Below are 55,455 nucleotides of genomic sequence, written 5' to 3'. Positions count from 1 at the left end.
TCGTCCGCTGTCGCATTGACGCCCAGGCACGGCATCTGGGCAAAACGTTGCCACCGGCTGCCGTCGTGGACATACAAGCGCTGCTCGCCGACACACCATGCAAGCCAGCCCTCGTGGGGCTGCACAAAGTGCCACGTCCCGTCGCGCCATTGCGCGACCTTGCCCGCGGCATTGCTCCAAGCTCCGGTCGGCTCGGCATCGACGCCAAAACAGACCCCGTCGGCGGGGGACGGCGGCGGGCTGTTCAGGATCCCGGCAATTGCCAGCTGGACCATGCCGTCGAGCGCATCCAGCGCCTCGTTGTGCGGTACGTGCTTCTGCGCCTGGGAAGGAAGGATGTAGGGAAGCCCCAGCCGTGTCGTTTGCTCCTGCATTGCTGCCTCCTGAGGTTGCCATCGGTCCTCAGGATAGAGCCGGTCCGCCAGGTCGGGGAAAACCGGCTGCCAGGAAATGCGGCGGAGGGGCGGCTGGGCCGACCCCTGCCGGTTGGCGCGGACAGCCGATCCGGTCCGTTTAACTTGTTGATTGAAGGAGACGTTTTGTTCCGTGCAGGCTTTTGGGTCGGGTCGAACGTCGCGTGACGGACAGGTTGCAGGCGCCGATATGTCTCTGTACTCCGTCTGGAACCGTCCCCTTTTGCGTCTACTTTCCACTTGCGAGGTTGGCTTCGTGGACCGCGATCGCCTCCTCGATATCGTCGTAGAATGTGATCTTCCCGTCCTTGATGATGCCGCCCACATGACAGAAGGCCCGCAGCAGCGAGGACGAGTGGGACACGAGCAGCAGCGTCGCGTTCTCGCGTCGCTCGTCGAACACGCGCTTGCTCTTCTTCTTGAAGTTCGTGTCGCCGACGGCGATGACCTCGTCGATGAGATAGTATTCGAAGCCGATCGCCATACAGATACCGAAGGCGAGGCGGGCCGACATGCCGGCGGAGTAGGTTCGCACCGGCATGTCGAGATAGGAGCCGAGTTCGGAGAAGTCCTTGACGAATTCCAGGACCTCGTCGCGATCCTTGCCATAGATGTCGGCAATGAACCGGGTGTTCTGCGCGCCGGTCAGGCGGGCGTGCACGCCGCCCCTGAAGCCGAGCGGCCAGGAGATTTTTCCTTCGCGAAGGATGCGCCCGGAAGTTGGCGTGTCGATGCCCGAGATCAGCCGCATCAGTGTCGACTTGCCCGCGCCGTTGCGTCCGAGAATGCCGACATTCACGCCCGGACGAAATGCCGCCGAAAAGTTCTCAAGGATCACCTTCCGGCCACCGCGCGGGTTCTTGAAAACCTTGGTTACATTGTCGAAGACGATCATTCGGCCTCAAGCAGTTTGTTGCGGTACAGCCGCTCGAGCGTGAGACCGGTGACCAGAAGGCCCGTTGAAACCGAAAGCAAATAGGTCCTGTTGAGAACGCTGACATAGTCGAGGTAGGTCGCCGACCGGAACCACTCGACGCAGTGGAGGAACGGGTTCCAGTACACGATCGCCAGCACCGATGGCGGAAGCGTCGAGGCGACAAAGATGACGCCGGACGACAGCATCAGCGGCATGTTGACGTGTTTGAGCAAGGTCGCCCAGGGCGGCACCAGCGTACCGACGACGGCGTTGAAGACGGCGAAGGAAAAGGCGAAGTAGCCGATCGCCAGGAGGCTGGCGGCAAACTCCAGCGGGTAGACGATAATCGTGCGCTCAAGGCCGACGTGCATGAAGAAGATGAACAGCGTGCAGATGATCATCCAGATGATCATCTCCAGCAGGAAGGCCGCCACGATCGTGTCCAGCGGCTTCACAAGCGGGTATGTCAGCATCGCCTGGTTGTGCGACAGTCCGTTCGCGGCCTTGCGTGCCAGAAGATTGGTCATCCTAAAGCCGATGATGCCGGTGAGGAAAAAGAGCATAGCACTGTCGCCAAAGGGCAGCGACGACCGGATGAACGCGTGCGCGCTCAGGAAAAGACCGACGTAGATGGAGGGTTCGGCCAGCGTCCAGAGATAGCCGATGCGGCTTTCGCCAAAGCGCGTCACGCTGCTGCGGACGACGAGCGCGGCGATAACGCGCGCATTCTCCCTCAGCGCATACCCGAAGGTCTTTTCCGTCAGAAGCATGGCGAAACCGATGTCTCCGTTAGCGCTTGCGCATCAGATCGCATGGTCCTTGATCGACTTGTAGGCGAAATATCCGACTAGCCAGACCGCGAAAAACGCCAGGAAACCGAGCATCGTGTTTAAAATGCGCCTGGGGTAGATCGCGATCTCGGGAAGGCGCGGGCTCACATAGGTCGCGAAGAAGCGCTCCTGCTTCTGCGCCTCCACCAGTGCCGACTCCAGACCGGCGAGCGATGCCGAATAGGCCTTGACCGCAAACTCCTGCTCGATCGTCAGCTTGGTGAACCGGTCGATCACATCGGTGACGTTCTCGGTCACGACGCCGGCATTGCGGCCGGTCTTGACGGCTGTTCCGGGGCCGACGCGCGCCTTCTGCTCCGCCAGCTGCGCCTCCAGCGCAATGATGCGCCGCTCCAGCACCTTGGCCGAGGGCGCGTCGCGGCTAACCGTGTTCATCAGCGCCTTATAGCGCGTGCGGGTGGAGGCCAGTTCCTGTTCGAGCGAGCCGATGATGCTCGATTCCATCGTTACAAGGGCCGCGGGGTCGATTGCCTGCTCCGTCTGGCGCAACACTGACATCTGCTCGCGGATGTCGGAAAGGCGCCCCTCGGTACGGTCGACCTGCTTGTTGATGACGTCGAGATATTGGTTGCGGGATTCCTCGGACAGGCGGTTCACGAGGTTCTCTGACACCAGCAGGATGGCATCGGTGATCTGTTTGGCATCCTCCGGCCGGAAGGCATAGACCTGCAGCGTCACGTTGCCCGTGGTCGAATTGAAGCTGACATTCACCATGTTGCGCCAGTAGTCGATGAACTGATCAAGCGGCTCGGCGGCATCATTGCGGTAGAGAAAGTCTATGCCGTCCTGGGCGTATACCTCGCGGACATCGAGCCCGGACTGATCGTTTATGTCCTGCAGGATCTGCTGCGAATGAATATAGTCGGCGACGATGTAGGAATCGCCCGACTGCGGGGCCGTGCCCATCAGGGTGCCGAGGCCGAGTGCGTTGAACGAGTTCTGGCTCGAGCCCCGCACAGCGAACTGCGTTTCGACCTCGTATTGCGGGCTGGCGACGAAGGCGAAGTACAGGCCGGTGAAGATGGTCGGGACGATGACGGCAAGAAAGAAGGAAATGGTTGTCCAGCTGACCTTCCGGATTTTCCTGCTGGGAAGCTTGGGCATCTCGAAGATGGACTTTGCCGAGAAGTTCTTCCCGGGCACCGGCCTTGCCGGCTGCAGGCCGTCATCGTCGTCGTCGAAAGGATCGCGCTTGACCTTTGTCCTGGCCGCGTCGGAGGCTTCACGGATCAGGCGTTGCTTCTGACGCTCGGCGCGCTGCATGACGCGGGCCTTTGCGATGTCCAGGAGGTTGTTGGCCTGCGAAACATCGCGGGTTTCAGCTTCCGGCACCGGTGCTTGGGGCGCAGGTTCTTTGCTCACTTCGACACTCTCGCTGCTGGATGCTTATGCCTGATTAACTGCCTGATGGAACGGCAGTTTATGCGATCAGTAGCGGTGTTACAAGGTTGCCGGCCCGCTCTTTGAGCCCGACGATTTGTCGATGGCCCCCGGCCAGCAGTCGCCGAAAACCCCGCCTGCGTCCCTTGTTGCCGTTCTTTCGGGTCATTTTGTGGCCCCGCCGCCGTTGCGACTGGCCCATCCTATGAAGGGCGGATTGGCGAAATCGACATCCTCCGCCTGCTCCGTCTTGCCGTAGACGAAGGGCGATCCGTTCGGCTGGGATACGCTGCCGCCGGCCGCGCGCAAGACGGCATCGCCCGCGGCGGTATCCCACTCCATCGTGCGCCCGAAGCGCGGGTAGACGTCCGCGAGGCCCTCCGCCAGCAGGCAGAACTTGAGCGAGGAGCCGATCGACTGCCTGCTGGTGATGCCGTGCTCCGCGATGAAGGCGTCCGTCTGCGGATCGCCGTGCGACCGGCTGACGACCGCCGTCAGTCCGGCGCCACTGGATCTGCAGCCGATGTCGTGCCGATTCTCAATTGTAAGGTCGGGCCCGATGGCGAGCTTTTCCGCCCGTCCCGCCGCGGCCGAAAAGGCAATGCTCAGCGCCGGGGCGTATACCACGCCGGCGACAGGCACGCCGTCTTCGATCAGGGCGATGTTGACCGTGAATTCGTCGCGGCGGTCTATGAACTCTCGGGTGCCGTCGAGAGGGTCGACCAGAAAGAAGCGGCGGCCGCGGATGTCCGGCACGCGCCCCGCCGCGACCGATTCTTCGGCGACCACAGGGATGTCGGGAAAGGCGCGGCGCAGTTGCGTCAGGATGATCGCCTCGGCGCGCTCGTCGGCCTCGGTGACGGGCGAGCGGTCGTCCTTGAGCGAGACCGTCGGACCGGTCCGATAGACCGCCAGAATTTCCTTGCCGGCATCGAGGGCGGCCTTCTCCAGGGTGTCGAGCAAGTTCGCGGGGAGTGTCTGCAAAGTCATGAACCGTTCCTATGGCGTCTTGGGCGTGGACTTCAAGCCGATCCGTCACGCTCGCACAAGTGCGATGTCGGACATTGGCCCGGATCCGCCGGTTTTTCACCCAGGCCGATGGTCACGAGCGCGGTGATCCGCCGGCCGGGTGCAAGCTGGGATTGCGGCGCGTCCCAATCCGCGCGCGAAACCGGCCGCGCGTCCGATCCCGGTCGCCGACGGCTCCGCCTGCCATCATCTCTCACGCGAGCTGAAGGTCGGTGGATTCCGCGGTAAGGCGGCGCTTTTCCTTCGCGAAACCTTGTTTTTCCGGCTTTTATGCCGAGGGAATCGTCAAATCCACTAAAAAGGCGAGGAAGTTTGTCAGGTGCGACATTTTAGGCTTCCCTTTTGATTGGAAAGCAGTATGGAATCCCCCCATTCGAGGGCCTGTCCAATAGGCTCAAATAACAAGAGATGCGGCCCCACGGGAGCGCATCCAGGGGATAGGTAATGGAATATTTTGTCCAGCAGCTCATCAACGGGCTGACTCTAGGCTCGATCTATGGCCTGATCGCCATCGGCTACACGATGGTCTACGGCATTATCGGCATGATCAACTTCGCCCATGGCGATATCTTCATGCTCGGCGGCTTCGCTGCCCTTATCGTCTTCCTGATCCTGACCAGCATCTTCGTCGGCCTGCCGGTTGCAATTCTGCTTCTGGTGATGATGGCCGCGGCGATGTTGACGGCGTCGCTGTGGAACTGGACGATCGAAAAGGTGGCCTACCGGCCGTTGCGTGGCTCCTTCCGGCTGGCGCCGCTGATTACCGCGATCGGCATGTCGATCACTCTGTCCAACTTCATCCAGGTCACGCAGGGTCCGCGCAACAAGCCGATCCCGCCGATGGTGTCGTCGGTCTACAACGTGTTCGGCATCTCGCTCTCGCTGAAGCAGATCCTCATCATGGTCCTGACGGTCGTGCTGCTGGCGGTGTTCTGGTACATCGTCAACAAGACGGCGCTCGGCCGCGCCCAGCGCGCCACCGAGCAGGACCGCAAGATGGCCGCCCTGCTCGGCATCGACGTCGACCGCACGATCTCCATCACCTTTGTGATGGGCGCTGCCCTGGCGGCCGTCGCCGGCACGATGTACCTGATGTACTATGGCGTGATCGTCTTTACCGACGGCTTCGTTCCGGGCGTCAAGGCCTTCACCGCGGCTGTTCTGGGCGGCATCGGCTCCCTGCCGGGCGCGGTGATCGGCGGGCTTCTGATCGGCCTGATCGAGTCGCTGTGGTCGGCCTATTTCACGATCGACTACAAGGACGTCGCGACGTTTTCCATTCTCGCCATCGTCCTGATCTTCAAGCCGTCCGGCATCCTCGGGCGACCGGAAGTCGAGAAGGTATAATTTCATGGCAACCATCTCCTATTCGAAAGAGAGCGCCGGCAGCAGCCTGACGGCGAAGGCTCTGCGCGAGGGCTTTTTTGCTGGCCTGATCGCCCTCGGCCTGTTCGTCCTGTTTGTCGGTCTCGAGACGACCCAGAACATCCGCAACGAACTGGTGCTGAACCAGCGTTGGGGGCTGCTCGCGGTCTTCGTTGCCGTGGCCGCTGTCGGCCGGTTCGTCGGCGTGCTCTACGTCCAGCCCTGGGTGGCTGCCCGCAAGGCCGCCAAGTCGGCGGTGGTGGTGAAGGACGCGCCGGAAAGCTTCCTTGCCCGCAACTTCAGCAAGCTGGCGATTCTCGCGCTGGTGCTGATGCCCCCGGTCGCGGTCGCGCTGGTGGGCGTCCAGGGCTCGCTCAAATGGGTCGACAACTTCGGCATCCAGATCCTGATCTACGTCATGCTGGCATGGGGCCTCAACATCGTCGTCGGCCTCGCCGGTCTCCTCGACCTGGGCTACGTCGCCTTCTATGCCGTCGGCGCCTATTCCTATGCGCTCCTGTCGCAACATTTCGGCTTTTCGTTCTGGATCCTGCTCCCGCTCGCCGGCATTCTCGCCGCCTTCTGGGGCATCATCCTCGGGTTTCCGGTGCTGCGGCTCAAGGGTGACTACCTCGCCATCGTGACGCTCGCCTTCGGTGAGATCATCCGCCTCGTTCTGATCAACTGGACCGAGGTGACGCGGGGAACGTTCGGCATTTCGGGCATCCCGAAGGCCAGCGTATTCGGAATCTGGTCGTTCGACATCGGCGCCGACAACAACTTCGCCAAGGTCTTCGACCTGCCGTTGTCGTCGGCCTACTACAAGATCTTCCTGTTCTACGTGATCCTGGCGCTGGCCCTGCTGACGGCGTTTGTCACGATCCGGCTTCGGCGCATGCCGATCGGTCGCGCCTGGGAAGCGCTGCGCGAGGACGAGATCGCCTGCCGGTCACTCGGCATCAACACGGTGACCACCAAGCTCACCGCCTTTGCCACGGGGGCGATGTTCGGCGGCTTTGCCGGCTCCTTCTTCGCGGTCCGCCAGGGCTTCGTCTCGCCGGAATCCTTCGTCTTCCTCGAGTCCGCGATCATCCTTGCGATCGTCGTGCTCGGCGGCATGGGCTCGCTTGTCGGCATCGCGGTCGCTGCAACCGTGATGGTGGGCGGCACGGAGCTGTTGCGCGAGATGACCTTCCTGAAGACGATCTTCGGACCGGAGTTCACGCCGGAGCTCTACCGCATGCTGATCTTCGGCCTCGCCATGGTCGTGGTCATGGTCTGGAAGCCGCGCGGCTTCGTCGGAAGCCGTGAACCGACCGCGTTCCTGCACGAGCGCAAGTCCGTGTCCGGCAGCTTCACCAAGGAAGGGCACGGTTGATGGCCCCCGAGACGAATACGATGAACAACGATCCAATCCTCAAAGTCGAGCATCTGTCGATGCGCTTTGGTGGTCTGATGGCGATCAACGACCTGTCCTTCGAGGCGCGTCGCGGCGACATCACTGCCCTCATCGGCCCGAACGGCGCCGGCAAGACGACCGTGTTCAACTGCGTCACCGGCTTCTACAAGCCGACCATGGGCATGATCTCGATGACCCAGCGGTCCGGCAAGCAGTTCCTGCTGGAGCGCATGCCCGACTTCGAGATCACGAAGGACGCCAAGGTCGCCCGCACGTTCCAGAACATCCGCATGTTCTCCGGCCTGACGGTGCTGGAAAACCTGCTGGTGGCCCAGCACAACATGCTGATGCGCGCCTCGGGCTATACCATCCTCGGCCTTCTCGGTTTCGCCGGTTACCGGCGGGCCAGGGAACGGTCGATGGAGGTCGCCAAGCATTGGCTGGAAAAGGCGAACCTGCTCGACCGAGCCGACGATCCGGCCGGCGACCTGCCCTATGGTGCGCAGCGCCGCCTCGAGATCGCCCGCGCCATGTGCACCGGGCCGGAGTTCCTCTGCCTCGACGAGCCGGCGGCCGGCCTCAACCCGCGCGAGTCGCTGGCGCTCAACGAGCTGCTGCGGTCCATCCGCAAGGACACGGGCACGTCGATCCTGCTGATCGAGCACGACATGTCGGTGGTGATGGAAATCTCCGACCATGTCATCGTGCTCGAATACGGGCAGAAGATCTCCGACGGCACGCCCGATCAGGTAAAGAACGATCCGAAGGTCATCGCGGCCTATCTGGGCGTCGAAGACGAAGAGGTCGAACAGGTGATCGAGCAGATCGAAGGCGAGGGGGCGCAGCACTGATGAGCGAGACCCTTCTCAAGGTTCACGGGGTTGAAACCTACTACGGCAACATCCGTGCACTCGCCGGCGTCGACGTCGAGGTCAAGCGCGGCGAGATCGTCAGCCTCATCGGCGCCAACGGCGCCGGCAAGTCGACGTTGATGATGACGATCTGCGGCAGCCCGCAGGCCCGCACCGGATCGATCGTCTTCGACGGCCAGGACATCACCAAGCTGCCCACCCATGAGATCGCTCGGCTGCGCATCGCGCAGTCGCCGGAGGGTCGGCGCATCTTTCCCCGCATGACGGTTTACGAAAACCTGCAGATGGGGGCGAGCCTCGACAACCTGAAGTACTTCGACGAGGACGTCGAGAAGATCTTCGCGTTGTTCCCGCGGCTCAAGGAGCGCAAGTCGCAGCGCGGCGGTACGCTGTCGGGCGGCGAGCAACAGATGCTGTCGATCGGCCGTGCACTGATGGCCCGGCCGAAGCTCCTGCTTCTCGACGAGCCGTCGCTCGGCCTGGCGCCGCTGATCATCAAGCAGATCTTCGATGCCATCAAGGTGCTGAACAAGGAACAGGGGCTGACCGTGTTCCTGGTCGAACAGAACGCTTTTGCCGCGCTGAAGCTGTCGGACCGCGGCTATGTGATGGTGAACGGCCGGGTGACGATGAGCGGTTCGGGCCACGAACTGCTGGCCGATCCGGAAGTGCGCGCCGCCTATCTTGAAGGCGGAAGACACTGACGACGGTCAAGGGGAGTATGTGACATGCAAGGAATTCTCTACGAGGAACCGTCGTTCATGCAGTTTCTGTTCGTCACCGTCATCATGGGCGGATGGACGGCCTGGCGGACGGGAAAGAGTGTGGCGGAAAGCTGGGAGAGCTATCGCCGCCTCGTCCTGTACGTGCTGCTGCTGGGCGGTGCGATTCGCTTTATCCACCATGCGCTCTTCAATGGTAGCATGCTGACTTTGCAGTACTATTTCGTAGACACGGTGGTTCTTTTGTTGTTTGCTACGGCCGGTTATCGCTACTACCGCACCCTGCAGATGACCAATAACTACTACTGGCTCTACGAGAAGGCCTCGCCCTTCTCCTGGCGGGCCAAATAGAGAGGGAACACCGCGTTCGGCGCGTTGGGCGCCGATCGTGGAACAACGATACCGTCGCAATGACGGCGGGCATTGCGACTGGTTAAAACCAGCCTGCCTTAAACTTGGGAGTAACAAGATGAAGAAGTCTCTACTGTCGGCTGTTGCACTTGCTGCGATGGTCGCTTTCAGCGGCAACGCTTGGGCCGACCTGCTGATCGGCGTGGGCGGCCCGCTGACCGGCCCGAACGCCGCCTTCGGCGCGCAGCTGCAGAAGGGCGCCGAGCAGGCTGCCGCCGACATCAATGCGGCCGGCGGCATCAACGGCGAGCAGATCAAGATCGTGCTCGGCGACGACGTCTCGGATCCGAAGCAGGGCGTTTCGGTCGCCAACAAGTTCGTCGCTGACGGCGTCAAGTTCGTGGTCGGCCACTTCAACTCGGGCGTGTCGATCCCGACCTCGGAGATCTATGCCGAGAACGGCATCTTCCAGATCACGCCGGCCTCCACCAACCCGACCTTCACTGAGCGCGGCCTGTGGAACACGTTCCGCACCTGCGGTCGTGACGACCAGCAGGGCGAAGTTGCGGGCGCCTTCATCGCTGCCAACTTCAAGGACGCCAAGGTCGCCGTCATCCACGACAAGACCCCGTATGGCCAGGGTCTGGCTGACGAGACCAAGAAGTCCATGAACGCCGCCGGCGTCACCGAAGCCCTCTATGAAGGCATCAACACCGGCGACAAGGACTTCTCCGCGCTCATCGCCAAGATGAAGGACGCCGGCGTTTCGGTCGTCTACTACGGCGGCCTGCACACCGAGGCCGGCCTGATCATGCGCCAGATGAAGGACCAGGGCCTGAACGCTACGCTGATGTCGGGCGACGGTATCGTCTCGAACGAGCTGGCCTCGATCGCCGGCGACGCGGTCGATGGCACGCTGATGACCTTCGCTCCGGACCCGCGCAAGAACCCGGCCGCTGTCGAACTGGTCGAGAAGTTCCGCGCTGCCGGCTTCGAGCCGGAAGCCTACACGCTCTACGCCTATGCAGCCGTGCAGGTCATCGCGGAAGCCGCCAAGGCTGCCGGCGGCAACGACCCGCAGGCCGTGGCCGAGGCGACCAAGGCGCAGGGCCCGTTCCAGACCGCGATCGGCGAGCTCGGCTTCGACGAGAAGGGCGACATCACCCGTCCGGACTACGTCATGTACACCTGGAAGAAGGGTGACGACGGCAAGTACAGCTACTTCCAGAACGAGTAGTCGTTCCGGCGGGGCGGGCGGTACAGTGCCGCCCGATCCGGAAAAAAACAGGGGCCCGGCGCTTGCGTCCGGGCCCTCTTCATGTCTGCACTGAGGGAACGAACGGAGGGCGCAATGGCGAAGGCACGGATCCTGGTAACCCGGAAGTGGCCGGATGCGGTAGAGGCCGCGCTGGCAGAACGCTTCGACGCATCCTTCAACCGCGATGACCGGCCGCTGGACCAGACGGCGCTGGGCGAGGCGCTGACTCGCTACGATGCCGTGCTGCCCACCGTCTCCGACCGACTGCCCGCTGCGGTCTTCGACCGCCCCGGGATCACGGCGAAGATCCTCGGCAACTACGGCGTCGGCTACAATCATATCGACGTTGCCGCCGCCGCGGCCCAGGGCATCGTGGTCACCAACACGCCCGGCGTCCTTACCGATTGCACCGCCGACATCGCCATGACGCTGCTGCTCGCGGTGGCCCGCCGCGCCGGCGAGGGCGAGCGGGAGCTTCGGTCCGGCGCCTGGACGGGCTGGCGACCGACCCACATGATCGGGAGCAAAGTGACGGGCAAGACGCTCGGCATCATCGGCTTCGGCCGGATCGGCAAGGCGATGGCCAGGCGTTGCCATTTCGGATTCGACATGGACGTGGTGTTCTACAACCGCTCGCGCGTCGATCCTGCCGAGGCCGCGCGGTACGGGGCACGCCAGCTCGACAGCATCGAGGCGGTGCTGGCGGCGGCCGATTTCGTCTCGCTGCACTGCCCGGGCGGGGGAGAGAACAGCAAGCTGATCGATGAGGCCCGCCTCGCGGCAATGAAGTCCTCGGCCTTCCTGATCAACACCGCGCGGGGCGACGTCGTCGACGAGGCGGCGTTGACGGCGGCCCTGGCCGAACGGCGGATCGCCGGCGCCGGGCTCGACGTGTACGCCAGCGAGCCGCAGGTGCCGGAGGCGCTGCGCTCGCTGGAGAACGTGGTGCTGCTTCCCCATCTCGGCAGCGCGACCGCCGAAACCCGCACGGCGATGGGAATGAAGGTGGTCGACAACGTCGCCGCCTTCTTCGAGGGGCGTGAGCCGCCGGATCGGGTCGCCTGAGGGAAGCCGGATGACGGGGGGTGGGCGTACGATCATGATCGTCGGCAATGGCGACCTTCCGGACGGGGCGGCGAAACAGATCGACGCGGCGGAGATCGTGATCCGCTTCAATGATTGCCGCTCGTTTGGACGGGGCGGGCAGACGGCGGACATCGTCGCCGTCTGCAACACCGGTCGTCCCGCGCTCGCCATGCTGGGCGGCGGCCACTGGAAGCTGCATCCGGCGGTTCAAGCGGCGAGCGCGTTCTGGTGCGTGCGCGATCCTGCGCGATATGCGGCCCTACGACCGGGGCTGGCGTGCAGCCATCCTGAACTGGACGATTTCTGCGACGACTACACGCTTGGCTTCCAGACCTTTGCGGCGGCGACGGGACGGCGCTGCCACATCGTTCCGGCGCCGGTCCATGACGCGCTGGATGACGAACTGCGGGCTCTCTCGCCCTCGCCTTACGCCGTGCCGAGTTCCGGCCTTATCGTCGTTGCCGAGGTGCTCGAGAACCATGCCTGCGCGGACGACCGCGTGGTGATCGCCGGTTTCGGTCATGCGGGCTGGGAGGGCCATCCCTTTGCCGCCGAGCGCGCCTGGACCGAACGGCTGGTCTCTGCCGGAATGCTCCACCGCTTGTCCTGAGGCCTGATTGGCTCAGGAAGGGTTGATGGCAGGGGCTTCAGTTCCATCCTGGAACAAATCCGCAGTTTGTATAGACTTTTACAGGTCCCATTAGGGCGATGTGAAATTCACCCAGTTATGTTCACTGCAAGGAAATGCGGAGAGCGTAATGTTTCGGCACGGTGGAGCATCGGCAGTGGTACGGGGAAGTTCCCCGACCCTCCTGCGGGCTGACCTGTCGACGCTGCTGCCCTATGGTTTTCTCGTCGCTGCTGCGCTGACGACCGGGATCCACCTGATCCTGATGGCCCTGCATGCGCCGTTCCGGTTGCTGCCGATGCCGGAACCGGCATTCTTTTCCCAGGGCACGACGCCTTCGATCCTGATCGCGATCAGCGTGGCCGCGCTGCTGGCAGCTCTTGCCATGCTCGGCATCGGGGGCTGGGACCATGTCCGCGCCAGGGTGGAGCGGGCGGCCTGGGCCGAAACGGCACTCGACGCGGTCGACGCCGAGACGATCGTCAAGGCGCTGGATACCGGTGCCTTCCAAGGCTTCGTCGCCGTTTTCAGCGTGGAGCATTTCTCGTTTCTGTCCGGCCGGCACGGAACCGCCTTTGCGGGTGCGGCTATCGACATCGTGGCGGAGGAACTGTCGCGTACCTTCCATGCGCCGCATCGGGTGGCCCGAACATCCGATTGCGACTTCGTCGTCATGGTTGCCGGGGAGAGCCACGACGACTGCGTGCTGCTGTGCGAGCAGGCGCGCCGTTCCGTGGAAAGCCGCACGATCTCCGTGGGCCGGCAGGAACTGACGGTCTCGCTGGCGGCGGGCATCGCTCAGGCGACGGCGAACGCATCACGATCGGCGACCTTGGAAGACGCGCGGCGCGCGCTTGCCCACGCGCGGGACTCCGCCAGCATGCGCGCCGTCTATGCCTATTCCGGCCATGCGAAGGTCCTGCGCTAGCGGCAACCCGGCACCCTCGATCTCAGACCAGTAGCAGCCTGTCGGGGTCGTTGACCTGCACCAGCCGGCCGTGCACGATGACGCCGTGTTGCTTCAGATGGGCAAAGGCCCGCGACAGCGCCTCCGGCGCCAGACCGAGTTTGCCGGCAAGCAGGTTCTTCTGATAGGGCAGGCGGAAGCTGACGTTGCGTGAGCCCTCAGGGCATTGCTTCTGCAGATAGTGCGCGACGCGTTGCGGAGCGGTATGGAGCCGGTCGTCCGCAAGCGTGGAAAGGCTGCCGGCGAACTGACGCGACAGGACCGCGGCCAGCGCGAGCGCCAGATCGGGCTTCTGCCCGGCAAGCTCACGCACCCGGCGCAGGTCGAACTGCGCCACCCGGACGCTGTCGGTCGCCTGTGCGCTGGCGCAATAGACTTGCCCGTGCAGGCAGGCGCTGGCGCCGACCAGTTCTCCGGGCTCATGGACCAGAAGGTCAACCTCGCGCCCGCGCAGCGGCCGGTGGAAAGTCCGCACATAGCCGCTGAGCACGCAGTAGAGCGCTTCGGCAACGTCGCCTTCCCGGAACAGGACCTGGCGCGGCCCGATGGTACGGATCGTGACCAGCTTCAGCATGGCCGACGCGGTCTCAAGTTCAAGGGCCGACAGCAGCGGCAGGCGCATCAGCGTCTCGCGATCCCATGCCGTCGCCCTCATCAGTCTGTTCATCGCTCTCACACCCGCTCCTTTCCGCCATCGTGCCGAGCGAAGGCCGGTATCTGACGATGGAGGATTGCCGAATTTGGGAATGATAGGGCGAGTTTGCAGCCGCTTTGTTGATTTCGGTCAAATCATGCCGCCGGACGGTCGGCGGCGAAACAACGCGACGGAGCCGGACGCATCGGCGCCCGGCTTGCCTCATCGTCGATTGACGGACAGCCTCATTCCGCCGCCAGGGCAGAATTGTGCACGACGCTGAAGGGCTTCTTGCCGCCCTCACGCTGTTCCAGCGCCGCAACGCGACCCTCGAGGGCTTCGACGCTCCTGGCAGCCTCGTTTGCCGCCTCGGTGAGCGCATCGTTGTCAAGGGCCGTCACTTCCTCGTCCTTCTTGCCGACGAGCCCACCGAAGATTCGGGCAAGCAGGCGCGACAGGTCGTCCATGATCAGGAAGAATGAAGGCACAACGACCAGAGAAAGCACCGTCGAGACGATGATGCCACCGATCACGGCGATCGCCATCGGCGCACGGAAGGTGCCGCCTTCGCCGACGCCGAGCGCGGAAGGAAGCATGCCCGCCGACATGGCAATCGAGGTCATGACGATCGGGCGCGCCCGCTTGCGGCCCGCCTCCACCATCGCCTCGATCCGGTCCATGCCGCGGTGCATCATCTCGATGGCGAAATCCACGAGCAGGATCGCGTTCTTGGTGACGATGCCCATCAGCATCAAAATGCCGATCAGCACCGGCATCGACAGCGCATTCTGGGTCAGGATCAGGCCGGCGGCGACGCCGCCGATGGCGAGCGGCAGCGAGAACAGGATGGTGAAGGGCTGGATCACGTCCTTGAACAGCAGGATCAACACCATCAGCACCAGCAGCAGGCCGAGCAGCATCGCGTTTCCGAAGCTCTGGACCATCTCCGCCTGGATCTCGGCGTCGCCGCTTTCCTGGAACTGCACCGTTTCCGGCATGTCGATGCCGTCGGCAATTTCCTTGAAACGCGCAGTTGCGGTGTCGAGCGCCACGCCGGGCTTGAGGTCGGAGCCGATCGAAACAACGCGGTTGCGGTCGAACCGCTTGATTGAGCTCGGTCCCTGGGAATAGTCGATGTCGGCCACCGAGGACAGCGGTACGAGCCGGCCCCTGGAGGTGGCGATCTTGAGGTTCCGGATGGCGCCGAGATCGCCGCGGAAGTCGCGGTCCAGCTGCACGCGGATCGGGATCAGGCGCCCGTCGAGCGACATCTTGCTGAGGCGGGAATCGATGTCACCGATCGTGGCGACGCGGATCACCTCGGCGATCTGGGCCGTGGTGATCCCAAGCCGTGCCATCTGTTCGTCGCGTGGCCGGATCTGCAACTCGGGACGGGGCAGAGACCCCTCCGAACTGACGTTGGACAGAAGTGGATCGGCGCGCAACTCGGCCTCCAGCACCGCGACGGTGCTGTCGAGATCGGCCTCGCTGTTGGACAGGAGGTTGAACGCCAGGTCGCGCTCGGCACGATCGTTGAGCTTGATGATCCGGATGTCCGGAATGTCGCGGACGGCTGCGAAGATCTCCTTCTCGATGTCCCATTGCGGCGTGGTGCGACCCTGCGGCGGCAGCTTGGGCAGGGACGGACCGATGACGGGAAGGCCGCCCAGCACATCGTTGACGAGCTTGTTCACCAGCGAGTGGTCGCGCCGCTCCAGGATGACGGTCACCGAGGCGCGGCGCAGTTCCAGATCGCCCTTCGGCGACGAGCCGCCGAGCACGAAGACACTCTCGACACCGTCGATGTCCTTGACGCGTCGGTAGATGTCCGACGTGGCGCGGTCTGTGTCGTCCAGCATCGCGTCCGGCGGCAGCTCGACGGAGAGAACGACGCGCGAGGCATCCTCCGGCGGCATGAAGCTGCCGGGGACGGTCGAAAGCAGGACCAACGAGCCGATCAGGAAGGCGATCGCGCCCACGAGCGTGGCATAGCGGCTGTACCAGTGCCGGGTGGTCACCGTCACGATCCAGGAGTAGCCGCGCATCAGCGAGCCCTCCTTCTCCTCGCCATGGCCGTCGGCATCGCTGGATCGCATCAGGTAGGCCGCCATTACCGGCGTGATCAGGCGGGCGACGGCGAGCGAGAAGAACACGGCGACGGCAACCGTCAGGCCGAACTGGATGAAGTACTGGCCGGGGATGCCCGGCATGAAGGAGACCGGCACGAACACGGCGATGATGGTGAAGGTCGTCGCGATCACCGCAAGGCCAATCTCATCGGCGGCCTCGATCGCGGCCCGGTAGGGAGTCTTGCCCATCTTGATGTGGCGGGCGATGTTCTCGATCTCGACGATGGCGTCGTCGACGAGAATGCCGGTGGCAAGCGTCATCGCAAGGAAGCTGACGAGGTTGAGCGAAAAGCCCATCAGGTCCATGACGTAGAACGTCGGAATTGCCGACAGCGGCAGCGCCACGGCCGAGATCAGCGTCGCACGCCAGTTGCGCAGGAACAGCAGCACGACGATGACGGCGAGAATCGCCCCTTCCATCAGCGTGTGCAGCGCGGCCTCGTAGTTGCCGTAGGTGAAATAGACGGCGTCGTCGACGAGGCCGATCGAGACCCCGGGGTTCTGCTCGCGCACCTTGGAGAGCGCCTTGTCGACGGATTCCGCGACGGTCACTTCGCTGGCGCCCTTCGAGCGGAACACGGCAAAGGTCACCACTGGGTTGCCGTTGAAGCGGGAAAAGGAGCGCGGCTCTTCGTAGGTGTCGGAAATCCGGCCAAGTTCGGCCAGGCGGACGAAGCGCCCGTTCGGCAGGGCGATCGTGGTGGCTGCGAGCTTCTCCACCGAGCGCGCATCGCCAAGCACCCGGATCGCCTGCTCGGCGCCGGCGATCTGGCCGCGCCCGGAGCCGACATCGGCGTTCATGCTGCGCAGCTGGAGATTGACGTCGGCGGCGGAGATGCCGAAGGATTCCAGCTTGTCCGAGTTCAGCTCGATCCGCACCTCGCGGTCGGCGCCGCCGAACCGGTCGACCTTGCCGACGCCCGGCTGGCCTTGCAGGGCGCGCTTGACGGTGTCATCGACGAACCAGGACAATTCCTCGAGCGTCATGTTCGGAGAGGACACGGCGAACGTCTGGATCGCCTGTCCCTCGACGTCGATCTTGGTCACCACGGGCTCGTCGACGGAGGCGGGCAGGTCGGAACGGACGCGGTCGATCGCATCCTTCACGTCCTGCAGCGCCTGGTTCGTCGGTACCTCGATCTCGAACAGCACCGAGGTGATCGAGCTGCCATCGGTCACCGTCGACATGATGTCGTCGACGCCGGAAATGCCGGCGACCGCATCCTCGATCTCCTTGGTTACCTGGAGCTCGAGTTCGGCCGGCGCCGCACCGCTCTGGGTCACCGTGACGGCGATCACCGGCACGTCGATATTGGGAAAGCGCGTGATCGGCAGCGAATAGAAGGACTGCATGCCGACGACGATCAGCAGGAAGAAGGCCAGCAACGGCGCAATCGGATTGCGGATGGACCAAGCAGAAAAGTTCATGTTCCAGATGTCCTCGTCCCGGGGACCGCATCATTCAGCCGTGCGATCGCCCCACCGTTCTGTGCAAAGCCGGGCTTGCCGTGCCCGGATACTTCCATGCCACCCGTTTACGCTGGCCCGTTGTCGCACCCTTGCGGCCGGCGTCTCCGAAGGTGGCAGGGCCGCATCCGGATCAGTTTCCCGCGAGTGCGTCGGCCTCTTTCACCGGCCGGATCCGGTCGCCGTCGCGAACATAGGCGCCGGCCTTGGCCACGACCTCATCGCCGGCCGAAAGGCCGCCGACGATCTCGATTACCTGCCCGTCCTGGATGCCGGTCTCCACTTTCACGAGCTTGACGACGCCGTCTTCCACCTTACGCGCAACCGTGCCGTCGCGGGAGGTGGTCACGGCCGAAAGCGGCAGAACGACGCCCTGCTTCTCCTCGGCAATGATCTCGGCGCTGGCAAACATCCCGACGCGGGCCTTTTCCGGCTCGTCGAGCTTGATATAGACGCGGCCGAGGCGGGTCTCGTCATTGAGCGTCGGCTCCACCAGGCGTATGCGGCCGGAGAGCCGGGCTGCGCCGCCGGCAAGCGTGACCATCGCCTTCTGGCCGACCGCAAGCTTGAGGATCGCGCTTTCGGCGACGTCGGCCTTCAGCTCGATCTCGCCGTCGCGGATGATCGAAAACAGCGGTCCGCTCGCGCCCATGGCAATCGCACCGATCTTGGCCGCGCGCGCCGAAACAATGCCCGATACGGGCGCCTTCACCGCGGTGCGCTCGAGCTTGAGGTCGATGTCGGCGATCTGCGCGTCCATTACCTTGATCTCGGCGTTCGAGACGGAGATGGCCTGCTCGGCCGAGGTGACGCGCGACACCGCGGCCTTGGCCGCCGCCGTCGCCTGGTCGAAGACCGCTTGCGAGGTCGCGCCGGTCTGCACCAGCGTCTCGGCCCGGATCCGTGCCTTGTCGGCCTCCTCGGCGTTCGCCTTGGCTTCGAGCAGTTGCGCTTCCATCTGCGCCAGCGCCGCCTCGGCCTTGGCGTTCATCGCCTCGAGCTGGCTCTTCTGCAGGATTAGGGCGTCGTCGTTCAGCGTCGCCAGCGTCTCGCCTTGCTCTACCCGGTCGGCGACGTCGGCGCTGAGCGAGCGGACCGAGAGGCCGTCGACCAGCGGCGAGACGTAGACCTCCTCCACCGGCTGGATTGTTCCGGTGGCGATGACACGGTCGACGATGGTGCGTTCCCGGGCGGTGGTGACGACGATGGCCGGCAGGTTCTGGATCTGCTCAGTGCCCGGCTGGCCGTCGGCCGCGTGGACGCCGGTCGTACCGGCAAGCGCCGATAGGCCCACGGAAAGGCAGAATAGGTACTTCAGTCCATGCGCCATAAACCAACCTTCATCATGCAAGCGAACTCGAAGGGCGCGTCGGGGTTGTTATTGTTGTTGCCGGATACGCACCTAGCCAGATTGGCAGGATACGGCAACCACAGGTCGCGATCCGCTGGCCTTGCCCGGCCGGCACCAAACTGCGCGCCTTATGTAACGAGCGGCCCGTCGCCTTACAAGGGGCCATACCGCATGGTGCCTCACTGTTCTATCCCGGGCGTTGTTGCGGAGCAACAGTTCGCGGCTTGCCCGGCATGGCACGAAGGAAAGGGCGCGGCGAAGTTCCGCCGCGCGCCCGCAAAGCATGGCAGCCTATTGCAGCGCGGCGTCAGTGACGTCGTGCGTCCAGGCTCCCTCGGGCTCCTTGGAGATGACCGGATCCGAGCCACCCGACAGGAGCGAAGCGACGGTGCGCTTGTAGTCGGCCTCGTCGAGTGCGCCGTTCGAGCCGGCGGTCAGCTTGGCGATCTCGCCCATCATCCGCTTCTGGTGCGCTTCCGTCTGGGCGCCGGTGGCATCGTTCTCAAGCACGATCTCGGCGGCCTCGTCCGGGTTTTCCTCGGCCCACTTCCAGCCCTTCATCGAGGCGCGGACAAACTTGACCATCCTTTCCTTGAAGGCCGGGTCCTGCAGCTTGTCCTCGAGCACATACAGGCCGTCCTCCAGCGTGGCGACGCCCTGGTCCTCATACTTGAAGGTGACGAGATCGTCCTCCTTGATGCCGGCGTCGATGACCTGCCAGTATTCGTTGTAGGTCATGGTCGAAATGCATGCAGCCTGCTTCTGCAGCAGCGGATCGACGTTGAAGCCCTGCTTCAGCACAGTGACGCCGTCGGGCCCGCCGTCGGTCGGGATCTTCAGGTGTGCCATCCACGACAGGAACGGATATTCATTGCCGAAGAACCAGACGCCGAGCGTCTGGCCCTTGAAATTCTCCGGTCCCTGGACACCGGACTCCTTCAGGCAGGTCAGCATCATCCCGGACTTCTTGAACGGCTGGGCAATGTTGACGAGCGGCACGCCCTTTTCGCGCGTCGCCAGCGCCGACGGCATCCAGTCGACGATGACGTCGGCACCGCCGCCGGCGATCACCTGCGCGGGAGCGATGTCCGGGCCGCCCGGCTTGATCTCGACGTCGAGGCCTTCCTCCTCGTAGAAGCCCTTGTCCTTGGCCACGTAGTAGCCGGCGAACTGGGCCTGGGTGACCCATTTCAGCTGCAGCGTCACCTTGTCCGCTGCCTCGGCCTGGAAGGCCGCAAGCGAGAAGGCGCTTGCCATAAGGAGCGATGCAATCGTCTTTTTCATGTCGGTTCCCTCATCGTTTTTGCTTTGTTACGCCTGCCCACCGCGGACAGACGGATGCCAGAAGGTGACGGCACGCTCGACAAGCGCGACCACCCCGTAGAAGACGGAGCCGGCGAGCGCGGCGACCGCGATCTCGGCCCAGACCATGTCGACATTCATGCGGCCCACTTCCGTGGAGATCCGGAAGCCCATGCCGACGATGGGCGTTCCGAAGAACTCGGCGACGATGGCGCCGATCAGCGCCAGCGTGGAGTTGATCTTGAGGGCATTGAAGATGAAAGGCCATGCGGCGGGCAGGCGCAGCTTGACGAGCGTCTGCCACCAGCCGGCGGCGTAGGTTCGCATCAGGTCGCGTTCCATGTGGCTCGCGGCGGCAAGGCCCGCCACCGTGTTCACCAGCATCGGGAAGAAGGTCATGATCACCACCACGGCGACCTTCGAATGCCAGTCGAAGCCAAACCACATGACCATGATCGGGGCGACGCCGATCACGGGAAGGGCGGAGACGAAGTTGCCGAGCGGCAGCAGGCCCTTCTGCAGGAAGGGCGAGCGGTCGATCAAAATCGCGACGAGGAAGCCCAGCCCGCAGCCGAGCGCGTAGCCGGTGATCACCGACTTCAGGAAGGTTTGCCGGAAATCGGCCCACAGGATCGGCAGCGAGGTTACCAGCTTCTGCCAGATCGCGCTCGGGGCCGGCAGCAGGACCGACGGGATGTTGAAGCCGCGGACGATGCCTTCCCACAGCACCAGGATGGTGATGCCGAACAGAAGTGGCACGGCGAGGTGGGCGGCGCGCTGCGCCAGAGGGGCATTGAACTTCTGGCGCACCAGCCATTCGTTGAGCGCCCAGGCAGCGAGCCAGAACAGGACGGCGGAAAGCAGCGGCAGGGCGTTCATGCGCGGGCTCCCATGCGCCGGAGTACCGCCGAATGGGCGATGCCGACGAGGATGACGAGCAGGGCCGCCACCGCCGCCGCCATGAACAGTGCGGCCCAGATCTGCACCGTCTGGCCGTAGTAGGAGCCGGCCAGCAGACGGGCGCCCAGGCCGGCGACGGCGCCGGTCGGCAGTTCGCCGACGATGGCGCCGACGAGGGAAATCGCCACCGCCACCTTCAAAGAGGTGAACAGATAGGGCATCGACGACGGCCAGCGCAGCTTCCAGAAGGTCTGCGCGGGCGAGGCATTGTAGGTATGCATCAGATCGAGCTGGATCGCCTCCGGACTGCGCAAGCCCTTCACCATGCCGACGACAACCGGGAAGAAGCTGAGATAGGTGGAGATCAGCGCCTTCGGCAACAGGCCGGACAGGCCGACGGCATTGAGCACGACGATGATCATCGGCGCGATCGCCAGGATCGGGATGGTCTGGCTGGCAATGACCCAGGGCATCAGCGAACGGTCCACCGCGCGGTTGTGGACGATGCCGACCGCCAGCAGGATGCCGAGCACGGTGCCCATGGCAAAACCGAGCAGGGTGGCCGACAGGGTCACCCAGGCGTGATAGACGAGGCTGCGTTTCGAGGTGATGGCCTTGTTGGCGGTGGTATCCCAGAGCTCCGTCACGACCTGGTGCGGCGCCGGCAGGACCGGACGCTCCTGGGCCATCGTCTTCGGCAGCAATTGCGCAAAGGTGATGGTGGTGCCGTCGCGTGCGGCGGTGTCGCGCTCGAACGGTGCGTTCAGGAAGAACGCGGCGACGTACCAGACCGCGACGATCGCCAGCACCACGGTCGTGACCGGGATCAGGCGGTCCTTCAGGAAGCTGGCTTGCGTCATGGCTCGCTCCTTTCGCCTGCTCTCGGCCGTGTTGGGAGGTGGAGCGGTGGGGCGGCGCTGCCGGCCGACACGCAACGGGCCGCGATGACGGCGAGAGGCGCGCGGCGGCAAGTGGGGCGGGCGCTATGCGTCATAGCTGTGTCCCGCGCGCAGGCCTTCGCGCACACGATGGGCAATCTCCAGGAACTCCGGCGTCTCGCGGATGTCCAGCGGGCGTTCCTTCGGCAGGGGTGACTCGATCACATCGGTGACACGTCCGGGGCGGGGGCTCATCACCACGATCCGGGTCGACAGATAAACCGCCTCGGGGATCGAATGGGTGACGAAGCAGATCGTCTTGTTCGTCCTCGCCCAGAGCTTCAACAACTGCTCGTTCAGGTGATCGCGCACGATTTCGTCCAGCGCGCCGAACGGCTCGTCCATCAAGAGCAGGTCGGCGTCGAAGGCGAGGGCGCGGGCGATCGAGGCGCGCTGCTGCATGCCGCCCGAAAGCTGCCAGGGGTATTTCCGGCCGAACCCGGAGAGATTGACCAGTTCCAGCGTCCGGGCGATGCGTTCCTTCTGCTCGGCCGTCGAGTAGCCCATGATTTCCAGCGGCAGCGCGATGTTCTTCTCGATCGTGCGCCACGGGTAGAGCGCGGCCGCCTGGAAGACGTAGCCGTAGGCCCGCTTGTGGCGCGCCTCCTCCGGGGACAGGCCGTTGACGGTGATGGCGCCCGCGGTCGGCTTCTCGAGGTCGGCGATCACGCGCAGGAACGTCGTCTTGCCGCAGCCCGAGGGGCCGATGAAGGAGACGAAGTCGCCCTTGTCGACGGTCAGGTTCACGTCCGACAGCGCGTTGACCGGTCCGTCCGCGGTCTCGAAGGTCAGGCCGAGACCGGTCGCGCAAACGACGGGGGGTGCGGTCTTCTTGTTCATTGTCGTGCCCTCGGTAACGCTGCCGGAAACAGACTGCATTTCCGTCGGGCGCATTGCAATCGGCATTGTCTTCATGGTCAGATCGGACACGGGACTGTTCACACTTGGTTGTTGCGGGAGAGACGAGGATGTGGGGTGACAAGGCAAGCTGCCGCGTCGTTCGCCCGGGAAGCGCCTATGACGGCAAACAGGGGCTTTCCTATTTCGAGGGGATTGCGCGGGAGACGGTCGGCTCGACCGGCATCTGCATGCATCTCCTGACGATGCCGCCCGGGGCGCGGGCCAGGGCGCACCTGCACGAAAGCCACGAGACGGCGATCTTCGTGCTCTCCGGCGAGGCGCATACCTGGTACGGCGAGCGGCTCGAGGAACATGCCGTCGTCAGGGCGGGCGAGATGTTCTACATCCCTGCCGGCGTGCCGCACCTGCCGGCAAACCTGTCCGACGCGCCGTGCTCGGCCGTCATCGCCCGGACAGACCCGAACGAGCAGGAAAGCGTCGTGCTGCTGCCGGAACTGGACGCGCTGGTGCCCTGATGAGAGAAGGGCCGTGCCCGCGGTAGTGCCGCGTGCCTGCCGTTCCCACCCTCGATGGGTCCCGACGTCGTGGGCGGGCAGCGCCGGCATCAAACCCCGCTCGCCGGAATGCCGCTGCGTTGCACCTTGCGTGGCGCGGTGACCTCCTTCCAGGTCGTCAGCGCGGTCGAGACGGCCGGGAAGGGATCGCGGCGAACGAACTCGCCGTGACCCTGACGGGTCTTGACCGTCGCCTCCTCGATCGCGACGACGCCGCGGCTAAGCGTGAAGCGCGGCAGGCCAACCACGTCCTTACCCTCGAAGACGTTATAGTCGATCGCCGATTGCTGCGTCTTGGCGGTGATCGTCTTCTTGCGTTTCGGGTCCCAGACGACGATGTCGGCATCGGCGCCGACCAGGATCGCGCCCTTCTTCGGATAGATGTTGAGGATCTTGGCGATGTTGGTCGAGGTGACCGCCACGAACTCGTTCATGGTGATGCGGCCGGTGTTGACGCCATGCGTCCACAGCATCGGCATGCGGTCCTCGAGACCGCCCGTGCCATTCGGGATCTTGGTGAAGTCGCCGAGCCCGGAGCGCTTCTGTTCGGTGGTAAAGGCGCAGTGGTCGGTGGCGACCACCTGCAGCGAACCGGAGGCAAGCCCGGCCCAGAGCGAATCCTGGTGCTGCTTGTTGCGGAACGGCGGTGACATCACCCGGCGCGCGGCGTGGTCCCAGTCCTTGTTGAAGTATTCGCTCTCGTCGAGCGTCAGGTGCTGGATCAGCGGCTCGCCATAGACCCGCATGCCCTTGGCGCGGGCGCGGCGGATCGCCTCGTGCGCCTGCTCGCAGGAGGTGTGAACGATGTAGACCGGACAGCCCGCCATGTCGGCGATCATGATCGCCCGGTTGGTCGCCTCGCCCTCGACCTCCGCCGGGCGCGAATAGGCGTGCGCCTCGGGCCCGTTGTTGCCATCGGCCAACAGTTTGGCCTGCATCTGCGCCACGACGTCGCCGTTCTCGGCATGGACGAGCGGCAGCGCACCCAGCGCTGCGCAGCGCTGGAAGGAGGAGAACATCTCGTCGTCATCCACCATCAGTGCGCCCTTATAGGCCATGAAGTGCTTGAAGGTGTTGATGCCCCGTTCTTTGACGACGGTTTCCATCTCGTTGAAGACCTGCTCGCTCCACCAGGTGATCGCCATGTGGAAGGAATAGTCGCAGTTCGCCCGCGTCGACTTGTTGTCCCACATCTGCAGCGCTTCGAGCATCGACTGGCCGGGCGAGGGCAGGGCAAAGTCAACCACCATCGTCGTTCCGCCGGCCAGGGCCGCGCGCGTGCCGCTTTCGAAATCGTCGGTCGAGTAGGTGCCCATGAAGGGCATTTCGAGGTGAGTATGCGGGTCGATGCCGCCCGGCATCACGTAGCAGCCGGCTGCGTCCAGCATCTCGTCGCCGGAAAGGTTCGGCCCGATCTCGATGATCTTGCCGCCGTCGATCTTGACGTCCGCCTTGTAGGTGAGGTCGGCGGTGACGATCGTGCCGCCCTTAATGACTGTGCTCATTTGAATCGACCCTCGCAACTGTGCAATGGCGGCGCAAGGCCGCCACAAGAAAGGGCGGCACCTTGGCGCCGCCCGTCCGAACTCACTTCACGATCTCTGCCGTCTCGAGCACCGCGTGGAACAGCACGTCGGCGCCGGCAGAGGCCCATTCCTTGGAAATGTCCTCCGCCTCGTTGTGCGACAGGCCACCGACGCAGGGGCACATGATCATCGTGGCGGGCGCCACCTTGGCCGCCCAGCAGGCGTCGTGACCGGCGCCGGAGATGATGTCCATATGGCTGTAGCCGAGCCTCTCGGCGGCGCCGCGTACCGCGGCGACGAGGTGCGGTGCGAAGGTGACCGGCGCGAAGTGGCCGATCGCCTCGATCGAACAGCCGACGCCGAGCGCCTCGCAGATCTTCGGGGCCTCCGCCTCGATGCGGGCGCGCATGCCGTCAAGCTTGGTCTGGTCGGGCGAGCGGATATCCACGGTGAAGACCACCTTGCCGGGCAGCACATTGCGCGAATTGGGGGAGAAGAACACCTGGCCGACGCCGCCGACCGCGCCAGGCTGGTTCTCCACCGCCACGTCCTGGACCATCTCCATGATCCGCGCCATCGCCAGTCCGGCATTGACGCGCATATTCATCGGCGTCGAGCCGGTATGCGCTTCGCGCCCGGTGAGCGTGAACTCAAGCCACCACAGGCCCTGGCAGTGGGTGACGACGCCGATCTCCTTGTTCTCCGCCTCGAGAATCGGCCCCTGCTCGATATGGTACTCGAAATAGGCGTGCATCTTGCGCGCGCCCACCTCCTCGTCGCCGACCCAGCCGATACGCTTGATCTCCTCGCCGAAGGTCTTTCCTTCCGGGTCGGTGCGAGCATAGGCGAAGTCGAGCGTATGAACGCCGGCGAACACGCCCGAGGCGAGCATCGGCGGGGCAAAGCGCGCGCCTTCCTCGTTGGTCCAGTTGGTCACGACGACCGGGTGCTTCGTGCTGATGCCGAGGTCGTTCATGGTGCGCACGACCTCAAGGCCCGCCAGAACGCCGAGAACGCCGTCATACTTGCCGCCGGTTGGCTGCGTGTCCAGGTGGCTGCCGACATACACCGGCAGGGCCTCGGGATCGGTGCCGGGGCGGGTGGCGAACATCGTTCCCATTTTGTCGACGCCGAGCGTCAGGCCGGCATCATCGCACCAGCGCTTGAACAGGGTGCGGCCCTCGGAATCCACATCGGTCAGGGTCTGGCGGTTGTTACCGCCGGCGACACCGGGGCCGATCTTCGCCATCTCCATGAGACTGTCCCACAGGCGGTCGGCATTGACGCGCAGGTTCTCGCCGGGTGCGGCCATGACATTAGCTCCCAAATCGTCGGGCGGCCCTGACAGCACCGCCTATGTGTTCCCGCCGGTCGCTCGGGCGCTGGTTTTTGTGCGTTCCCTGAACAGCAGTTGCGTTTGTTCCGCAACTGGCTGATAATTTGACCGGTTGGTAAACATTACAGCTTCCATTGCGGCACTCAAGCCGAAAAAGCGAAATGCCGCGGGCTTCGCCCAGAAAAATGGCAGTGGGTTAAACTGGTGATTTTGACGGCACTTTTCCATTTGCGCGAAGGCTAATAGGCGAGATGGTTCTACCAAGGGCAGCCCGGACACAGCGGCGCACGCGAATCCAGGAGGAGAAGGAAGAGCGGATCCTGGAGGCCGCGCTGGAGGTGTTCTCGTTGCACGGCTATCGCGGCGCAACCGTCGACCAGATCGCGGAGGTCGCCGGCATGTCGAAGCCGAACCTGCTCTACTACTTTCGCACCAAGGAGGCGATGCACCGCGCGCTGATCGGCCGGGTGCTCGATACCTGGCTCGATCCGCTGCGCGAATTCGATGCGGAGGGGAACCCGGTCGCCGAGATCCGCAGCTACATCCGTCGCAAGCTGGAAATGGCGCGCGACTTTCCGCGGGAGAGCCGGCTGTTCGCCAACGAGGTGCTGCAGGGCGCGCCGAACATCGAGGACGAACTGAAGGGACCGCTGAAGGCCCTGGTGGACGAAAAGGCGGCGGTGATCCGCGCCTGGGCCAAGGCCGGCAAGATCACCCCGTGCGACCCCTATCACCTGATCTTTTCAATCTGGTCGACGACGCAGCACTATGCCGACTTCGACGTGCAGGTGCGGGCGGTGCTGGGGCAGGAGAACGCCGGCGACGGGCGGTTCGAGGATGCCGCGCGGTTCCTGGAGCAATTGTTCATCGGCGGCCTGCAGGTGCGCGATCAGCCGGCCTGAACGAAAGGGACCGACCGTCATCAATCCGGCAGCCGCGCCATGGCGAGGAGACCGCAGCCGGTGACCAGCGCCCCGGCGAAGACCATCGCGGGCGGCCAGCCGTGGCCGAGCGCGCCTTCGAGCAGGATGATGAAGCTCGGCGTCAGGTAGCCGTAGCCGAGCACCTTCGGAGCAGGCAGGCGCATCGAGGCGTATTGCAGCAGCAGGAAGGTGACAGCGGTGGTAACGACGGCGAGGTAGGCGACGGCGATGTAGACGGACGGCGGCAGCGCGGCGAAGTCGGTAGCCAGGAGTTCGCGCAGGCCGAACGGCATCAGCCAAAGCGTCGCGGCGACCGTCACCCAGAAGCCGAACGCCGCCGCGTTTTCGCCCCGGCCGAACCGGCGGATCAGCGGTACATAGGCCGCATGGGCGGTGACCCCGGCAAAAAAGATGAGCTCTCCCCGGCCGACGTCGAAGGACAGGATCGCCGCGACATTGCCGCGAAAGATCACCCAGACCGCGCCGACGGCGGCGATCACCAGCGCGACGATCACGCCGGGACGCGTATGCTGGCCGAGCAGAAGCAGCGCAAACCCCGCGCTCAGAAGCGGCATCAGCGTGAAGACCGCGCCCGTCGACACCGGATCGGTGAACTCCAACGCCGTGAACATGGTCAGCATGTAGAAGGCAATCAGCCCGCCCAGGACCAGGAACCGCCACGGCTCACGGGGCAAGGCGCGCGGGGCGCGGGCAGCCCCGAAGGCAAGGGCCGCCATCACCACCACCGTCAGGAGGTAACGCCACAGCGTCAGCGGAGCGGCATCCATGTGCCGCGCGGCGATGCCGCCGAAGGAAAACGAGCCGGCGATCAGGATGGAGAAGAGTAGCATCGCAAGGTGGCCAAGCAGGCGCTCGCGGCGCGGTTCGGCCGGGGACGCGGCATGTGTGCCGCTACGTGTCGTGGGCTGATCCAAAAAGGGGCTCTCGGTTGGTGCTGGCATCCGCCTTAGCACGACCGCAGCGCCGGTGTCAGGTGTGATCCCGTCGCCGCTCCGGGCCGACAGGCTGCGAAGCCAGGCCGTGTCAGGGCTGCGGTTGACAAGCCGAGCGCACGGCAGCGCAAGCCGGCTGCTGTCCTTGGAGAAAAAGCAAGGCCCCGGCGGATCACCCGCCGGGGCCTTGCCGGACTTTGGTCCGGCTCGCCTCAGGCGGCGGCCCGGTAGGTTCTGCCGGCGGCCTCGCGCGCAGCGAGGTCCAGCTTGAAGCCTTCCAGCAAGCCCGCCAGGCGGCGGCTTTCCTGCGCAAGCGACTCGCTGGCACCCGTGGTCTCCTCCACCATCGCCGCGTTCTGCTGGGTCATCTGGTCCATATGGTTGATCGAGGTGTTGATCTCGGCGAGCGCCGTCGCCTGCTCGCGCGAGGCGGTTGCGATCGACTCGACGTGGTCGTTGACGCGGTTGACGAGACCCTCGATCTCCAGCAGCGCATCGCCGGTCGAGCGGACCAGCGAAACCCCGCTTTCGACTTCGTTGGCGGAGGCGCTGATCAGGGTCTTGATCTCCTTGGCCGCATTGGCCGAACGTTGCGCCAGCTCCCGGACCTCCTGGGCCACGACGGCGAAACCGCGGCCTGCTTCGCCCGCCCGCGCGGCCTCGACGCCGGCGTTGAGCGCGAGCAGGTTCGTCTGGAAGGCGATCTCGTCGATCACGGTGATGATCTGGCCGATCTTGTTGGATGAATCCTCGATGCGCCCCATCGCGTCGACCGCGCTGCGGACGATCTCGCCCGAGCGGGCGGCGCTCTGCTTCGTTTCGCGCACCATGTCGCGCGCTTCGGTCGCCCTGGAGGAGGCGGAGCGGACCGTCGAGGTGATCTCGTCGAGCGCGGCGGCGGTCTCCTCGAGAGCGGCGGCCTGCTGCTCGGTGCGCTTGGACAGGTCGTTGGCCGCCGAGCTCAGTTCCGCCGAGCTTGCATTGATGGTGCCGGCGGTGCCGCGGACGTTGTTCATGGTCGAGCGCAGCGCCACCATCGTGGCGTTGACGTTGTCCTGCAATTCCCTGAAGGCGCCGTGGAACTGTCCGTTCATCGCCTGGGTCAGGTCGGCGTCGGCGAGCGCCGCGATGACGCGCCGCATCTCCGTGACGGCGTTGTCGACGCTGGAGACCAGTTCGTTGACGCTGTTGGCGAAGCGGTTGAGGTCGGCATTCTGGTAGTCCTTGTGGATGCGGCCGGAGAAGTCGCCGGCGACAGCGGAAGCGACGACGGTGGCGATGCTTGACTGAAGATCGCTGCTACGCTCGTTCAGGGCGGCCTCCTGCGCCTTCAGCTCGTCCATTGCGCGGGCGTTCTTGCGGAAGACCTCGACGGCGCGGGCCATTTCGCCGATTTCGTCCTTGCGGGCAGCGTCCACGGCAGCGTCCAGGTCGCCTGCGGCCAGCCGGCTCATGGCCTGCGTCAGCGAACGGATCGGCAACACGATGCCCTTGCGCGCGACCAGCGTGCTGATCGCCGCGCCGATGACGATGAAGGCGAGGGCGGACAGGCCGGCGATGATCATGGCCATCGATGAGGATGCCAGCGCGTCGGCGCGGGCGGCGGCCAGCGCATTGCCGGAGTAGGTGCTGTATTCCTTCACCGCTGCGGTCACCGCCTTCTGGCCGTCGAGGGCCGTGCCGAGCGCGATCTTGATCGCGTCGACATTGGCGGCGTCTGTGGCCGCGATGTCGACCATGGCACGGATATCGGCGAAATAGCTTTCCAGCGCGGCGCGGATCGTCTCCAGTTGCTTTTTCTCGGTCGCGTCGGCGGTGGACTCGATCTTCGGCAGACGGTCCAGCATCTCGCCCGTGCGGCGATCGGTTTCCGCGCGGAAGTCGGCGGCCTTCGCCGGTTCGGCGGCCAGCTGATAGGTCATGCGGCTGATGGCGATGATGTCGACACGCAGGTCCATGGCTTCGCGTGCGACTTCCTCGCGGGCGCCGACAGACGTCATCGCCTGCTGCAACCCGTAGAGGCCACTGCCGGATACAGCGGCGATGACAAGGGAAGACAAGCCCATCAGGACGACGACGAGACTGATCTTCTTCGATATGGCGATATCGCGGAACGACATGAAAAACCCCAGCAATTCAATTTGTTCGGTTTCCTGGGCGAGACTTGGGAGGATCGCGGGAAACAGGTGCGAAGGGAAGCTGCCGGATCAGCGCTAATCCGGGGTTAACAGCCTAGGCTAGAATCCGCGAGGTTCGTCGCCTGCGACGGGTGCTGGAAATCGGGTGCCGAAAGCTTCTGTGCGTCGGGGCGAGCCGACACCTATCCCTTGTTCGCAAGGGGCCTGCGGGCGAAGAGCTCTTGCGGGGGCCGGCATCGAGCGTCGGAAGGGCTGCCCCCGCGGGCCTTCCGGCGCTGTATCGTCAGATGGCCATGGCCTTCTCACCGTGCTCGAAGGCAAAGCCTTCATCGGCCCAGCCGGTCATTCCGCCGATCATCACCTTGACCGCCCGGCCGAGCCTTGCAAGGCGCAGGGCGGCCTTGTCGGTGCCGTTGCAGTGCGGCCCGGCGCAATAGACGACGAAAAGCGTTCCGGCTGGCCATTCCGACATGCGGTGTGCGGTCATCTTGCCGTGCGGAAGGTTGATCGCACCCGGAATGTGCGACGCCGCGAAAAGTGTCGGCGACCGCACGTCGAGCAGCACAAAACCATCGTGTCCGGCCTGCAAGGCGGCGTGAACGTCCCAACAGTCGGTTTCGAAGGCGAGCTTCCGGCCATAGTATTCGGCAACCTCCTCCGGGCTGGCGGCGGCGATCTCGGCTGCGGGTCCTGGCATTGGCATGTCCTTTCCTTTCTCAACGGTTGCCGCCGATCCTGTGGCATGCTAGCCGGAAGCGGAACTGGCCAAAGTGTCGATTGTCGTAAAGATCATGCCAAACGCTTTCCTCTCCGGCCCGCGCGTCGTGGTGCTCGCCTATGACGGGCTCTGCACGTTTGAATTCGGCATTGCCTACGAAGTCTTCGGGTTGCCGCGCCCCGAGATGGGGGCGGGCTGGTACCGCTATTCGGTCTGCGGGGTCGAGGATGGCCCGTTGCGGGCCGCCGGCGGCCTGGTTGCGACCGTCGATAGCGGCCTCGAACTTCTCGATGCGGCCGATCTCATCGTCGTGCCGGGCTGGCGGGGCATCGATGCCCCCGTGCCGGATACACTGGTCTCGGCGTTACGGTGCGCCCATTCCCGCGGTGCCCGCCTGATGTCGCTGTGCTCGGGGATTGCCGTGCTTGCCGCATCCGGCCTTCTCGCCGGCCGGCGCGCGACGACGCACTGGCGCTACGCCCCGTCGATCGCGGCCCGTTATCCCGAGATCGCCGTGGATGCCAGCGTTCTCTACATGGACGAGGGCAGCCTCCTGACCGCCGCCGGCAGCGCCGCGGGCATCGACCTCTGCCTGCATGTGGTGCGCGGCGACTTTGGCGTCGAGGCGGCAAACGGTGTTGCCCGCCGCCTGGTCGTGCCGCCCCACCGCGAGGGGGGGCAGGCGCAGTTCATCCATGCGCCGGTGCCGCAGCAGCGGGAAGGCATCAGGCTGGGGCCACTCCTGGAATGGATGCGCGAACGGCTGGACCAGGACCTGCCGATCCGCCTGCTGGCCGACAGGGCCGGCATGAGCGTGCGCACCTTCCAGCGACGGTTCGAGGCAACGACGGGCACGAGCGTCGGTGCCTGGCTGTTGAAGGAACGGCTGCGGCACGCCCGCGAACTGCTGGAAAGGGAGCGGGCATCGCTCGAGGACGTGGCGGCCGCCAGCGGGTTCGGCACGCTCGCGACGATGCGGCATCACTTCCGCAAGCAACTGGGCACGAGCCCGAGTTCCTACCGGCGAGCCTTCACCGCATGAGCCCGGGTCCCCGGCTCCCCTGCTGCTAGCGGGAGCCGGGGCAGGCGAGAGGCTACTCGGCGGCCTGGCGGGCCATCGGGTTGTTGGGGTGCGTCGTCCAGTTCGCATAGTTCGGATCGACCGGCTTGCCGGTGCGCTGGTCGAGCACGCCGGCGGCGAGCGGCACCATGGTGATGCAGTTGTCGACTGGACAGACGTTGACGCAGAGATTGCAGCCGACGCATTCGTCCTCCATCACCTCGAAATGGCGGATGCCCTCGACCATCGCCGTGATCGCCTGGTGCGAGGTGTCTTCGCAGGCGATGTGACAGCGGCCGCACTTGATGCAGGCATCCTGATCGATCCGCGCCTTGGCCACGTAGTTGAGGTTCAGGTACTGCCAGTCGGTGACGTTCGGCACGGCCCGGCCAGAGAAGTCGTCGAGCGAGCGGTGGCCCTTTTCGTCCATCCAGTTGGACAGGCCGGTGATCATCTCCTGCACGATCTTGAAGCCGTAGGTCATGGCGGCGGTGCAGACCTGCACGTTGCCGGCGCCGAGTACGAGGAACTCCGCCGCATCGCGCCACGTCGTCACCCCGCCGATACCGGAAATCGGCAGGCCGTAGGTTTCCGGGTCGCGGGCGATCTCGGCCACCATGTTGAGCGCGATCGGCTTGACAGCCGGGCCGCAATAGCCGCCATGCGTGCCCTTGCCGTCGACGGAGGGCTCCGGCGCGAAGGTGTCGAGATTGACGGCGGTGATCGAGTTGATCGTATTGATCAGGGACACCGCGTCGGTGCCGCCGGCCTTGGCCGCGCGCGCCGGCTTGCGAATGTCGGTAATGTTCGGCGTTAGCTTGGTAATCACCGGCATGCGCGTGTACTGCTTGCACCAGCGCACCACCATTTCGATGTATTCCGGCACCTGCCCGACCGCTGAGCCCATGCCGCGCTCGGACATGCCGTGCGGACAGCCGAAGTTGAGCTCGATGCCGTCGGCACCGGTCTCTTCGACCAGCGGCAGGATCGCCTTCCACGCCTCCTCCTGGCAGGGGACCATGATCGAGGCGATCAGCGCCCGGTCCGGCCAGTTCATCTTCACCTGCTTCATTTCCTGCAGGTTGACCTGCAGCGCCCGGTCGGTGATCAGCTCGATGTTGTTGAGGCCGAGAAGCCGGCGGTCGGCGCCCCAGATCGCGCCGTAGCGCGGGCCGTTAACGTTGACGACCGGCGGGCCCTCTTCACCGAGCGTCTTCCAGACCACGCCGCCCCAGCCGGCCTTGAAAGCGCGCTCGACGTTGTAGGCCTTGTCGGTCGGCGGCGCCGAGGCCAGCCAGAAGGGGTTTGGCGACTTGATGCCGACGAAGTTGTTGCGGAGATCAGCCATGTCTCTTCTCCCTTCAGGCGACGGCGACGGAGGCGCGCGCCTTGGCGGCCAGCGCCCGGTTGATCGATTCGGCCGCATCGCGGCCCTGAGCGACGGAGGTGACGGTCAGGTCCTCGCCGGCCCTGACGCAGTCGCCGCCGGCCCAGACCTTGTCGAGCGAGGTGCGGCCCTCCGCGTCGACGGCGATCCTGCCGTTCTCCAGCTTCAGCGGTCCCAGCCCGTTGGCCTCGAAGGTCTGGCCGATCGCCTTGAAGATCTGGTCGGCGGCGAGGATGCCGGTCTCGCCGGTGGCGACGAGCCGGCCGTCGCGCATCTCGGTGTATTCGACCTCGATTCCGGCGACCCGGCCGTCCTGACCGATCACGCGCCTAGGCTGCAGCCAGTGGCGGATCATCACGCCCTTGGAGGTGGCGAGATCTTGCTCGAATTCGGAGGCGTTCATGTGCTCCTGGCCACGACGGTAACAGATCGTCACTTCCTCGGCGCCCAAGAGCTTTGCCTGGACCGCGGCGTCGATGGCGGTCATGCCGCCGCCAATGACGACGATCCGGCGGCCGATGGCGATGTCGGCCTTGTCGTCGGTCTGGCGCAATGCGGCGATGAAGTCGACGGCGTCCTCGACGCCGGCAAGCTGCTCACCCTCGACATAGAGAGCGTTGACACCGGCCAGGCCCATGCCGAGGAACACAGCGTCGAACTTCTCGACGAGTTCGCCAAGCGTGAAGTCGCGGCCGAGCTTCTGGCCGTTGCGAATCTCGATGCCACCGATGGACAGGACGTAGTCCACCTCGCGCTGGGCAAAGTCGTCGGTCGTCTTGTAGGTGGCGATGCCGTATTCGTTCAGGCCGCCGGGCTTGACCCGGGCGTCCAGGACGTCGACGTCATGACCGTTCATGGCAAGGCGATGGGCGCAGGCAAGCCCGGCCGGGCCGGCGCCGACCACGGCGACGCGGCGGCCCGTGCGTTCGGGCCGCTGGTAGAACTGGATATTGCGCTCCATCGCCGTGTCGGTGGCATAGCGCTGCAGCCGACCGATCTCGACGGGGCGTTCTTCCGCCGTGTTGCGCACGCAGACCTGCTCGCACAGCGTCTCGGTGGGGCAGACCCGGGCGCACATGCCGCCAAGAATGTTCTGGTCGAAGATGGTCTTGGCCGAGCCGACCGGGTTGCCGGTGGCGATCTGGCGGATGAACAGCGGAATGTCGATCGAGGTCGGACAGGCCGTCATGCATGGCGCGTCGTAGCAGAAGTAGCAGCGGTCGGCAGCAACCAGCGCCTCGTGATTGTCGAGTGGCGGGTGCAGGTCGGAGAAATTTTCTTGATAGTCGGCCGCAGACAGCCTGCCGCCATGAATTCCGGATGCGGTTGTTCCCATTGTTATTCTCCCATTGCGTGGGCTTTTGATAGGAGAACGGTAACATGCTTTATTTTTTTATCAAACGGTAAAAATATGAAAGGAAATGCTGGTTTCTCAGGGGTCCTGGTCAAGGAAATCCTGAGTATAGCGGTTGCCTTTATACGCAAAGCCTATGTTGCGAAGCGGCTGTATGCGTCCGCGGGCGTCATACGGGGCGTTTGACAGCGCGGCCAAAAAGGTGTCAGCAAGGCGCAATCAGCTTTGAGGTCACGCATGGCGAAGCGATCCGAAACCGGCGGCAGGCTGGACGAGGCGGCGAGGGCCGGCTGGCTCTACTACGTCGCCGGCCGCACCCAGGACGAGATCGCCGCGACGATGGGGATCTCTCGCCAGTCCGCTCAGCGGCTCGTGTCTCTGGCGGTTGCAGAGCGGCTGATCAAGGTGCGGCTCGACCATCCGATCGCCGAATGCCTGGAACTGGCGCTTCGGCTGAAGGAGCGCTTCGACCTTCGCCACGTCGACGTCGTGCCCACCGACCCGGCCTCGACGTCGACCACCGTCGGCATTGCCGAGGCGGGCGCGGCGGAAATCGAGCGCTGGCTGAAGCGGCCGGATCCGATCGTGCTGGCCGTGGGTACGGGGCGCACGCTGAAGGCGGCGATCGACCAGTTGCCGGCAATGGAATGCCCGCAGCACCGGATCATGTCACTAACCGGCAATATCGGGCCGGACGGCTCGGCCGCCTACTACAATGTGATCTTCAGCATGGCCGACGCCGTCAAGGCGCGGCACTTCCCGATGCCGCTGCCGGTGCTGGTCTCGTCGGCCGAAGAGCGCGACCTCCTGCACAAGCAGAGCCTGGTGCAGTCGACACTGAAGCTTGGCGAGGAGGCAGACGTCGCCTTCGTCGGCATCGGCGAACTCGGCCCGCATGCGCCGCTGTGCGAGGATGGCTTTCTCGGGCGCGACGAGATGGCCCGGCTGATGGAGCAGGGCGCGGCCGGCGAGATCTGCGGCTGGATGTATGACCGCGAGGGCGTGCTTCTGGCGGGTAGCATCAACGAGCGCGTGGCTTCCGCGCCGCTGCCCTCGCGCGACCGGGCGTCGGTTGTCGGCCTGGCGATGGGGCCGCGCAAGCACATGGCGATCCTGTCCGCGCTCAAGGGTCGCATGATCAACGGCCTGATCACCGACGAGGAGACGGCGCGCTTTCTGCTGCAGTAGCGGTCGCGGTTCGCGCCGGCCTATTTCGTACGTTTGAAGGTCCACTTGACGACATAGTCGCCGTTGCGCTTCAGCTTCGCTTTCGTCTTGACCTTTACCGGTTCGCCGAGGGCGGACACAGCCGCTTCGAAGGCTTCGCGGGCCTCGCCGATGGCCTTGTGATAGACGCTGTTGTCGCGCTTGGGGGTTGCCGTTGCCGCCTTGAGAAGGGCGCGCATTTCCCGCTTGTCGTCGTGCATGATGGCGTTCACTCGGTTGCGCGGCGGCGTCGAACCATCCGTTCCAAATTGTCGACCGCAAATCGGTCCAATACACCGACGAGCGATGCCATCTCAATTCAAACCTCGGGTGCCGCGGTGAATCGATGCCGTCGGCATATTGAAGCGCGAGAACCCGGAGTCCCATGATTTCGACCATTGGGAGGAGCCGGCATGGCGAGAAAACTCTTATCAGTCGAAGGCGGTTGCTTGTGTGGTGCCGTACGTTTCAAGGCGGGCAAGCCGCCGCAACGCGGCTTCTATTGCCATTGCCGGAACTGCCAGAAAAGTTACGGTGGGCTGTTTCAGGCCACGGTGCAGTTTTCCGGCGACAGCTTCTCGTTTGAGCGGGGTGAGCCCTCATACTACCGCTCCAGCAAGTTTGCCCGCCGCGGCTTCTGCAATCAATGCGGATCACCGCTGGTGTTCATCTACGAAGGCATTTCGGATGTGTGGGTCCTGATTGGCGCCCTGGATCACCCAGAGGCGTGGCCGCTGACCCGTGACGCGAACTGGGGGGCTGTCGCGCATTACCACACGGACTCGCGTATTCCGTGGGCCGAAATTGCTGACGGGCTACCGCAGTGGACGAGTGCAACGACGCCATTCTTGGACGAGGCAAGGGCGCGTTCAAAACGGCCGGGATCGCCGGAAGGCAAGCCATAGCCGCCCGTCCGTGCCCGTCTGGTGTGGTGAGTGTCGGTGTTCTCATATTCGCCGGGGAATGATAAATAGACGTTTTTTATCAGTATATTGGCGGAATCGTTCGGCGGTGCAGCGACGAATGGCATTGACAAATCACCCCAGGAAATGAGTAAATGCCCATGAGCGAAGCAAATGCTCATTACGCTTCTGGGAGGAACCGATGAATTTGAAGACGCTGCTGCTGGGCGCATGCTCGGCTGTTGTCCTTGGTGGGCTTGCCCATGCGGAGACGCTTACGATCGCCACCGTCAACAACGGTGACATGATCCGCATGCAGAAACTGACGGACGACTTCACCTCCAAAAACCCCGGCATCGAACTCGAGTGGGTGACGCTCGAGGAAAACGTGCTGCGCCAGCGGGTGACGACCGACATCGCCACCAAGGGCGGCCAGTACGACGTGCTGACGATCGGGACCTACGAGGTGCCGATCTGGGCAAAGCAGGGTTGGCTGCTGCCGCTGGACAATCTCGGCAGCGACTATGATGTCGACGACCTGTTGCCGGCCATCCGTTCCGGCCTGACCGGCGAGGACGGCAAGCTCTATGCTGCGCCGTTCTACGGCGAGAGCTCGATGGTGATGTATCGCAAGGACCTGTTCGAGAAGGCCGGCCTGACGATGCCCGACGCGCCGACCTGGGAGTTCATTGCCGACGCAGCCCGCAAGATCACCGACAAGGATAACGAGATCTACGGCATCTGCCTGCGCGGCAAGGCCGGATGGGGCGAGAACATGGCCTTCCTGACGGCGACCGCGAACGCCTTTGGTGCGCGCTGGTTCGACGAGAACTGGGCCCCGCAGTTCGACCAGCCTGAATGGAAGAATACTCTCGACTTCTACGTCAAGCTGATGAACGACGCCGGCCCTCCGGGCGCTTCGTCCAACGGCTTCAACGAGAACCTGGCGCTGTTCCAGACCGGCAAGTGCGGCATGTGGATCGACGCCACCGTCGCGGCCTCTTTCGTGACCAACCCGAGCGAGTCGACGGTTGCCGACAAGGTCGGCTTCGCGCTCGCCCCCGATACCGGGCTCGGCAAGCGCGGCAACTGGCTCTGGGCCTGGAACCTCGCGATTCCCGCGGGCACGCAGAAGGCCGAAGCGGCCGAGAAGTTCATCGCCTGGGCAACCGGCAAGGACTATCTCAACCTCGTCGCCGAAAAGGAGGGCTGGGCCAACGTGCCGCCCGGCACCCGTACCTCGCTCTATGAGAACCCTGAATACCAGAAGGCGGCGCCGTTCGCGAAAATGACGATCGACTCGATCAACGCGGCCGATCCGAAGAACCCGGCGGTCAAGCCGGTGCCCTATGTCGGTGTGCAGTTCGTGGCGATCCCCGAGTTCCAGGGGCTCGGCACGGCGGTCGGCCAGCAGTTCTCGGCCGCACTGGCGGGCCAGGTCAGCGTCGATCAGGCGCTGCAGAACGCACAGCAACTGGCCACCCGCGAAATGACGAAGGCCGGCTACATCAAGTAGGGCTCCCAAGGCCCGGCGTGCCTGGCCCTTCGGGCACGCCGGGGTGAGGTTCCTTCTCCATTCTCCCGAGAGCGGAACCTCCTGCCGGTGCCGTAGTGTCCCTTCCGGATCCAAGCGGAAGCGACCCGAGGCGCGGCGCCGGCCTTTTTTCGTTGAACCGCACACGCCCTCCTTCCGGACGCGATGAGATCGGAGGTCGGCGGCAACCGGACTGGAAACAGCCATGGCCACCCTACACACCAAAACCGCCGCCCGCGCGATGATGGCCCCTTCGGTGCTGCTCCTGCTCGCCTGGATGGTCGTGCCGCTGGCGATGACGATCTACTTCTCCTTCCTGCGCTACAATCTCCTGATGCCGGGCATGGAGGAATGGACGGGGCTCGACAACTACCGCTACTTCCTGACCGACCCGGCGTTCTTCCAGGCCATCTTCAACACGCTGGCGATCGTGCTCGGGGTGCTTTTCATCACCGTGGTCGGCGGGATCGGACTGGCGATCCTGCTGGACCAGCCGATGTTCGGGCAGGGGATCGTGCGCATCCTGGTGATCGCGCCCTTCCTGATCATGCCGACGGTGGCGGCCCTGGTGTGGAAAAACATGTTCATGAACCCGGTGAACGGCCTCTTCGCCTACCTGGCCAAGGCGGTCGGCCTTCCCCCCTTCGACTTCCTCAACAACGCGCCGCTGATGTCGATCATCCTGATTGTCGCCTGGCAATGGCTGCCGTTCGCGACGCTGATCCTGCTGACCGCGCTGCAGTCGCTCGACGAGGAACAGAAGGAAGCCGCCCAGATGGACGGTGCGGGCGCCTGGTCGCGCTTCGTCTATCTGACGCTGCCGCACCTGTCGCGCGCGATCACGGTCGTCATCCTGATCCAGACGATCTTCCTGCTCTCCGTCTTCGCCGAGATCCTCGTCACCACCAATGGCGGGCCCGGAACGCAGAGCACGAACCTGACCTTCCTCGTCTATGCGCAGGCCCTGTTGCAGTTCGACGTGGGCGGCGCATCCGCCGGCGGCATCATCGCCGTCATCCTCGCCAACATCGTCGCATTCTTCCTCATGCGGATGATCGGCAAGACCCTGGAGGCGTGAGACAATGGCCCGCACCGTTTCGACACAGCGCAAGATCGTCGTCACCATCGCCGCCTGGACGGTCGGCATCCTGATCTTCTTCCCGATCCTGTGGACGTTTCTGACAAGCTTCAAGACGGAGGCGCAGGCGATCGCCTCGCCGCCGGTCTTCCTCCTGTTCGACTGGACCCTCGAGAACTACCACGAGGTCCAGGATCGCTCGAACTACGTCAGGCACTTCATGAACTCGGTGGTGATCTCCTTCGGCTCCACGCTGCTTGGCCTGATCATCGCGATCCCATCGGCCTGGGCGATGGCGTTCTCGCCAACGCCGCGAACAAAGGACGTGCTGATGTGGATGCTTTCCACCAAGATGATGCCGGCCGTGGGCGTGCTGGTGCCGATGTATCTGCTGTTCCGCAATACCGGCCTGCTCGACACCCGCCTTGGCCTCGTCATCGTCCTGACGCTGATCAACCTGCCGATCATCATCTGGATGCTGTACACCTACTTCAAGGAGATTCCCGGCGAGATCCTCGAGGCGGCGCGGATGGACGGCGCCTCGCTCGCCAAGGAAATCATCTATGTGCTGACGCCGATGGCGATCCCGGGAATTGCCTCGACGGTGCTGCTCAACATCATCCTCGCCTGGAACGAGGCGTTCTGGACGCTGAACCTGACCGCCTCGAAGGCGGCGCCGCTGACCGCGTTCATCGCCTCCTATTCCAGCCCGGAAGGCCTCTTCTACGCCAAGCTCTCGGCCGCCTCGACCATGGCGATCGCCCCGATCCTCATTCTCGGCTGGTTCTCGCAGAAGCAGCTGGTCCGCGGTCTCACCTTCGGCGCCGTCAAATAGGGACAAGAACCATGGGAAGCATTGCGCTCAAGAATGTGTCTAAGGTGTTCGGCGCTCACGCCGTCATCCCCTCCATCGACCTCAACATCGACGAAGGCGAGTTCGTCGTGTTCGTCGGACCCTCGGGTTGCGGAAAGTCGACGCTGCTTCGGCTGATTGCGGGGCTGGAAGACGTGTCCGGCGGCGAGATCGTCATCGACGGCAAGGCCGCCACCGACCTGCCGCCGGCCAAGCGGCGACTGGCCATGGTGTTCCAGTCCTATGCGCTCTATCCGCACATGAGTGTCCGCTCCAACATCGCCTTTCCGCTGAAGATGGCGGGCGAGGACCCGGCCGCGATCAATCAGAAGGTCGCCGATGCGGCGCGGGTGCTGAACCTCACCGACTACCTGGACCGCAAGCCGCGCCAGCTTTCGGGCGGCCAGCGCCAGCGCGTCGCCATCGGCCGGGCGATCGTGCGCCAGCCGGCCGCCTTTCTGTTCGACGAGCCGCTGTCGAATCTCGACGCCGCGCTGCGCGTGAACATGCGCCTGGAAATCAGCCAGCTGCACCAGGACCTGAAGACGACAATGATCTACGTCACGCACGACCAGGTCGAGGCGATGACCATGGCGGACAAGATCGTCGTGCTCAACAAGGGCAAGGTCGAGCAGGTCGGCTCGCCGATGGAGCTGTATCACAAGCCCGCCAACATGTTCGTCGCCGGCTTCATCGGTTCGCCGAAAATGAACTTCATCAGCGGCGAGATCGCTGGAAAGTACGGTGCCCATACCATCGGTGTGCGGCCGGAACATCTCGACCTGTCGACCGAGGCCGGCGCCTGGCGCGGGCGGGTCGGCGTTGCCGAGCATCTCGGTTCCGACACGTTCCTGCACGTCAACGCCGACGGCATCGGCACGTTGACGGCCCGCGTCGGCGGCGATTTCCCCGTCAAGCACGGCGATCAGGTGTATCTCACTCCGCAGGAGGCTTGCGTGCACCGCTTCGCCGAGGACGGGCTCGCGATCAGATGAAGCGGCTGGAGGGAAAGAGCGCCCTGATAACCGGGTCGGCTCGGGGGATCGGGCGGGCGTTCGCGGAGGCCTATGTGCGCGAGGGCGCCCGCGTCGCCATCGCCGATATCGATGTCGATCGCGCGCGGCGCACGGCGGCCGAGATCGGCCCGGCCGCCTATGCGGTGCAGATGAACGTGACCGACCAGCGTTCGATCGATGCCGCGGTCGCGACCTGCGTGGAGGAGGCCGGCGGCATCGACATCCTGATCAACAACGCCGCGCTCTTCGATCTCGCGCCGATCGTCGAGATCACGCGGGAAAGCTATGATCGCTTGCTGGCCATCAACGTCGGCGGCACGCTGTTCACCTTGCAGGCGGTGGCGCGGCAGATGATCGCCCAGGGGCGCGGCGGCAAGATCATCAACATGGCAAGCCAGGCCGGTCGGCGCGGCGAGGCGCTCGTTGCCGTCTATTGCGCGACGAAGGCGGCGGTCATCAGCCTGACGCAGTCGGCGGGCCTCGACCTGATCAAGCACCGCATCAACGTCAACGCGATCGCCCCGGGAGTGGTCGACGGCGAGCACTGGGACGGCGTCGATGCGCTGTTCGCCAAGTACGAGAACCGGCCGCTCGGCGAGAAGAAGCGCCTGGTCGGCCAGGAAGTGCCGCTCGGCCGGATGGGGACGGCGGAAGACCTGACGGGTATGGCGATCTTCCTCGCATCGTCGGAAAGCGACTACGTCGTCGCCCAGACCTACAACGTCGACGGCGGCAACTGGATGAGCTGAGCCACCGTGCTCGGCAGACCTTGAACTGACAGGACCGGAGGCGGCTTTGCCCGCTCGCGACCGGAAGGAAAAGATCATGACCACGAAACTGTCGCTCGCCAATCTGGACACGATCAGCAAGACGGCGGGCATCCCGTCCTATCCCCGGTCGGCGCTAACCGCCGGAATCGTCCATTTCGGCGTCGGCAATTTCCATCGGGCGCATCAGGCGGTCTATCTCGACGACCTGTTCAACGCAGGGCGGGACTACGACTGGGCGATCATGGGGGCCGGCGTGCTGCCGTCGGACGAGGCGATGCGCGCCAAGCTGGCCGCACAGGACTTTCTGACGACCGTGGTCGAGCAGGACAACAACCGGACCGGCGCGCACGTGACCGGGGCGATGATCGGCTACCTGACGCCCGGCGACGTCGCGTCGACCGTGGCCCACCTTGCCGATCCGGCCATTCGCATCGTCTCGCTGACGATCACCGAAGGCGGTTACTTCATCGATCCGGCGTCCGGCGTGTTCGACCCGTCCCATCCGGCGATCGCCGCAGACGGAGCCAATCCTGGCAGTCCGAAGACCGTGTTCGGCTTGGTTCTCGCTGGCCTCAAGGAGCGCAAGGCCAGGGGCATCGCGCCATTCACGATCATGTCCTGCGACAACATTCCCGGCAATGGCGAGGTCACGCACGCGGCCGTCTCCGGCCTTGCGCGGCTCTCGGACCCGGCGTTTGCCGACTGGATCGATGCGAACGTGGCGTTCCCGAACGGCATGGTCGACAGGATCACGCCTGCGACGGGGCCGCGCGAGATCGGCATCGTCGCCGACGAATACGGCATCGAGGACCAGTGGCCGGTCTTCTGCGAAGAATTCAAGCAATGGGTGCTGGAGGACAAGTTCCCGCAGGGGCGGCCCGCACTGGAGACGGTCGGCGTGCAGTTCGTGCCCGACGTGGCGCCCTACGAGCACATGAAGATCCGCATCCTCAACGGAGGACACGCGGCGATCGCCTATCCGGCGGCCCTGCTCGACATCCACTTCGTCCACGAGGCGATGGAGGACGCCGATGTCCGGGCCTTCCTCGCCAAGCTCGAGCGCGACGAGATCATTCCGGTGGTCCCGCCGGTGCCCGATACCGACCTTCACGACTACTATCAGCTGATCGAGAAGCGCTTCGCCAATCCGAAGATCGGCGACACCATCCCGCGGCTCGCGCAGGACGGCTCGAACCGGCAACCAAAATTCATCCTGCCGTCGACCGCCGATCGGCTGCGGCGCGGCGAGGACGTGGTCGGGCTTGCCCTGGTCTCGGCGCTCTGGTGCCGATACTTCGCCGGCACCTCCGACAGCGGCAAGGCCATCGTCTTCAACGACGCCAGCGCCGACCGGCTGCACGACGCCGCGCTGAAGGCGAAGGACGACGCGTTCGCCTTCCTTGCGCTGTCCGACATCTTCGGGGACGTCGCCGCCTCGGAGTTGTTCCGGCGTCGGTTTGCCAAGGCGCTGAAGACACTGTGGGAAATCGGAACACGCCAGACGCTGCGGCTCTATCTTTCCAACAGGCTGGCGGACTGACCACGGAGCCGGTGATGCGGCCGGCCGATCAGACTGGAGCGGACAGATGGCGGCGGGCCCGATCAAGCTGGTGATTTTCGATTGCGACGGGGTTCTCGTCGACAGCGAACCGATATCGCTGGCGACCCTGGTTGAGGCGCTCGGTACTGCGGGCGTGACAATGGACGCAGAGGAGGCGGCGGCGCGCTTCCTGGGAAAGAGCCTCAAGACCACGGCCGAGATTCTGCACGACGACTACGGGCTCGCCATCGACGATCATTTTCTGGAGGACATGCGCCAGTCGCTCTATGCGCGCTTCCGCCGGGAACTGCGGCCGATCGACGGGGTGCGCGATGTCGCCGAGGGCCTGCCGGTGCCGTTCTGCGTAGCATCCTCCAGCCAGCCCGAACGGATCCGGCTGTCGCTGTCGGTGACGGGGCTGATCGACTGCTTCGAGCCGAACATCTACAGCGCCACCATGGTGAGGGCCGGCAAGCCGGCGCCCGACCTGTTCCTCCACGCCAGTGCCGCCATGGGCGTCGATCCGGATGCGTGCGTCGTCATCGAGGACAGTCCCGCCGGGGTGATGGCGGCGAAGGCCGCCGGCATGCGGGTGTTCGCCTTCGCCGGCGGCTCCCATGCGCGCAACGAACGCCATCGCCAGTCTCTCTCCCGCCTGCAGCCCGATGTCCTGTTTGACGACATGCGGGAATTGCTCCAGTTTGTCTGAAAGAAGTGCCGACGGGAACATGAACACATGCGCGATTTGATCGTGGCGGTCGACATCGGGACCGGAAGCGCCCGCGCGGGCCTGTTCGATCGAAATGGCGCCATGCTGGCGCGATCCGAGCACCCGATCGCCATGAACCGGCCGCGTGACAACCACGCCGAGCACGATTCCGAGGACATCTGGCGGGCCACCTGCAGCGCCGTCAAGGCGGCGCGCGCGCAGGCTGCCGTCGGCGCGGGCCGCGTCGCCGCCATCGGCTTCGACGCCACCTGCTCGCTCGTCGTCCGTGATCGCGACGCCGCCCCGCTTGCGGTTTCCGGCGGCAACGACCCGCGCTGGGACACGATCGTCTGGCTCGACCACCGCGCGCTTGCGCAGGCCGACTTCTGCACCGCGACGAAGCATCCGGTGCTCGACCACTCGGGCAAGGTCATGTCGCCGGAGATGCAGATGCCGAAGCTGATGTGGCTGAAGACCCGACAGCCGGAGCAGTGGGCGAGGGCGGGGCACTTCTTCGATCTTGCCGACTTCATGACCTGGAAGGCGACCGGCTCGCTGAGCCGCTCCCGCTGCACGATCACGGCGAAGTGGAATTACCTGGCGCATGAAGAGGCCGGCTGGCGCGACGACTTCCTGCATGCCATCGGGCTTTCGGATCTCCGCGAGCGGGGCGCCCTGCCGAAGGACACCGTGCCGGTGGGCGCGTGCGTCGGCCGGCTGACGGCGCAGGCCGCGGCCGAGCTCGGGCTGGACGCCGGCTGCCTGGTCGGGCCCGGCCTCATCGACGCCTATGCCGGTGCGCTCGGCGTGCTCGGCGGCCTTGCCGGCGATCCGGGCAGGCTGGAGCGCCAGCTCGCCCTGATCGGTGGAACGTCAAGCTGCGTCGTGGCCTTTTCGCAGGAACGGAAGTTCGGATTCGGCATGTGGGGCCCCTATTACGAGGCCGTCCTGCCGGGGCATTGGCTGGTTGAGGGCGGCCAGTCGGCGACGGGCGGGCTGCTCGATCACATTGTCCGGCTGCACAGCGCCGGCGGCGATCCGCTCGCCGCCACGCATCATCGGATCGTCACCCGCATCCGCGAGCTGCAGGCCGTCGAGGGCGGCGATTTTGCGGCGCGGCTGCATGTCCTGCCCGACTTCCACGGCAATCGTTCGCCGCTCGCCGATCCGCATGGCCTCGGTGTCATCAGCGGCCTGTCGCTGGACTCGACCTTCGACGGCCTTTGCCGGCTTTACTGGAAGACCTGCGTCGCCATCGTGCTCGGCATTCGCCACGTGATCGACAAGCTGGGCGAGTGCGGCTACGCGCTGGAAACGCTGCACGTCACCGGTGGCCACCTGCACAATCCGTTGCTGATGGAACTCTATCGCGACGTAACCGGGTGCAAGGTGGTGGTGGCGAAGACCAGCGACGCGGTGCTGCTCGGCACTGCCATGTCGGCGGCGGTGGCGGGCGGGCTCTACCGCGATCTCGGCTCCGCCGGGCCGGGCATGTATCCGGGTGGCACGGAATATCTGCCGGATGCGGACAAGAAGGACGATTATGACCGTGAATACCGGCGCTTCCTGGCTATGTACCGGCATCGCGACGAGCTCGATCGGATCGGCTGACGGTCGTTCAAAAAAAATTTGGAACGCAGGAACTTTTGGCGACACCACGTGTTTCTGCAGCGTCACCGGCACACGCATTTCCCCCAAATGCGCTGCCCTCGAGCCGGTGGCAATGCCGCGCGCCGTGTCCCCTCCGGCCCGCGGGAAATCAGGCAGCTGGTGCTCTCCGCACCGGCTGCCTTTTTTTGATCGAGAAGGGGGGCGGGCGGCATCGTCGGCCCCCCGCCTTGGCAATGTCACCCTAGGCGGCGGCCTGCACGGAATGACGGGTCAGGAGCGCCTGGTTGATCAGGACCTTGATTGTCTCCGGCTGGAACGGCTTGCTGATGAGGTATGTGGGTTCCGGCCGTTCCCCGGTGAGCAATTTTTCCGGGTAGGCCGTGATGAAGATGACCGGCACGTCGGCGCGCGCCAGGATCGTGCCGACCGCGTCGATGCCGGAACTGCCGTCGGCAAGCATGACGTCGGCCAGGATCAGGCCGGGTCGGGTCTCGTTCCAGAGCTTCTCGGCCTCCGAGCGGGTGCGGGCGATGCCGGTGACATGGTGGCCCATGTCGTTGACGATGTCGGCCAGGTCGAGTGCGATAAGCGGCTCGTCCTCGATGATCATGATGCCGGTTTCGGCCTGCGTCGCGATCTCGCGGTAGGCCTCGTCGAGCAGGGCGCTGACTTCGCCTTCGTCAAGAACGAGGATCTCGGCGGCCTGGGTTGTGGTGAAACCTTCCATGGTGACGAGCAGCAGGGCCTGGCGAACGCGCGGCGGCACTGCGCCGAGATCAAACGGGCCTCCCGGCTTGAGCGCGACGGATTCGCTGACCGAAACCGGGAGCGAGGCGATCATCTTCGACAACAGCTGGAACAGGGTGAGCCGGTCGTCATCGCTGTCGCCAAGTACCGCCGGTTCCGCCAGGATCGCTTCGAGCGTGGCGGCAACATAGGCGTCCCCTGAAATCTGCGCGCCGGTCAGCGCGCGGGCGTAGCGGCGAAGGCCGGGCAGGTGTGGCAGGATGCGGTCGGAAATCGGCATGTTACGCTCCCCTATGCGAATGAATGATGGAATGGCCGGTAACCAAATGAACGCGGCGATCTTTTTTTGGTTCCACCGACGGGAACCTTTTTGCCGGCCACGCATTCCGCTTTCGAATTCGCACGAAACAATAGATCGGTTTCTTTTGAGAGCAGACGACGTGACACAACAGCGACCAGGATTGCCGGCAGTGCCGGAGGGGGCCGAAGCCCAGATCGCGCGCAGATTGCGCTCCTTTTATCTCTCCGTTCAGGAAGAGCCGATACCTCAACGGTTTCTGGATCTGCTCGAAAAGCTCGATGTCGCGGAGCAACGTAGCGAGAGCCAGATGGAGTTGGGGAGCGGAGATCGGTGAGCGCAATGGATCCGGCCAACACTTTCAAGCGAGAACTGCTCTCGATCCTGCCGAGCCTGAGAGCCTTCGCCGTTTCGCTCGTCGGTCGCCACCACGAGGCCGATGATCTCGTGCAGGACACGATCATGAAGGCCTGGGCCAAGCAGGAACAGTTCGAAATGGGCACGAACATGAAGGCCTGGTTGTTCACCATCCTGCGCAACGAGCTCTACAGCAAGCTCAGGAAGCGCGGCCGCGAGGTCCAGGACAGCGACGGCGTGCTGACCGAAAGGCTTGCCCAGCACCCGGGTCAATATGGTGCTCTCGACATGCAGGACTTCCAGCGCGCGCTGGCGCAACTGCCGGAAGAGCAGCGCGAAGCGATCGTGCTCGTCGGCGCCTCGGGCTTTTCATACGAGGAAGCCGCGGAAATCAGCGGCTGTGCGTTGGGAACGATCAAGAGCCGGGTCAACCGGGCCAGACAAAAGCTTCAGGAAATCCTGCAAATAGCCGATGAGGGTGAATATGGGCCGGACGCGGTGTCGGCCCCGCTGACATCGAGGGCATTTGTGTCGTAGAAATAGAGCCAATCAGGCGAGTGGGGACATGCATTCGAACACGCAGATCGGGCTTGCGTCGCGCCGCATCTTCCGAAAGAGGATGCGATGAACCGCCGCGACCAAACCGTAGCGGTCGACGTGGCTGGCGCCCTTGCGTCGGCCGAGCGCATGGCGGCGGTGCGGGCGACGCTGCCCCCGTTCGCTGGGCCGGATGCGGACTTCACGGGCATAGCCGAGCTTGCCGCGGGTCTTTTTCTCGCCCCGGCCGCCCTCGTGACCCTCATCGGTGATGAGACCCAGTGGTTCCTCGCCCGCAAGGGGACGGCGGAAGTCAGCTCCAACGCCAGGGACTGCATCTGCGCGCGACTCCTGGAGGAACCCGGCGCGCCTCTCGTCGTGGCGGACGCGTCGCATGACCGGCGGTTCGCCCGGCTGCCCGATGTCACCGGCGAACCGGGCCTGCGGTTCTATGCCGGGGCTCCGATCATGCATCTCGGGCAGGTGATCGGCAGCGTCTGCGTGTTCGACACGGTGCCACGTGCCGGCGTCCCGGACGGCGCACAATCGCACCTGCAGCACCTGGCCCGCCTTGCCGGGTCGCTGCTTCTGCTCAAGGAGGAAGCACGTCGCCGTGCGCTTGCGAACGCCGCGATAGCCCGCGAAGAACAGCGGCAGGCCTCCGCGCTGGACGCCGCCAATGTCGGCAACTGGCTCTGGGACATCAAATCCGGCGCCGTCACCGGCAACGCGCCGCTCGCACGCATGTTCGACCTGAAACCCGGCGGGACCTTGACGGCGCGCAGGATTTTCGCCGCCATCCACCCGCGTGATCGGAAAGCGACGGTCGCGAAGCTGCGCGAGGCGCTGCAAAGCGGCGCCGAGTATGATGGCATGTTCCGGGTCGGCGCCACGGGCCGCTGGCTGCTGGGGCGCGGCCGGGTGCACGAGCGCGACGGCGAGGAAAAGCCATCCATGTTCCTTGGCATCACGCTCGACGTGACCGAGGGACAGATCGCCTCGGAGCGCATGCGCCTGCTCCTGCGCGAACTGAACCACCGGGTGAAGAACACGCTGGCCATGCTGCAATCGCTTGCGCGTCAGACGCTGCGGCAGACCAGCGATCCGGCCGCCTTCATGGACGCCTTTGCCGGCCGTCTGCAGTCGATTTCCGAGGCCCACGGCCTGCTCAGCGATCACGAATGGGGCAATATTCGCCTGACGCCGCTGCTGCAGGCGCAGATCCGGCCCTATACGGAAAACTTCGAGACCCAGATCGAGATTCACAAGGACGAGGTGCAACTCGGGCCGGACCAGGCGATCGGGCTCGGGCTTGTGCTGCATGAACTGGCGACGAATGCGCGCAAATATGGTGCGCTGTCGGTCTCGACGGGAAGACTGGTCATTACCGCGCGGGTCGTGCAGGAGAACGGCAAGCCGGTGTTGAGCATGACCTGGCACGAAAAGGACGGACCGCCGGTTACGCCGCCGAAGCAGCGCGGCTTCGGGCTCGTGCTGATCGAGCGGAGTCTCGACAAGGTACTCGGCAGCGACGTGCATCTGGAATTCCTGCCGAGCGGGCTTACCGCGCTGATCAGGCTTCCTCTCGCCGCGTGACGAGGATCGGGGGCGCTGCCCTCAGTCGTGGCGGCGGCGCGGTCCCGGCCGCAGAAACAGCGCCAATGCAACTCCCAGCGCGGCCGTCGCCAGCGGCCGGCCAGCAGCCGTCCCGGCCGCGAGCATGGCCAGGTCTCGCCGCGCCCGCATCTGGGCGCGCCGTCGCCGCCGCCGCTCCGCGGCGCGGTTGTTCAGAAACAGCAGAATGGCGACCAGCACGAGCGCCAGCGTGGTGACCGCCCCCGCAAGGCCGAGCAGCGCCGGCACCGTGCCGTAGTGCCGTGCCAGCGCCACGCAGAGCGCCACCACGGCAAGGGCGTAGGCGGTGAGTAGCAACAGCGCGACGACGCCGACGAAGACCGCGTTGCGCTTGGATCGCGCCAGGGTTTCCTCGATCCTGTCCTCCACCCTGAAAAACAGATTCTGCGCAAGCGCTGCTGCGATCGAAAGCATGAGTTTCACGCTCCAATGTCTGGATTTGGCCGCTCCCGTCCCGGTGGCCGCCCTGCGGCAATCCGGGATTGGGACGTGGATCAGCGGCGCAGGATGGAGGCGATGACAAAACCGGCGAGGGCGGCGGCGCCGAGCGTGGCGAAAGGATGTTCGCGGACGGTGCGTCGAACCTCCCGATCGGCCCCGCGATACTTCTCCGAAAGCTCGGCGAGGATTTCCTCGCCGCTGGCGATCAACTCGTCCAGGTCGGCCGAAGCCTCGTCGCGGGCGCGCTTGCGGAACATTGAGAAGCGGCCGCGCGCCTCGTCGGCGCCCTCCGCGACATCACGCGCCACCAGCCGCGCGAGTTCGGCGATCTGGTTGCGCAGTTCGGCGATCTGTTCCTCGACGCCTTCGGCCGCTTCGGAAACGGTGCGGTCCTTGCCGCGGGAGAACATTCCGGATGCCATTCGATCCCTCCTTGCCCAATGGACGCAAGATCTTGCTGTGTGACCACAACGCCGGCGGCATGAAAAGGTTCCACCTGCGCGCGCAGGCAGACGCTTCAGGCGATGGCCGCCTGAGGAAGAATGAACGGAGTTCCGCGCTCGGGCAAGGCGCTGACGCGCATTCTGCAACCGAAGACGTCCTCCATGGTTTCGTCGGTGAGGACCTCCGCCGGCGTGCCTGCCACCACGACCTTGCCCTTCTTCATCATCACCATCCTGTCGGCGAACATGGCGGTCAGGTTGAGGTCGTGCATCACCGCGATCACGCCGCCGCCGTTCTCGCAATAGCTCCGGGCGAGGCGCATGATGATCAGCTGGTGGCGGATATCGAGGCTGGAGACCGGCTCGTCCAGCATGAGGAAGCACGGCTCGCCGTCGAACACGGGTTCCCAGATCTGCGTCAGCACCCGGGCGAGCTGGACGCGCTGCTGCTCGCCGCCGGAAAGCTCCTGGTAGAAACGCCCCTCGAAACCGGTGAGATCGACCGCGGCAAGGGCCTGCGCCGCAATCGCCTCGGCTCGGCCGGCCTGGCGGTTCGGCCCGGTGGCGAGCCCCATGCGGACGATCTCGCGCACGGTGAACGGAAAGGCGATGACCGTCGCCTGCGGCAGCACGGCGCGGCGGGCCGCCAGTTGCCATGGCTCGAGCGCGCGCAGGTCGCGGCCACCGATCGTCAGGTCGCCGGTGCTGGGAACTTCGCCGGCGAGGGCCTTCATCGTCGTCGTCTTGCCGCTGCCGTTCGGCCCGACGATCGCCGTCAACTGGCCGGCGCGGGCCTCGAGCGACAATCCGTCGACGATGAGCTTGCCGCCGAGGCGGATGGAGAGGTTCTTTGCGCGGATCATGTCTGGTCCAGGGATTTGAAGGGGCGGCTCCTAGAGCCCGGCGGAGGCACGGCCGCGCAGCAGCACCCAGAGGAAGAACGGTGCGCCGGCGAGCGCGGTGATAATGCCGATCGGTAGCTCCGCCGGCGCGACGATGACGCGCGCGCCCATGTCGGCGGCCAGCAGCAAAATGCCGCCGAGCAGGGCGGATGCCGGCAAAAGGTAGCGGTGGTCGGGGCCGATCACCATGCGCAGGATGTGCGGCACGACGATGCCGACGAAGGCGATGCCGCCGCTGGCGGCGACCGAGGCGCCGACCGCGCCGGCCACGCTAACGACGGCGATGTTCTTCAGCCGCTGCACCTTCACGCCCATGTGGAAGGCGGCCGCCTCGCCAAGGGTGATCGCATTCAGGCCGCGCGCCAGGAACGGCAGGACGGTAAGCGAGACCGCAATGACGGGGCCGGCGGTCAGGACCTTGGACCAGCTGGCGCCGGCGAGTGAGCCGAGGCTCCAGAAGGTGACGTCGCGCAGCTGCTTGTCGTCGGCCATGTAGATCAGGATGCCGGTGACCGCGCCAGACAGGGCGGCGATCGCAATGCCGGCGAGCAGCATGGTCGCCACCGAGGTCTGGCCGCTGCGGGTGGCGATGCGATAGAGCAGCAACGTCGTCAGCAGGCCGCCGAGAAAGGCCGCCAGAGGCAGCGCAAAGGCGCCGACGAAGCCCAGCAGCGCAAGCGGCAGATGTGCGCCGAGCACGATCATCAGAACGGCGCCAAGGGCGGACCCGGAGGAAATGCCGATCAGGCCGGGGTCGGCGAGCGGATTGCGGAACAGACCCTGCATCACCGCTCCCGAAACGGCCAGCGCCGCGCCGATCAGCAGGCCGAGCAGGGCGCGGGGCAGGCGGATGTCGAAGACGATGATGCGATCACGCTGGCTCAGCACCGAGGCCGGCTCGCCGCGCAGCACGGAGGCGACGACGTCGAAGGCCGAGGCATCGGATGCACCGGTCGCGGTGGAGGCGAGCAGCGCCAACAGCGTCAGCACGATCAGCGCTGCAATCACCAGCCGCGCCAGTCCGGCCCGATCGCCTGCGGCACCGGCGCGGAGGCTGTCGAGGATGCCGCGCGGCGAGGTGGTCTTCAGTGCGTCACTGAGAGACATGACGCTGGCCGTACAGGCGATCGTTGAGTTCGCGGACCGCCGAGGCCGTGCGTGGGCCGAAGCCGAGCAGGTGCAGGCTGTTCATGCGGATGATGGTCCTCGTCTTGGCCGCAGGCGTCAGCGCGATCGCCGCGTGCGTGAGCACCTGCTCGTCGCTGCTGCCGTGTTCGCTCCCGCGGGTCATCACCATGATCGCATCCGGCCTTGCCTCGACGATCGCCTCGTCGGACAACGGCTTGTAGCCCTGGAAAGCACCGTCCGTGGCGTTGATCGCCCCGGCCAGTTCAAGAATGCCATTGGCTGCGGTACCGGCGCCGGCCGCCATGACGCGGCCGTCCTGGAAGCTCAGAATAAAGAGCACGCGCTTGCGCTCGTTCAAGGGCCGCTTCCCGGCATCGGCGATCGCGGTGTCGAGGTCGGCGCCGACCTGCTGCGATAGCTCCCGGGCCTTGTCGGGCACGCCGAGGAAGTCGCCGACGACGGCGATCTTGTTCAGGATCGCTGCACGGTCGTAGCCTTCCGGAACAGTTTGAAAGGGAATACCGGCGTCCCTGAGAACCGCCAGCGCATCCGGCGGGCCGCTGCCTTCGATCGAGAGGATTGCGCTCGGGCCGACGGCCAGTACACCCTCGGGCGACAGCGCGCGCATGTAGCCGACGTCGGGCAGCGCCATGGCGGCTTCCGGATAGGTGCTGGTCTGGTCGCGCGCGATCAGTCGATCCTGTTCGCCGAGGGCGAAGATGATCTCGGTGATGGCGCCGCCGATCGAAACCAGCCGCCGGCTGTCGATCTTCTGCATCTCCTCCGCCACCGCAGGCGTGGCGAACCCTGGCCGGATCGCGCCGAGCGGCAGAAGCACGGGGGCCGCGAGGGCGAAGGCGGTCAGCGCGATCTCCCACGGGCGCGGGCGTCGGAACGAGGGGCCTGCCATCTCATGTCCTCCTCAGGCAGCGACGCTGGCGTCGTGGCGGGGCAGGGCATTGAGGATCTCGCGCCAGTCTTCGCGCTCCACCATGCCTTCCTTGCGCTTGCCGAAGTACTGGATGACCATCTCGCCCTTGGCATCGTAGGCCTCGAGCGAGGTGACGTGGCCGTCCTTGGTCGGCTTGCGTACAACCCAGCATTCGGCGATGTGGTCCTGGCGCAGGTGCAAGTGGAAGGTCGGATCCATGACGTTGATCCAGGGGCCCATGGGGCGGATGGCGCTGACCGGCCCGGTATGGATCTGGATCGCGCCGTCGTTGCCGACGAAGCACATGATCTCGGTGCCCTTGTCCGCCGCGGACCGCATCAGAAGCTCGGCCGAGGTGCGGTCGACCTGCCAGGCGTAGTCCTCGCCGACACTGCGGACGGCGTCCTGGCGGCCGATCTTCAGCTTCTTCAGCATGCCGAAGAACTGATGGGTGTCGGTCATCTGGCTCCAGTTTTCGCGCAAGGTCGCGACGTCGACCGGACCGGCCTCGTCATTGGCAGTTGCCGATTGAGCCTCGAGAAACTCCTGCGACTGGTCGTCGTGGCGGAAGTCGGCGACGATTGCCTCGAAGGCGGCGAGATTGGAGGTCGGCCGCAGGTGAATCTTTTGAACCGCCTGACCGGCGGCGTTGAAATATTGCAGGCTGCGGCGGACCTCGCCGTCCTGCGTCGTCTTCGCGACGGCGAAGCCATGCGCCCAGGCGCCGGGAAAAACGCGCAGGTCGATGTGCTCGCCAAGGACGATCGAGGCGTGCTTTCCGGTCGTCACCTTTTCGTAGACGCCGATCTTCTCATGCACCGCGCTGTCGTTGCGCGTCAGGACCATCACTTCGTCGAGCGCAGGCGCCCGCTCCAGGATGCGATTGGCGCTCGCATCGATTCGGACCGCGGTCATTCCGACCTCGGCGGCAACGAGGGCGGCTTCGGAAATGCCGAGTTGTGCGGCGATGTCGCGCTCGCGCATTTTCGCGTTTTCGGCCCGGTAGGCGCGGATTTCGGATGGGGTGGGGCGGTGCTTCGTCGTCATGTTCGCCAGTCTCAAAAATGACCGCGATCTTACCCTGTGTCGCGGGTCCGACGTTCGTCGGCCGGTCCAGGGCTTGATGTCGGTCTCCATCAATCTATCTTGACTTTCATACTCATATTTATCTATGGAGGCAATAGCCGATCGGCTCCAGTTCGAGGCCGGGCGCAATTTCAGATTGCGCGGCAATCGAGTTCAGCGAAGGGACAAAGGGGCGAAAGTGATGTTCCGACATGCCATCCTGTCAATTGCGGCGTCGCTGGTATTTGCCGGGACCGCATCCTCGCAGGAGACACTTCCGGCCAAGGGCCTCGAGGTCGAGCTCAACGCGCTTGCTCCCTCGCAGAAGGGCTGCGTCTTCACCTTCGTCATCGGCAACAATCTGCCGCAGAGCGTCGGCAAGGCTTCGTTCGAATTCGTGCTCTTCAATGGCGCCGGCACGGTCGAACGCATGGTCGTGCTTGACTTCCGCGACCTGCCGCAGGGCAAGACCAAGGTTCGTCAGTTCGACTTGCCGGGCACCAAGTGCGACAGCGTCAAGCGCGTGTTGATCAACGATTCGCCCATCTGCGAGGGCGAGGGCTTGCCGGTGGGCGCGTGCATGGTCGGGATCGTCACCCGCAGCAGCACGCGGGTCGGCTTCGAAGGATAGGCCGCCTCAAGCGCCAGGCGCTGAAGGGGTCGGAGCACAGGGTGGATTTGGTCATGGCGGGCAAGAGGGTAGTCTGGGGCAGTGCGATCGTGCTTTCGCTGCTGACGCATGCGGGCGCAGCCGCGATGCTCACGCTTTCGCCGTCGGGCGCGGATGAGGCGCAGATCGCCGGCGGCGTCGTGGCGGAGATCGCGATGCTTGGCAACGGCGCCTTCGAGGCGATCGAATCGGGCGAGCCGGAGGCGCTGGAGCCGACGGACACGATCACGCCCGAAACCATCGAGCCGGTGCCGCAGCCGGTCGCGGAGATCGAACCGCAGGAAATGCTGCCTGAGCAGGCCATGCCGGTCGAT

54 protein-coding genes (2 of these 54 cut by a window edge) are annotated in these 55,455 nt (G+C 65.0%); 27 read left to right on the top strand and 27 right to left on the bottom strand.

Going from position 1 to position 55,455, the window contains the following annotated elements:
• The 5 genes from ACXAGF_RS14685 to cysQ all read right to left on the bottom strand — a co-directional run.
• Positions 1-374 carry the 5' portion of a DUF2793 domain-containing protein gene (locus ACXAGF_RS14685; RefSeq protein WP_475018134.1) on the bottom strand. 652 nt of this gene lie to the left of the window's left edge, so only the first 374 of its 1,026 coding nucleotides appear in the window; its start codon is at positions 372-374; the stop codon falls past the left edge of the window.
• 268 nt (positions 375-642) lie between these two features.
• A complete protein-coding gene (locus ACXAGF_RS14680) occupies positions 643-1,308 on the bottom strand; it encodes an ABC transporter ATP-binding protein (protein WP_475018133.1) in 666 nt (221 codons plus the stop codon).
• A complete protein-coding gene (locus tag ACXAGF_RS14675; protein WP_475018132.1) occupies positions 1,305-2,099 on the bottom strand; it encodes an ABC transporter permease in 795 nt (264 codons plus the stop codon). Before ACXAGF_RS14675 ends, ACXAGF_RS14680 begins: the two co-directional genes overlap by 4 nt.
• 33 nt (positions 2,100-2,132) lie before the next feature.
• Positions 2,133-3,542, bottom strand: coding sequence for a KpsE/RkpR family capsule polysaccharide export protein (locus tag ACXAGF_RS14670; protein WP_475018131.1), 1,410 nt, complete (start codon positions 3,540-3,542; stop codon positions 2,133-2,135).
• Between the two features lie 183 nt (positions 3,543-3,725).
• The gene (gene cysQ / locus ACXAGF_RS14665; protein ID WP_475018130.1) at positions 3,726-4,550 is read right to left on the bottom strand and encodes a 3'(2'),5'-bisphosphate nucleotidase CysQ; all 825 of its coding nucleotides are present in this window, start codon (positions 4,548-4,550) and stop codon (positions 3,726-3,728) included.
• A 483-nt stretch (positions 4,551-5,033) separates the two neighbouring features.
• Between cysQ and ACXAGF_RS14660 the strand changes: the two genes are divergently transcribed.
• From ACXAGF_RS14660 to ACXAGF_RS14620, 9 genes are all read left to right on the top strand, one after another.
• Positions 5,034-5,936 carry a branched-chain amino acid ABC transporter permease gene (locus ACXAGF_RS14660; RefSeq protein ID WP_475018129.1) on the top strand — a complete coding sequence of 301 codons (903 nt, stop codon included), beginning with the start codon at positions 5,034-5,036 and terminating at the stop codon, positions 5,934-5,936.
• 4 nt (positions 5,937-5,940) lie between these two features.
• Positions 5,941-7,332, top strand: coding sequence for a high-affinity branched-chain amino acid ABC transporter permease LivM (gene livM, locus ACXAGF_RS14655; RefSeq protein WP_475018128.1), 1,392 nt, complete (start codon positions 5,941-5,943; stop codon positions 7,330-7,332).
• Complete coding sequence (locus ACXAGF_RS14650) at positions 7,332-8,204, top strand: ABC transporter ATP-binding protein (protein ID WP_475018127.1); 873 nt, start codon at positions 7,332-7,334, stop codon at positions 8,202-8,204. Before livM ends, ACXAGF_RS14650 begins: the two co-directional genes overlap by 1 nt.
• Positions 8,204-8,929, top strand: a complete 726-nt coding sequence (locus ACXAGF_RS14645) for an ABC transporter ATP-binding protein (protein ID WP_475018126.1) — start codon at positions 8,204-8,206, stop codon at positions 8,927-8,929. The genes ACXAGF_RS14650 and ACXAGF_RS14645 overlap by 1 nt, the downstream gene beginning before the upstream one ends.
• A 24-nt stretch (positions 8,930-8,953) precedes the next feature.
• A complete protein-coding gene (locus tag ACXAGF_RS14640; protein WP_475018125.1) occupies positions 8,954-9,298 on the top strand; it encodes a DUF6867 family protein in 345 nt (114 codons plus the stop codon).
• A 118-nt stretch (positions 9,299-9,416) separates the two neighbouring features.
• Entirely contained in the window at positions 9,417-10,535 is a 1,119-nt protein-coding gene (locus ACXAGF_RS14635) for a branched-chain amino acid ABC transporter substrate-binding protein (RefSeq protein ID WP_475018124.1), read from the top strand.
• A gap of 114 nt (positions 10,536-10,649) precedes the next feature.
• Positions 10,650-11,621 carry a 2-hydroxyacid dehydrogenase gene (locus ACXAGF_RS14630; protein ID WP_475018123.1) on the top strand — a complete coding sequence of 324 codons (972 nt, stop codon included), beginning with the start codon at positions 10,650-10,652 and terminating at the stop codon, positions 11,619-11,621.
• 34 nt (positions 11,622-11,655) lie between these two features.
• Positions 11,656-12,252 (top strand): Urease operon accessory protein, encoded by a 597-nt coding sequence (locus ACXAGF_RS14625; protein WP_475019304.1) that lies wholly within the window; start codon positions 11,656-11,658, stop codon positions 12,250-12,252.
• 175 nt (positions 12,253-12,427) lie between these two features.
• Positions 12,428-13,198, top strand: coding sequence for a GGDEF domain-containing protein (locus ACXAGF_RS14620; RefSeq protein WP_475018122.1), 771 nt, complete (start codon positions 12,428-12,430; stop codon positions 13,196-13,198).
• A gap of 22 nt (positions 13,199-13,220) precedes the next feature.
• Here ACXAGF_RS14620 and ACXAGF_RS14615 read toward each other — a convergent pair whose 3' ends face one another.
• The 7 genes from ACXAGF_RS14615 to ACXAGF_RS14585 all read right to left on the bottom strand — a co-directional run bounded on the left by ACXAGF_RS14615 (position 13,221) and on the right by ACXAGF_RS14585 (position 22,798).
• Positions 13,221-13,904, bottom strand: coding sequence for a Crp/Fnr family transcriptional regulator (locus ACXAGF_RS14615; RefSeq protein ID WP_475018121.1), 684 nt, complete (start codon positions 13,902-13,904; stop codon positions 13,221-13,223).
• A 212-nt stretch (positions 13,905-14,116) separates the two neighbouring features.
• Positions 14,117-17,428, bottom strand: coding sequence for an efflux RND transporter permease subunit (locus ACXAGF_RS14610; protein WP_475018120.1), 3,312 nt, complete (start codon positions 17,426-17,428; stop codon positions 14,117-14,119).
• A gap of 172 nt (positions 17,429-17,600) precedes the next feature.
• Positions 17,601-18,797 (bottom strand): efflux RND transporter periplasmic adaptor subunit, encoded by a 1,197-nt coding sequence (locus ACXAGF_RS14605; RefSeq protein WP_475018119.1) that lies wholly within the window; start codon positions 18,795-18,797, stop codon positions 17,601-17,603.
• 312 nt (positions 18,798-19,109) lie between these two features.
• Positions 19,110-20,102 (bottom strand): ABC transporter substrate-binding protein, encoded by a 993-nt coding sequence (locus tag ACXAGF_RS14600; protein ID WP_475018118.1) that lies wholly within the window; start codon positions 20,100-20,102, stop codon positions 19,110-19,112.
• A 27-nt stretch (positions 20,103-20,129) separates the two neighbouring features.
• Positions 20,130-20,999 (bottom strand): ABC transporter permease, encoded by an 870-nt coding sequence (locus ACXAGF_RS14595; RefSeq protein WP_475018117.1) that lies wholly within the window; start codon positions 20,997-20,999, stop codon positions 20,130-20,132.
• A complete protein-coding gene (locus tag ACXAGF_RS14590; protein WP_475018116.1) occupies positions 20,996-21,880 on the bottom strand; it encodes an ABC transporter permease in 885 nt (294 codons plus the stop codon). Before ACXAGF_RS14590 ends, ACXAGF_RS14595 begins: the two co-directional genes overlap by 4 nt.
• Before the next feature lie 123 nt (positions 21,881-22,003).
• Positions 22,004-22,798: an ABC transporter ATP-binding protein gene (locus ACXAGF_RS14585; RefSeq protein ID WP_475018115.1), complete on the bottom strand. Its 795-nt coding sequence runs from the start codon at positions 22,796-22,798 to the stop codon at positions 22,004-22,006.
• Positions 22,799-22,926: 128 nt separating this feature from the next.
• Here ACXAGF_RS14585 and ACXAGF_RS14580 point away from each other — a divergent pair, with 128 nt between their 5' ends.
• The gene (locus tag ACXAGF_RS14580; protein WP_475018114.1) at positions 22,927-23,334 is read left to right on the top strand and encodes a cupin domain-containing protein; all 408 of its coding nucleotides are present in this window, start codon (positions 22,927-22,929) and stop codon (positions 23,332-23,334) included.
• A gap of 89 nt (positions 23,335-23,423) precedes the next feature.
• Here ACXAGF_RS14580 and hydA read toward each other — a convergent pair whose 3' ends face one another.
• Entirely contained in the window at positions 23,424-24,878 is a 1,455-nt protein-coding gene (gene hydA, locus ACXAGF_RS14575; protein ID WP_475018113.1) for a dihydropyrimidinase, read from the bottom strand.
• A gap of 82 nt (positions 24,879-24,960) precedes the next feature.
• Complete coding sequence (locus tag ACXAGF_RS14570) at positions 24,961-26,211, bottom strand: Zn-dependent hydrolase (protein WP_475018112.1); 1,251 nt, start codon at positions 26,209-26,211, stop codon at positions 24,961-24,963.
• A gap of 275 nt (positions 26,212-26,486) precedes the next feature.
• Here ACXAGF_RS14570 and ACXAGF_RS14565 point away from each other — a divergent pair, with 275 nt between their 5' ends.
• The gene (locus ACXAGF_RS14565) at positions 26,487-27,137 is read left to right on the top strand and encodes a TetR family transcriptional regulator C-terminal domain-containing protein (protein ID WP_475018111.1); all 651 of its coding nucleotides are present in this window, start codon (positions 26,487-26,489) and stop codon (positions 27,135-27,137) included.
• A gap of 20 nt (positions 27,138-27,157) precedes the next feature.
• On the opposite strand, the gene ACXAGF_RS14560 is transcribed toward ACXAGF_RS14565, so the two are convergent.
• The 3 genes from ACXAGF_RS14560 to ACXAGF_RS14550 all read right to left on the bottom strand — a co-directional run bounded on the left by ACXAGF_RS14560 (position 27,158) and on the right by ACXAGF_RS14550 (position 30,946).
• The gene (locus ACXAGF_RS14560) at positions 27,158-28,120 is read right to left on the bottom strand and encodes a DMT family transporter (RefSeq protein ID WP_475018110.1); all 963 of its coding nucleotides are present in this window, start codon (positions 28,118-28,120) and stop codon (positions 27,158-27,160) included.
• A gap of 203 nt (positions 28,121-28,323) precedes the next feature.
• The gene (locus ACXAGF_RS14555; RefSeq protein ID WP_475018109.1) at positions 28,324-30,231 is read right to left on the bottom strand and encodes a methyl-accepting chemotaxis protein; all 1,908 of its coding nucleotides are present in this window, start codon (positions 30,229-30,231) and stop codon (positions 28,324-28,326) included.
• Between the two features lie 301 nt (positions 30,232-30,532).
• Complete coding sequence (locus ACXAGF_RS14550; protein ID WP_475018108.1) at positions 30,533-30,946, bottom strand: rhodanese-like domain-containing protein; 414 nt, start codon at positions 30,944-30,946, stop codon at positions 30,533-30,535.
• A 94-nt stretch (positions 30,947-31,040) separates the two neighbouring features.
• Between ACXAGF_RS14550 and ftrA the strand changes: the two genes are divergently transcribed.
• A complete protein-coding gene (gene ftrA / locus ACXAGF_RS14545) occupies positions 31,041-32,009 on the top strand; it encodes a transcriptional regulator FtrA (protein WP_475019303.1) in 969 nt (322 codons plus the stop codon).
• Between the two features lie 52 nt (positions 32,010-32,061).
• On the opposite strand, the gene preA is transcribed toward ftrA, so the two are convergent.
• Together preA and ACXAGF_RS14535 are read right to left on the bottom strand one after the other, a co-directional pair.
• The gene (preA, locus tag ACXAGF_RS14540) at positions 32,062-33,375 is read right to left on the bottom strand and encodes an NAD-dependent dihydropyrimidine dehydrogenase subunit PreA (protein ID WP_475018107.1); all 1,314 of its coding nucleotides are present in this window, start codon (positions 33,373-33,375) and stop codon (positions 32,062-32,064) included.
• Between the two features lie 13 nt (positions 33,376-33,388).
• Positions 33,389-34,750: an NAD(P)-dependent oxidoreductase gene (locus ACXAGF_RS14535; protein WP_475018106.1), complete on the bottom strand. Its 1,362-nt coding sequence runs from the start codon at positions 34,748-34,750 to the stop codon at positions 33,389-33,391.
• A 255-nt stretch (positions 34,751-35,005) separates the two neighbouring features.
• Here ACXAGF_RS14535 and ACXAGF_RS14530 point away from each other — a divergent pair, with 255 nt between their 5' ends.
• A complete protein-coding gene (locus tag ACXAGF_RS14530; protein WP_475018105.1) occupies positions 35,006-35,956 on the top strand; it encodes a sugar-binding transcriptional regulator in 951 nt (316 codons plus the stop codon).
• A gap of 20 nt (positions 35,957-35,976) precedes the next feature.
• On the opposite strand, the gene ACXAGF_RS14525 is transcribed toward ACXAGF_RS14530, so the two are convergent.
• Complete coding sequence (locus ACXAGF_RS14525; protein WP_475018104.1) at positions 35,977-36,195, bottom strand: hypothetical protein; 219 nt, start codon at positions 36,193-36,195, stop codon at positions 35,977-35,979.
• Between the two features lie 192 nt (positions 36,196-36,387).
• On the opposite strand from ACXAGF_RS14525, the gene ACXAGF_RS14520 reads away from it, so the two are divergent.
• The 9 genes from ACXAGF_RS14520 (at position 36,388) to ACXAGF_RS14480 (ending at position 45,987) form a co-directional block, all read left to right on the top strand.
• Complete coding sequence (locus ACXAGF_RS14520) at positions 36,388-36,879, top strand: GFA family protein (protein ID WP_475018103.1); 492 nt, start codon at positions 36,388-36,390, stop codon at positions 36,877-36,879.
• A 199-nt stretch (positions 36,880-37,078) separates the two neighbouring features.
• Entirely contained in the window at positions 37,079-38,392 is a 1,314-nt protein-coding gene (locus ACXAGF_RS14515; protein WP_475018102.1) for an ABC transporter substrate-binding protein, read from the top strand.
• Positions 38,393-38,615: 223 nt separating this feature from the next.
• Entirely contained in the window at positions 38,616-39,488 is an 873-nt protein-coding gene (locus ACXAGF_RS14510) for a carbohydrate ABC transporter permease (RefSeq protein WP_475018101.1), read from the top strand.
• 4 nt (positions 39,489-39,492) lie between these two features.
• Positions 39,493-40,323 (top strand): carbohydrate ABC transporter permease, encoded by an 831-nt coding sequence (locus ACXAGF_RS14505; protein WP_475018100.1) that lies wholly within the window; start codon positions 39,493-39,495, stop codon positions 40,321-40,323.
• Between the two features lie 11 nt (positions 40,324-40,334).
• Positions 40,335-41,336, top strand: a complete 1,002-nt coding sequence (locus tag ACXAGF_RS14500; RefSeq protein ID WP_475018099.1) for an ABC transporter ATP-binding protein — start codon at positions 40,335-40,337, stop codon at positions 41,334-41,336.
• Entirely contained in the window at positions 41,333-42,106 is a 774-nt protein-coding gene (locus tag ACXAGF_RS14495) for an L-iditol 2-dehydrogenase (protein WP_475018098.1), read from the top strand. Before ACXAGF_RS14500 ends, ACXAGF_RS14495 begins: the two co-directional genes overlap by 4 nt.
• A gap of 76 nt (positions 42,107-42,182) precedes the next feature.
• Complete coding sequence (locus tag ACXAGF_RS14490) at positions 42,183-43,667, top strand: mannitol dehydrogenase family protein (RefSeq protein ID WP_475018097.1); 1,485 nt, start codon at positions 42,183-42,185, stop codon at positions 43,665-43,667.
• 46 nt (positions 43,668-43,713) lie between these two features.
• Complete coding sequence (locus ACXAGF_RS14485; protein WP_475018096.1) at positions 43,714-44,376, top strand: HAD family hydrolase; 663 nt, start codon at positions 43,714-43,716, stop codon at positions 44,374-44,376.
• 27 nt (positions 44,377-44,403) lie between these two features.
• Entirely contained in the window at positions 44,404-45,987 is a 1,584-nt protein-coding gene (locus ACXAGF_RS14480) for an FGGY-family carbohydrate kinase (protein ID WP_475018095.1), read from the top strand.
• Between the two features lie 241 nt (positions 45,988-46,228).
• Here ACXAGF_RS14480 and ACXAGF_RS14475 read toward each other — a convergent pair whose 3' ends face one another.
• Positions 46,229-47,014 (bottom strand): response regulator, encoded by a 786-nt coding sequence (locus tag ACXAGF_RS14475; RefSeq protein WP_475018094.1) that lies wholly within the window; start codon positions 47,012-47,014, stop codon positions 46,229-46,231.
• 46 nt (positions 47,015-47,060) lie between these two features.
• On the opposite strand from ACXAGF_RS14475, the gene ACXAGF_RS14470 reads away from it, so the two are divergent.
• From ACXAGF_RS14470 to ACXAGF_RS14460, 3 genes are all read left to right on the top strand, one after another.
• On the top strand, positions 47,061-47,369 hold the full coding sequence (locus ACXAGF_RS14470; RefSeq protein WP_475018093.1) for a NepR family anti-sigma factor: 309 nt from the start codon (positions 47,061-47,063) through the stop codon (positions 47,367-47,369).
• A 5-nt stretch (positions 47,370-47,374) separates the two neighbouring features.
• A complete protein-coding gene (locus tag ACXAGF_RS14465) occupies positions 47,375-47,926 on the top strand; it encodes an RNA polymerase sigma factor (protein WP_475019302.1) in 552 nt (183 codons plus the stop codon).
• An 87-nt stretch (positions 47,927-48,013) separates the two neighbouring features.
• A complete protein-coding gene (locus ACXAGF_RS14460) occupies positions 48,014-49,522 on the top strand; it encodes a sensor histidine kinase (RefSeq protein ID WP_475018092.1) in 1,509 nt (502 codons plus the stop codon).
• 21 nt (positions 49,523-49,543) lie between these two features.
• On the opposite strand, the gene ACXAGF_RS14455 is transcribed toward ACXAGF_RS14460, so the two are convergent.
• The 6 genes from ACXAGF_RS14455 to ACXAGF_RS14430 all read right to left on the bottom strand — a co-directional run bounded on the left by ACXAGF_RS14455 (position 49,544) and on the right by ACXAGF_RS14430 (position 54,453).
• Positions 49,544-49,975 carry a hypothetical protein gene (locus ACXAGF_RS14455; RefSeq protein ID WP_475018091.1) on the bottom strand — a complete coding sequence of 144 codons (432 nt, stop codon included), beginning with the start codon at positions 49,973-49,975 and terminating at the stop codon, positions 49,544-49,546.
• A gap of 80 nt (positions 49,976-50,055) precedes the next feature.
• On the bottom strand, positions 50,056-50,424 hold the full coding sequence (locus ACXAGF_RS14450; protein ID WP_475018090.1) for a hypothetical protein: 369 nt from the start codon (positions 50,422-50,424) through the stop codon (positions 50,056-50,058).
• A 95-nt stretch (positions 50,425-50,519) separates the two neighbouring features.
• Positions 50,520-51,308: a heme ABC transporter ATP-binding protein gene (locus ACXAGF_RS14445; protein ID WP_475018089.1), complete on the bottom strand. Its 789-nt coding sequence runs from the start codon at positions 51,306-51,308 to the stop codon at positions 50,520-50,522.
• A gap of 30 nt (positions 51,309-51,338) precedes the next feature.
• Positions 51,339-52,454 (bottom strand): FecCD family ABC transporter permease, encoded by a 1,116-nt coding sequence (locus ACXAGF_RS14440; RefSeq protein ID WP_475018088.1) that lies wholly within the window; start codon positions 52,452-52,454, stop codon positions 51,339-51,341.
• Positions 52,441-53,385, bottom strand: coding sequence for a heme/hemin ABC transporter substrate-binding protein (locus ACXAGF_RS14435; protein ID WP_475018087.1), 945 nt, complete (start codon positions 53,383-53,385; stop codon positions 52,441-52,443). The genes ACXAGF_RS14440 and ACXAGF_RS14435 overlap by 14 nt, the downstream gene beginning before the upstream one ends.
• A 12-nt stretch (positions 53,386-53,397) precedes the next feature.
• The gene (locus tag ACXAGF_RS14430) at positions 53,398-54,453 is read right to left on the bottom strand and encodes a hemin-degrading factor (protein ID WP_475018086.1); all 1,056 of its coding nucleotides are present in this window, start codon (positions 54,451-54,453) and stop codon (positions 53,398-53,400) included.
• Between the two features lie 220 nt (positions 54,454-54,673).
• Here ACXAGF_RS14430 and ACXAGF_RS14425 point away from each other — a divergent pair, with 220 nt between their 5' ends.
• The gene (locus tag ACXAGF_RS14425; RefSeq protein ID WP_475018085.1) at positions 54,674-55,102 is read left to right on the top strand and encodes a hypothetical protein; all 429 of its coding nucleotides are present in this window, start codon (positions 54,674-54,676) and stop codon (positions 55,100-55,102) included.
• 53 nt (positions 55,103-55,155) lie between these two features.
• Positions 55,156-55,455 carry the start of an energy transducer TonB family protein gene (locus ACXAGF_RS14420; protein WP_475018084.1) on the top strand. 612 nt of this gene lie beyond the right edge of the window, so the window shows 300 of its 912 coding nt (coding positions 1-300); the start codon lies at positions 55,156-55,158; its stop codon lies off the right edge, out of view.

The organism is Mycoplana sp. ABR4_002, assembly GCF_056159645.1.
This window is presented reverse-complemented; position numbering and strand designations above follow the sequence as displayed.

Excerpts from the sequence above, each read along its gene's own strand:
- ACXAGF_RS14595 (WP_475018117.1), bottom strand. The coding sequence starts at position 20,999 with ATGAACGCCCTGCCGCTGCTTTCCGCCGTCCTGTTCTGGCTCGCTGCC.
- ACXAGF_RS14445 (WP_475018089.1), bottom strand. The coding sequence starts at position 51,308 with ATGATCCGCGCAAAGAACCTCTCCATCCGCCTCGGCGGCAAGCTCATC.
- ACXAGF_RS14640 (WP_475018125.1), top strand. The coding sequence starts at position 8,954 with ATGCAAGGAATTCTCTACGAGGAACCGTCGTTCATGCAGTTTCTGTTC.
- livM (WP_475018128.1), top strand. The coding sequence starts at position 5,941 with ATGGCAACCATCTCCTATTCGAAAGAGAGCGCCGGCAGCAGCCTGACG.
- hydA (WP_475018113.1), bottom strand. The coding sequence starts at position 24,878 with ATGAGCACAGTCATTAAGGGCGGCACGATCGTCACCGCCGACCTCACC.
- ACXAGF_RS14645 (WP_475018126.1), top strand. The coding sequence starts at position 8,204 with ATGAGCGAGACCCTTCTCAAGGTTCACGGGGTTGAAACCTACTACGGC.
- ACXAGF_RS14600 (WP_475018118.1), bottom strand. The coding sequence starts at position 20,102 with ATGAAAAAGACGATTGCATCGCTCCTTATGGCAAGCGCCTTCTCGCTT.
- ACXAGF_RS14455 (WP_475018091.1), bottom strand. The coding sequence starts at position 49,975 with ATGCTTTCGATCGCAGCAGCGCTTGCGCAGAATCTGTTTTTCAGGGTG.
- ACXAGF_RS14625 (WP_475019304.1), top strand. The coding sequence starts at position 11,656 with ATGATCGTCGGCAATGGCGACCTTCCGGACGGGGCGGCGAAACAGATC.
- ACXAGF_RS14490 (WP_475018097.1), top strand. The coding sequence starts at position 42,183 with ATGACCACGAAACTGTCGCTCGCCAATCTGGACACGATCAGCAAGACG.
- ftrA (WP_475019303.1), top strand. The coding sequence starts at position 31,041 with ATGCCAAACGCTTTCCTCTCCGGCCCGCGCGTCGTGGTGCTCGCCTAT.
- ACXAGF_RS14480 (WP_475018095.1), top strand. The coding sequence starts at position 44,404 with ATGCGCGATTTGATCGTGGCGGTCGACATCGGGACCGGAAGCGCCCGC.
- ACXAGF_RS14500 (WP_475018099.1), top strand. The coding sequence starts at position 40,335 with ATGGGAAGCATTGCGCTCAAGAATGTGTCTAAGGTGTTCGGCGCTCAC.
- ACXAGF_RS14555 (WP_475018109.1), bottom strand. The coding sequence starts at position 30,231 with ATGTCGTTCCGCGATATCGCCATATCGAAGAAGATCAGTCTCGTCGTC.
- ACXAGF_RS14525 (WP_475018104.1), bottom strand. The coding sequence starts at position 36,195 with ATGCACGACGACAAGCGGGAAATGCGCGCCCTTCTCAAGGCGGCAACG.
- cysQ (WP_475018130.1), bottom strand. The coding sequence starts at position 4,550 with ATGACTTTGCAGACACTCCCCGCGAACTTGCTCGACACCCTGGAGAAG.
- ACXAGF_RS14565 (WP_475018111.1), top strand. The coding sequence starts at position 26,487 with ATGGTTCTACCAAGGGCAGCCCGGACACAGCGGCGCACGCGAATCCAG.
- ACXAGF_RS14570 (WP_475018112.1), bottom strand. The coding sequence starts at position 26,211 with ATGGCCGCACCCGGCGAGAACCTGCGCGTCAATGCCGACCGCCTGTGG.
- ACXAGF_RS14465 (WP_475019302.1), top strand. The coding sequence starts at position 47,375 with ATGGATCCGGCCAACACTTTCAAGCGAGAACTGCTCTCGATCCTGCCG.
- ACXAGF_RS14450 (WP_475018090.1), bottom strand. The coding sequence starts at position 50,424 with ATGGCATCCGGAATGTTCTCCCGCGGCAAGGACCGCACCGTTTCCGAA.
- ACXAGF_RS14530 (WP_475018105.1), top strand. The coding sequence starts at position 35,006 with ATGGCGAAGCGATCCGAAACCGGCGGCAGGCTGGACGAGGCGGCGAGG.
- ACXAGF_RS14470 (WP_475018093.1), top strand. The coding sequence starts at position 47,061 with ATGAACGCGGCGATCTTTTTTTGGTTCCACCGACGGGAACCTTTTTGC.
- ACXAGF_RS14505 (WP_475018100.1), top strand. The coding sequence starts at position 39,493 with ATGGCCCGCACCGTTTCGACACAGCGCAAGATCGTCGTCACCATCGCC.
- ACXAGF_RS14475 (WP_475018094.1), bottom strand. The coding sequence starts at position 47,014 with ATGCCGATTTCCGACCGCATCCTGCCACACCTGCCCGGCCTTCGCCGC.
- ACXAGF_RS14680 (WP_475018133.1), bottom strand. The coding sequence starts at position 1,308 with ATGATCGTCTTCGACAATGTAACCAAGGTTTTCAAGAACCCGCGCGGT.
- ACXAGF_RS14635 (WP_475018124.1), top strand. The coding sequence starts at position 9,417 with ATGAAGAAGTCTCTACTGTCGGCTGTTGCACTTGCTGCGATGGTCGCT.
- ACXAGF_RS14535 (WP_475018106.1), bottom strand. The coding sequence starts at position 34,750 with ATGGGAACAACCGCATCCGGAATTCATGGCGGCAGGCTGTCTGCGGCC.
- ACXAGF_RS14460 (WP_475018092.1), top strand. The coding sequence starts at position 48,014 with ATGAACCGCCGCGACCAAACCGTAGCGGTCGACGTGGCTGGCGCCCTT.
- ACXAGF_RS14590 (WP_475018116.1), bottom strand. The coding sequence starts at position 21,880 with ATGACGCAAGCCAGCTTCCTGAAGGACCGCCTGATCCCGGTCACGACC.
- ACXAGF_RS14610 (WP_475018120.1), bottom strand. The coding sequence starts at position 17,428 with ATGAACTTTTCTGCTTGGTCCATCCGCAATCCGATTGCGCCGTTGCTG.
- ACXAGF_RS14605 (WP_475018119.1), bottom strand. The coding sequence starts at position 18,797 with ATGGCGCATGGACTGAAGTACCTATTCTGCCTTTCCGTGGGCCTATCG.
- ACXAGF_RS14435 (WP_475018087.1), bottom strand. The coding sequence starts at position 53,385 with ATGGCAGGCCCCTCGTTCCGACGCCCGCGCCCGTGGGAGATCGCGCTG.
- ACXAGF_RS14615 (WP_475018121.1), bottom strand. The coding sequence starts at position 13,904 with ATGAACAGACTGATGAGGGCGACGGCATGGGATCGCGAGACGCTGATG.
- ACXAGF_RS14520 (WP_475018103.1), top strand. The coding sequence starts at position 36,388 with ATGGCGAGAAAACTCTTATCAGTCGAAGGCGGTTGCTTGTGTGGTGCC.
- ACXAGF_RS14630 (WP_475018123.1), top strand. The coding sequence starts at position 10,650 with ATGGCGAAGGCACGGATCCTGGTAACCCGGAAGTGGCCGGATGCGGTA.
- preA (WP_475018107.1), bottom strand. The coding sequence starts at position 33,375 with ATGGCTGATCTCCGCAACAACTTCGTCGGCATCAAGTCGCCAAACCCC.
- ACXAGF_RS14675 (WP_475018132.1), bottom strand. The coding sequence starts at position 2,099 with ATGCTTCTGACGGAAAAGACCTTCGGGTATGCGCTGAGGGAGAATGCG.
- ACXAGF_RS14495 (WP_475018098.1), top strand. The coding sequence starts at position 41,333 with ATGAAGCGGCTGGAGGGAAAGAGCGCCCTGATAACCGGGTCGGCTCGG.
- ACXAGF_RS14580 (WP_475018114.1), top strand. The coding sequence starts at position 22,927 with ATGTGGGGTGACAAGGCAAGCTGCCGCGTCGTTCGCCCGGGAAGCGCC.
- ACXAGF_RS14485 (WP_475018096.1), top strand. The coding sequence starts at position 43,714 with ATGGCGGCGGGCCCGATCAAGCTGGTGATTTTCGATTGCGACGGGGTT.
- ACXAGF_RS14585 (WP_475018115.1), bottom strand. The coding sequence starts at position 22,798 with ATGAACAAGAAGACCGCACCCCCCGTCGTTTGCGCGACCGGTCTCGGC.
- ACXAGF_RS14425 (WP_475018085.1), top strand. The coding sequence starts at position 54,674 with ATGTTCCGACATGCCATCCTGTCAATTGCGGCGTCGCTGGTATTTGCC.
- ACXAGF_RS14550 (WP_475018108.1), bottom strand. The coding sequence starts at position 30,946 with ATGCCAGGACCCGCAGCCGAGATCGCCGCCGCCAGCCCGGAGGAGGTT.
- ACXAGF_RS14515 (WP_475018102.1), top strand. The coding sequence starts at position 37,079 with ATGAATTTGAAGACGCTGCTGCTGGGCGCATGCTCGGCTGTTGTCCTT.
- ACXAGF_RS14650 (WP_475018127.1), top strand. The coding sequence starts at position 7,332 with ATGGCCCCCGAGACGAATACGATGAACAACGATCCAATCCTCAAAGTC.
- ACXAGF_RS14430 (WP_475018086.1), bottom strand. The coding sequence starts at position 54,453 with ATGACGACGAAGCACCGCCCCACCCCATCCGAAATCCGCGCCTACCGG.
- ACXAGF_RS14510 (WP_475018101.1), top strand. The coding sequence starts at position 38,616 with ATGGCCACCCTACACACCAAAACCGCCGCCCGCGCGATGATGGCCCCT.
- ACXAGF_RS14560 (WP_475018110.1), bottom strand. The coding sequence starts at position 28,120 with ATGCCAGCACCAACCGAGAGCCCCTTTTTGGATCAGCCCACGACACGT.
- ACXAGF_RS14660 (WP_475018129.1), top strand. The coding sequence starts at position 5,034 with ATGGAATATTTTGTCCAGCAGCTCATCAACGGGCTGACTCTAGGCTCG.
- ACXAGF_RS14440 (WP_475018088.1), bottom strand. The coding sequence starts at position 52,454 with ATGTCTCTCAGTGACGCACTGAAGACCACCTCGCCGCGCGGCATCCTC.